This is a genomic window from Acinetobacter halotolerans, assembly GCF_004208515.1.
Lineage (GTDB): Bacteria > Pseudomonadota > Gammaproteobacteria > Pseudomonadales > Moraxellaceae > Acinetobacter > Acinetobacter halotolerans.
Genome location: NZ_SGIM01000002.1, coordinates 288358 through 346028, shown reverse-complemented (window position 1 = coordinate 346028; position 57671 = coordinate 288358). Strand labels below are relative to the sequence as shown.

59 protein-coding genes and 4 tRNA genes are annotated in these 57671 nt (G+C 39.5%); 23 read left to right on the top strand and 40 right to left on the bottom strand.

Going from position 1 to position 57671, the window contains the following annotated elements:
* Window positions 1-276: 276 nt before the first annotated feature.
* The 8 genes from EXE30_RS03780 to purB all read left to right on the top strand — a co-directional run bounded on the left by EXE30_RS03780 (window position 277) and on the right by purB (window position 7026).
* Entirely contained in the window at window positions 277-672 is a 396-nt protein-coding gene (locus tag EXE30_RS03780; RefSeq protein ID WP_130161259.1) for an MCR_0457 family protein, read from the top strand.
* A gap of 157 nt (window positions 673-829) precedes the next feature.
* Complete coding sequence (gene dacC / locus EXE30_RS03775; RefSeq protein ID WP_130161258.1) at window positions 830-1978, top strand: D-alanyl-D-alanine carboxypeptidase PBP5/6; 1149 nt, start codon at window positions 830-832, stop codon at window positions 1976-1978.
* A 97-nt stretch (window positions 1979-2075) separates the two neighbouring features.
* Complete coding sequence (locus EXE30_RS03770; protein ID WP_130161257.1) at window positions 2076-2621, top strand: gamma carbonic anhydrase family protein; 546 nt, start codon at window positions 2076-2078, stop codon at window positions 2619-2621.
* Window positions 2622-2634: 13 nt separating this feature from the next.
* A complete protein-coding gene (locus EXE30_RS03765) occupies window positions 2635-3153 on the top strand; it encodes a hypothetical protein (RefSeq protein WP_130161256.1) in 519 nt (172 codons plus the stop codon).
* Between the two features lie 53 nt (window positions 3154-3206).
* On the top strand, window positions 3207-3695 hold the full coding sequence (locus EXE30_RS03760; protein WP_130161255.1) for an NUDIX hydrolase: 489 nt from the start codon (window positions 3207-3209) through the stop codon (window positions 3693-3695).
* 4 nt (window positions 3696-3699) lie between these two features.
* Entirely contained in the window at window positions 3700-4833 is a 1134-nt protein-coding gene (gene mnmA / locus EXE30_RS03755) for a tRNA 2-thiouridine(34) synthase MnmA (protein WP_130161254.1), read from the top strand.
* An 18-nt stretch (window positions 4834-4851) separates the two neighbouring features.
* On the top strand, window positions 4852-5583 hold the full coding sequence (gene hflD, locus EXE30_RS03750; protein ID WP_004671904.1) for a high frequency lysogenization protein HflD: 732 nt from the start codon (window positions 4852-4854) through the stop codon (window positions 5581-5583).
* 54 nt (window positions 5584-5637) lie between these two features.
* Window positions 5638-7026 carry an adenylosuccinate lyase gene (gene purB / locus EXE30_RS03745; RefSeq protein ID WP_130161253.1) on the top strand — a complete coding sequence of 463 codons (1389 nt, stop codon included), beginning with the start codon at window positions 5638-5640 and terminating at the stop codon, window positions 7024-7026.
* A gap of 71 nt (window positions 7027-7097) precedes the next feature.
* Here purB and EXE30_RS03740 read toward each other — a convergent pair whose 3' ends face one another.
* The 14 genes from EXE30_RS03740 to EXE30_RS03675 form a co-directional block, all read right to left on the bottom strand.
* The gene (locus EXE30_RS03740) at window positions 7098-8291 is read right to left on the bottom strand and encodes a hypothetical protein (RefSeq protein ID WP_130161252.1); all 1194 of its coding nucleotides are present in this window, start codon (window positions 8289-8291) and stop codon (window positions 7098-7100) included.
* A 145-nt stretch (window positions 8292-8436) separates the two neighbouring features.
* The gene (locus EXE30_RS03735; RefSeq protein ID WP_130161251.1) at window positions 8437-10077 is read right to left on the bottom strand and encodes a thiamine pyrophosphate-binding protein; all 1641 of its coding nucleotides are present in this window, start codon (window positions 10075-10077) and stop codon (window positions 8437-8439) included.
* A gap of 39 nt (window positions 10078-10116) precedes the next feature.
* Entirely contained in the window at window positions 10117-11583 is a 1467-nt protein-coding gene (locus EXE30_RS03730) for an aldehyde dehydrogenase (protein WP_130161250.1), read from the bottom strand.
* 12 nt (window positions 11584-11595) lie between these two features.
* Window positions 11596-12387: an aspartate dehydrogenase gene (locus tag EXE30_RS03725; RefSeq protein WP_130161249.1), complete on the bottom strand. Its 792-nt coding sequence runs from the start codon at window positions 12385-12387 to the stop codon at window positions 11596-11598.
* Window positions 12388-12396: 9 nt separating this feature from the next.
* Window positions 12397-13191 carry an SDR family oxidoreductase gene (locus tag EXE30_RS03720; RefSeq protein WP_130161248.1) on the bottom strand — a complete coding sequence of 265 codons (795 nt, stop codon included), beginning with the start codon at window positions 13189-13191 and terminating at the stop codon, window positions 12397-12399.
* Between the two features lie 22 nt (window positions 13192-13213).
* Complete coding sequence (locus tag EXE30_RS03715; RefSeq protein WP_130161247.1) at window positions 13214-14029, bottom strand: alpha/beta fold hydrolase; 816 nt, start codon at window positions 14027-14029, stop codon at window positions 13214-13216.
* A 32-nt stretch (window positions 14030-14061) separates the two neighbouring features.
* Window positions 14062-14583 (bottom strand): cupin domain-containing protein, encoded by a 522-nt coding sequence (locus EXE30_RS03710; protein ID WP_130161246.1) that lies wholly within the window; start codon window positions 14581-14583, stop codon window positions 14062-14064.
* Window positions 14584-14607: 24 nt separating this feature from the next.
* Complete coding sequence (locus tag EXE30_RS03705; protein WP_130161245.1) at window positions 14608-15831, bottom strand: MFS transporter; 1224 nt, start codon at window positions 15829-15831, stop codon at window positions 14608-14610.
* Window positions 15832-15871: 40 nt separating this feature from the next.
* Window positions 15872-17083 (bottom strand): NAD(P)/FAD-dependent oxidoreductase, encoded by a 1212-nt coding sequence (locus EXE30_RS03700; RefSeq protein WP_130161244.1) that lies wholly within the window; start codon window positions 17081-17083, stop codon window positions 15872-15874.
* Between the two features lie 27 nt (window positions 17084-17110).
* Entirely contained in the window at window positions 17111-18043 is a 933-nt protein-coding gene (locus EXE30_RS03695; protein WP_130161243.1) for a VOC family protein, read from the bottom strand.
* Between the two features lie 11 nt (window positions 18044-18054).
* Window positions 18055-18819, bottom strand: a complete 765-nt coding sequence (locus EXE30_RS03690; RefSeq protein WP_121928363.1) for an SDR family oxidoreductase — start codon at window positions 18817-18819, stop codon at window positions 18055-18057.
* Entirely contained in the window at window positions 18812-19879 is a 1068-nt protein-coding gene (locus EXE30_RS03685; protein ID WP_130161242.1) for an aromatic ring-hydroxylating oxygenase subunit alpha, read from the bottom strand. Before EXE30_RS03685 ends, EXE30_RS03690 begins: the two co-directional genes overlap by 8 nt.
* A gap of 17 nt (window positions 19880-19896) precedes the next feature.
* Window positions 19897-20196: a recombinase-like helix-turn-helix domain-containing protein gene (locus EXE30_RS03680; protein WP_004671928.1), complete on the bottom strand. Its 300-nt coding sequence runs from the start codon at window positions 20194-20196 to the stop codon at window positions 19897-19899.
* Between the two features lie 25 nt (window positions 20197-20221).
* Window positions 20222-20527: a non-heme iron oxygenase ferredoxin subunit gene (locus EXE30_RS03675; protein WP_004671931.1), complete on the bottom strand. Its 306-nt coding sequence runs from the start codon at window positions 20525-20527 to the stop codon at window positions 20222-20224.
* Between the two features lie 267 nt (window positions 20528-20794).
* Here EXE30_RS03675 and EXE30_RS03670 point away from each other — a divergent pair, with 267 nt between their 5' ends.
* Window positions 20795-21607, top strand: coding sequence for an IclR family transcriptional regulator (locus EXE30_RS03670; RefSeq protein WP_130161241.1), 813 nt, complete (start codon window positions 20795-20797; stop codon window positions 21605-21607).
* 146 nt (window positions 21608-21753) lie between these two features.
* Here the strand turns inward: EXE30_RS03670 and EXE30_RS03665 are convergent.
* From EXE30_RS03665 to EXE30_RS03640, 6 genes are all read right to left on the bottom strand, one after another.
* Window positions 21754-21827 (bottom strand) — tRNA-Trp (locus tag EXE30_RS03665).
* 69 nt (window positions 21828-21896) lie between these two features.
* A tRNA-Leu gene (locus EXE30_RS03660) sits at window positions 21897-21981 on the bottom strand.
* A gap of 148 nt (window positions 21982-22129) precedes the next feature.
* Window positions 22130-22203: transfer RNA gene (locus EXE30_RS03655), tRNA-Trp, on the bottom strand.
* Window positions 22204-22272: 69 nt separating this feature from the next.
* Window positions 22273-22357, bottom strand: a tRNA-Leu gene (locus EXE30_RS03650).
* A gap of 100 nt (window positions 22358-22457) precedes the next feature.
* Window positions 22458-23282, bottom strand: a complete 825-nt coding sequence (locus EXE30_RS03645) for a serine/threonine protein kinase (protein ID WP_130161240.1) — start codon at window positions 23280-23282, stop codon at window positions 22458-22460.
* Window positions 23257-24765 (bottom strand): DUF3336 domain-containing protein, encoded by a 1509-nt coding sequence (locus EXE30_RS03640; RefSeq protein WP_130161239.1) that lies wholly within the window; start codon window positions 24763-24765, stop codon window positions 23257-23259. Before EXE30_RS03640 ends, EXE30_RS03645 begins: the two co-directional genes overlap by 26 nt.
* Before the next feature lie 177 nt (window positions 24766-24942).
* Here EXE30_RS03640 and EXE30_RS03635 point away from each other — a divergent pair, with 177 nt between their 5' ends.
* Window positions 24943-25833 carry an ATP-binding protein gene (locus EXE30_RS03635; protein ID WP_130161238.1) on the top strand — a complete coding sequence of 297 codons (891 nt, stop codon included), beginning with the start codon at window positions 24943-24945 and terminating at the stop codon, window positions 25831-25833.
* A 99-nt stretch (window positions 25834-25932) separates the two neighbouring features.
* Window positions 25933-27033 (top strand): DUF6670 family protein, encoded by a 1101-nt coding sequence (locus tag EXE30_RS03630; protein ID WP_130161237.1) that lies wholly within the window; start codon window positions 25933-25935, stop codon window positions 27031-27033.
* A gap of 128 nt (window positions 27034-27161) precedes the next feature.
* On the opposite strand, the gene EXE30_RS03625 is transcribed toward EXE30_RS03630, so the two are convergent.
* Complete coding sequence (locus EXE30_RS03625) at window positions 27162-27710, bottom strand: TetR/AcrR family transcriptional regulator (RefSeq protein ID WP_121928369.1); 549 nt, start codon at window positions 27708-27710, stop codon at window positions 27162-27164.
* Between the two features lie 92 nt (window positions 27711-27802).
* Between EXE30_RS03625 and EXE30_RS03620 the strand changes: the two genes are divergently transcribed.
* The 3 genes from EXE30_RS03620 (at window position 27803) to EXE30_RS03610 (ending at window position 29984) form a co-directional block, all read left to right on the top strand.
* Entirely contained in the window at window positions 27803-28342 is a 540-nt protein-coding gene (locus tag EXE30_RS03620; protein ID WP_130161236.1) for an HPP family protein, read from the top strand.
* 152 nt (window positions 28343-28494) lie between these two features.
* On the top strand, window positions 28495-29073 hold the full coding sequence (locus tag EXE30_RS03615) for a TetR/AcrR family transcriptional regulator (RefSeq protein WP_130161235.1): 579 nt from the start codon (window positions 28495-28497) through the stop codon (window positions 29071-29073).
* On the top strand, window positions 29070-29984 hold the full coding sequence (locus EXE30_RS03610; protein WP_130161234.1) for a DMT family transporter: 915 nt from the start codon (window positions 29070-29072) through the stop codon (window positions 29982-29984). The genes EXE30_RS03615 and EXE30_RS03610 overlap by 4 nt, the downstream gene beginning before the upstream one ends.
* Before the next feature lie 148 nt (window positions 29985-30132).
* Here the strand turns inward: EXE30_RS03610 and EXE30_RS03605 are convergent, their stop codons facing one another.
* Window positions 30133-30636, bottom strand: coding sequence for a hypothetical protein (locus EXE30_RS03605; protein WP_121928372.1), 504 nt, complete (start codon window positions 30634-30636; stop codon window positions 30133-30135).
* A gap of 179 nt (window positions 30637-30815) precedes the next feature.
* Window positions 30816-31823 (bottom strand): tRNA (adenosine(37)-N6)-threonylcarbamoyltransferase complex transferase subunit TsaD, encoded by a 1008-nt coding sequence (tsaD, locus tag EXE30_RS03600; protein WP_130161233.1) that lies wholly within the window; start codon window positions 31821-31823, stop codon window positions 30816-30818.
* 145 nt (window positions 31824-31968) lie between these two features.
* Here tsaD and rpsU point away from each other — a divergent pair, with 145 nt between their 5' ends.
* Both rpsU and EXE30_RS03590 read left to right on the top strand, forming a co-directional pair.
* A complete protein-coding gene (gene rpsU, locus EXE30_RS03595) occupies window positions 31969-32184 on the top strand; it encodes a 30S ribosomal protein S21 (protein ID WP_004652785.1) in 216 nt (71 codons plus the stop codon).
* Window positions 32185-32213: 29 nt separating this feature from the next.
* The gene (locus tag EXE30_RS03590) at window positions 32214-32660 is read left to right on the top strand and encodes a GatB/YqeY domain-containing protein (protein WP_004671955.1); all 447 of its coding nucleotides are present in this window, start codon (window positions 32214-32216) and stop codon (window positions 32658-32660) included.
* An 85-nt stretch (window positions 32661-32745) separates the two neighbouring features.
* On the opposite strand, the gene EXE30_RS03585 is transcribed toward EXE30_RS03590, so the two are convergent.
* From EXE30_RS03585 to EXE30_RS03555, 7 genes are all read right to left on the bottom strand, one after another.
* Window positions 32746-33105 carry a hypothetical protein gene (locus EXE30_RS03585; protein ID WP_130161323.1) on the bottom strand — a complete coding sequence of 120 codons (360 nt, stop codon included), beginning with the start codon at window positions 33103-33105 and terminating at the stop codon, window positions 32746-32748.
* Between the two features lie 36 nt (window positions 33106-33141).
* A complete protein-coding gene (locus tag EXE30_RS03580) occupies window positions 33142-33507 on the bottom strand; it encodes a GFA family protein (protein ID WP_121928376.1) in 366 nt (121 codons plus the stop codon).
* A 78-nt stretch (window positions 33508-33585) separates the two neighbouring features.
* Window positions 33586-34071: a GNAT family N-acetyltransferase gene (locus EXE30_RS03575; RefSeq protein ID WP_130161232.1), complete on the bottom strand. Its 486-nt coding sequence runs from the start codon at window positions 34069-34071 to the stop codon at window positions 33586-33588.
* Between the two features lie 52 nt (window positions 34072-34123).
* The gene (locus tag EXE30_RS03570) at window positions 34124-35521 is read right to left on the bottom strand and encodes a M48 family metalloprotease (protein ID WP_228256104.1); all 1398 of its coding nucleotides are present in this window, start codon (window positions 35519-35521) and stop codon (window positions 34124-34126) included.
* Window positions 35522-35690: 169 nt separating this feature from the next.
* Window positions 35691-36278: a 1-acyl-sn-glycerol-3-phosphate acyltransferase gene (locus EXE30_RS03565; protein WP_130161230.1), complete on the bottom strand. Its 588-nt coding sequence runs from the start codon at window positions 36276-36278 to the stop codon at window positions 35691-35693.
* 114 nt (window positions 36279-36392) lie between these two features.
* Window positions 36393-37358, bottom strand: coding sequence for a 2-hydroxyacid dehydrogenase (locus EXE30_RS03560; protein WP_130161229.1), 966 nt, complete (start codon window positions 37356-37358; stop codon window positions 36393-36395).
* A gap of 18 nt (window positions 37359-37376) precedes the next feature.
* Window positions 37377-38027 carry a hypothetical protein gene (locus EXE30_RS03555; RefSeq protein ID WP_130161322.1) on the bottom strand — a complete coding sequence of 217 codons (651 nt, stop codon included), beginning with the start codon at window positions 38025-38027 and terminating at the stop codon, window positions 37377-37379.
* Between the two features lie 270 nt (window positions 38028-38297).
* Here EXE30_RS03555 and EXE30_RS03550 point away from each other — a divergent pair, with 270 nt between their 5' ends.
* Window positions 38298-39398, top strand: coding sequence for an MBL fold metallo-hydrolase (locus EXE30_RS03550; protein ID WP_130161228.1), 1101 nt, complete (start codon window positions 38298-38300; stop codon window positions 39396-39398).
* Between the two features lie 237 nt (window positions 39399-39635).
* On the opposite strand, the gene EXE30_RS03545 is transcribed toward EXE30_RS03550, so the two are convergent.
* Window positions 39636-41876 (bottom strand): fatty acid desaturase, encoded by a 2241-nt coding sequence (locus EXE30_RS03545; RefSeq protein ID WP_130161227.1) that lies wholly within the window; start codon window positions 41874-41876, stop codon window positions 39636-39638.
* 106 nt (window positions 41877-41982) lie between these two features.
* Here EXE30_RS03545 and EXE30_RS03540 point away from each other — a divergent pair, with 106 nt between their 5' ends.
* On the top strand, window positions 41983-43002 hold the full coding sequence (locus EXE30_RS03540) for an AraC family transcriptional regulator (protein WP_130161226.1): 1020 nt from the start codon (window positions 41983-41985) through the stop codon (window positions 43000-43002).
* Window positions 43003-43056: 54 nt separating this feature from the next.
* Here EXE30_RS03540 and EXE30_RS03535 read toward each other — a convergent pair whose 3' ends face one another.
* Window positions 43057-43692, bottom strand: a complete 636-nt coding sequence (locus tag EXE30_RS03535) for a TetR/AcrR family transcriptional regulator (protein WP_130161225.1) — start codon at window positions 43690-43692, stop codon at window positions 43057-43059.
* A gap of 313 nt (window positions 43693-44005) precedes the next feature.
* Between EXE30_RS03535 and EXE30_RS03530 the strand changes: the two genes are divergently transcribed.
* Window positions 44006-45133, top strand: a complete 1128-nt coding sequence (locus EXE30_RS03530) for a hypothetical protein (protein ID WP_130161224.1) — start codon at window positions 44006-44008, stop codon at window positions 45131-45133.
* A 125-nt stretch (window positions 45134-45258) separates the two neighbouring features.
* Window positions 45259-45735 (top strand): hypothetical protein, encoded by a 477-nt coding sequence (locus tag EXE30_RS03525; RefSeq protein WP_130161223.1) that lies wholly within the window; start codon window positions 45259-45261, stop codon window positions 45733-45735.
* A 124-nt stretch (window positions 45736-45859) separates the two neighbouring features.
* On the opposite strand, the gene EXE30_RS03520 is transcribed toward EXE30_RS03525, so the two are convergent.
* On the bottom strand, window positions 45860-46609 hold the full coding sequence (locus EXE30_RS03520; RefSeq protein WP_130161222.1) for an NADPH-dependent F420 reductase: 750 nt from the start codon (window positions 46607-46609) through the stop codon (window positions 45860-45862).
* Window positions 46610-46718: 109 nt separating this feature from the next.
* On the opposite strand from EXE30_RS03520, the gene EXE30_RS03515 reads away from it, so the two are divergent.
* Window positions 46719-47093, top strand: a complete 375-nt coding sequence (locus EXE30_RS03515) for a winged helix-turn-helix transcriptional regulator (protein WP_130161221.1) — start codon at window positions 46719-46721, stop codon at window positions 47091-47093.
* A 58-nt stretch (window positions 47094-47151) separates the two neighbouring features.
* On the opposite strand, the gene EXE30_RS03510 is transcribed toward EXE30_RS03515, so the two are convergent.
* From EXE30_RS03510 to EXE30_RS03495, 4 genes are all read right to left on the bottom strand, one after another.
* Entirely contained in the window at window positions 47152-47958 is an 807-nt protein-coding gene (locus tag EXE30_RS03510; protein WP_130161220.1) for an oxidoreductase, read from the bottom strand.
* A 33-nt stretch (window positions 47959-47991) separates the two neighbouring features.
* A complete protein-coding gene (locus EXE30_RS03505) occupies window positions 47992-51057 on the bottom strand; it encodes an efflux RND transporter permease subunit (protein WP_130161219.1) in 3066 nt (1021 codons plus the stop codon).
* Complete coding sequence (locus EXE30_RS03500; protein WP_130161218.1) at window positions 51054-52178, bottom strand: efflux RND transporter periplasmic adaptor subunit; 1125 nt, start codon at window positions 52176-52178, stop codon at window positions 51054-51056. The genes EXE30_RS03505 and EXE30_RS03500 overlap by 4 nt, the downstream gene beginning before the upstream one ends.
* A gap of 82 nt (window positions 52179-52260) precedes the next feature.
* Entirely contained in the window at window positions 52261-52881 is a 621-nt protein-coding gene (locus EXE30_RS03495) for a TetR/AcrR family transcriptional regulator (RefSeq protein ID WP_130161321.1), read from the bottom strand.
* A gap of 119 nt (window positions 52882-53000) precedes the next feature.
* Here EXE30_RS03495 and EXE30_RS03490 point away from each other — a divergent pair, with 119 nt between their 5' ends.
* Window positions 53001-54431: an efflux transporter outer membrane subunit gene (locus tag EXE30_RS03490; RefSeq protein WP_130161217.1), complete on the top strand. Its 1431-nt coding sequence runs from the start codon at window positions 53001-53003 to the stop codon at window positions 54429-54431.
* Between the two features lie 303 nt (window positions 54432-54734).
* Here EXE30_RS03490 and EXE30_RS03485 read toward each other — a convergent pair whose 3' ends face one another.
* Both EXE30_RS03485 and EXE30_RS03480 read right to left on the bottom strand, forming a co-directional pair.
* Window positions 54735-56033 carry a Y-family DNA polymerase gene (locus EXE30_RS03485; protein ID WP_130161216.1) on the bottom strand — a complete coding sequence of 433 codons (1299 nt, stop codon included), beginning with the start codon at window positions 56031-56033 and terminating at the stop codon, window positions 54735-54737.
* Window positions 56034-56039: 6 nt separating this feature from the next.
* Window positions 56040-56651 (bottom strand): LexA family protein, encoded by a 612-nt coding sequence (locus EXE30_RS03480; RefSeq protein WP_121928383.1) that lies wholly within the window; start codon window positions 56649-56651, stop codon window positions 56040-56042.
* 293 nt (window positions 56652-56944) lie between these two features.
* On the opposite strand from EXE30_RS03480, the gene EXE30_RS03475 reads away from it, so the two are divergent.
* On the top strand, window positions 56945-57175 hold the full coding sequence (locus EXE30_RS03475) for a hypothetical protein (RefSeq protein WP_130161215.1): 231 nt from the start codon (window positions 56945-56947) through the stop codon (window positions 57173-57175).
* A gap of 254 nt (window positions 57176-57429) precedes the next feature.
* On the opposite strand, the gene EXE30_RS03470 is transcribed toward EXE30_RS03475, so the two are convergent.
* Window positions 57430-57657 carry a hypothetical protein gene (locus tag EXE30_RS03470; protein ID WP_130161214.1) on the bottom strand — a complete coding sequence of 76 codons (228 nt, stop codon included), beginning with the start codon at window positions 57655-57657 and terminating at the stop codon, window positions 57430-57432.
* Window positions 57658-57671 lie beyond the last annotated feature (14 nt).

Here is a 57671-nt window from a genome sequence, read left to right as displayed (position 1 = left end):
AAGTTAGTCTCATCAGAGGTGATATTTTGATTGTTTTTTAATCATGTTGTAGAACAAATCACAAGTCAAGCCAAGACCAAAAACAACTCAAACTAGCGATTAAACTCTTTAATTTTCGAAGATGAATCAATTATTAAAGCGCCATAGTGGTTTAACACGCTAGGTCTTTACACCCACATTTCCTCCACTATCCCTACAGCAAATATACAATTTTATTTTTCTTCTATGCTATAAGTTATTCAAATCGTTTAAGTCTTAATTTGAGTTCGGTGTGTTATGAAGAAAAATGTTTTTAAAACACTAGGTTTATCATTGCTTATTGCCTCGAGTGCTTTAACACCAGTTGCATATGCTGCAAATGCAAAACAAGAGTCAGAAAACATTGAAGTGACTCCAATGACACAAACAACAACTCAAGAAGAGTTAGCAGCAATTTATGTGCTCTCTGAAATTTGTCCAAGTTTAATTGACGAAGATAAAAAATTTACACAAGGCTATGATCGTTTAGTAAAAGAGTATTTACCTAAAGAATCAAAAGCTGTAGATGTGCTTAATAAACGTGCAAAAGCAAAAGATTTCCAAAAATTCCTCGTTGAAGCCCGCAAAGATGCTAAAGCTGCTTCTGATGAGAAGAATCGTCAAATTTGTGAAGATGTCAGAAATTATAAATAGCCATAAGAACGTATCAGGTATAACCAAATAAAAGTACCTGATATGTCTTAGTTACAATACTGTGTGAAAAAGCCGACTTCCCCCATAGAAGTCGGCTTTGCTTTATCCTAAAATGCTAGGCTCATCCGTACCATACAAGATATTGGAACCACCTAGAATGACTAGAAAAAGCGCTATTGCTGCATTACTACTTTTGCCAAGCTTTTCATATGCAGCAACTGTCCTATCTGCTCCACCAGAATTAAATAATAAATCCTATGTATTAATGGATTATGAAACAGGTCAGATCCTCGCTGCAAAAAATGAAAATGAAAAACTGGCGCCTGCCTCGATGACCAAAATGATGACCAGTTTCATCATTGAACAAAAATTACTACAAGGCAAACTGACCGAAGAAGAACAAGTCCGCATGAACGAATCGGCGTGGTGCCGTGGTAGTAGCGCCGAGTCATGTATGTATGTTCCATTAAATGGTTCTGCAACTGTACTTGAAATGCTACGTGGCATTATTGTTCAATCTGGTAACGATGCTTCAAAAGCAATGGCTGAACATATCGCGGGCAATGAAGGTACATTTGCTCATATGATGAACCAAGAAGCTAAACGTCTTGGCATGACCAATACCAACTTTATCAACTCAACAGGTATGCCTGCTGAAGGTCATTACTCGACTGCAAAAGATATGGCGATCTTGGCACAACATATCATCAAGGACAGCTCAAAATACTATCCGATTTATTCGGAAAAAGAGTTTACCTTTAATGGCATTAAACAAGGTAACCGTAATGCCCTGCTTTACACTGACCCAAGTGTAGATGGTTTAAAAACAGGTCATACCAATGAAGCTGGATTCTGTTTAACCACTTCAAGTAAACGTGGTCCAATGCGTTTGATTTCGGTGATCTTCGGTACACCAAGCATGAACGAACGTGCCAATCAAACGCGTGCGCTCCTCTCTTGGGGCTTTGCAAACTTTGAAACTGCAAATGTGCAGCCTGCTAACCAAGCTATTGCCAAAGCAAAAGTTTGGTTTGGTAAAGAAGATGACGTTCAAATTGGCTTAGCTGAAAACTTCAATGTCACCATGCCAAAAGGACAAGCTGATAAAATCAAAACTCAGCTCGTGGTACAACCACAACTCAATGCACCTTTGGCTCAAGGTCAAGTCATTGGAAAGTTGGTTGCTAGCCTTGATGGTAAAGTGATTGCTGAAAAACCACTTGTTGCGTTAAAACCGATCGAAGAAGCAGGTTTCTTTGCACGTATGATTGATCATATTAAATTATTCTTTGGTAACTTATTCTAAATCCTCATTTTTGAATAAGTGAATTAAGCACTCTGACTATTTAGTCCGAGTGCTTTTTTATTTTATAATTCCGTTATCTTTTATGTTGATGCCCCTTATGACTAAGAACATTCGTGCTTATTTAGACCAAACACCTGATATTGATTCTAGCTGTTATATTGATGACATGGCTGTCGTGATTGGTGATGTCAAATTAGCTGATAATGTTTCAGTATGGCCATTTGCCGTGATTCGTGGCGATGTGAACTCAATTCAGATTGGCAAAAATAGTAATGTGCAAGATCATTGTATGTTGCATGTTAGTCATAAAAATCAATCTAAACCAAACGGTTCGCCTTTAGTGATTGGTGAGGATGTGACTGTTGGGCATCACGTGACTTTACATGGCTGTACTATTGGTAATCGAGTCTTGATCGGCATCAATACCGTGGTGTTAGATGACGTGATTATTGAAGATGATGTGATGATCGGTGCAGGTAGTTTAGTTCCACCCCGTAAAGTCTTAAAAAGCGGTTATCTGTATGTTGGTAGCCCAGTTCAGCAAGTCCGCCCTCTCACAGATAAAGAAAAAGCATTTTTACCTTATTCAGCACAGAATTATGTAAAAGTGAAGAATGATTATAAAACTCAAGTAACCACATAATTAAGAGATAATAATGGTCAAAGTATCTAAAAAACTCTTATATTTGGGTTTTATTTTACCTTCGCTTGTTGTTTCACTCATATTTTTAGTCATCATATTATTTTCTACTATTAGTGAAATACACTCTGGCAAACATGTTGTTACTCAGTATATTTTCAGTATCACTGTAATTGAAGCTATATGGTTTATCATCACCAGTGCAATAGGTATGTACTTGGTGATACTACTATCTTGTGGTGTTCAATCCATCATCTATTCTTTTTTGATGAACTATATCATTTTCCCCAAAGTAAAAAGTCATTTTAGAATAGTGTTAATCAGTGGTGTACTCGGTGGGCTATCAACAACTCTACCAGTATTGTTCCTTTGTTTTTATTCTGCTTTATATGGAACAAGTGATTCTTCAAATATTTATAATAATGAAATTTTAATCATGCTTGGTTCCGTATTTGGTTTTGGGTTCGTAATAGGCCTGTTTTCAGGTTATTTTTTATTAAAAGCATACAAGTCACAAGAAAAGGCTTTAACCTAGCCATCTTGCCCCAAATTTTGTAGAATACATTTTTTAAAATCATGGTGCTTTCTATGACCGCTTGGACACCTCATGTCACAGTCGCCACTGTAGTCGAAAAAGACGGACGTTTTTTGTTTGTCGAAGAACACAGCGAGGGCTATGTACATACCGTGTTTAATCAACCTGCTGGTCATATTGAATGTGATGAAACCATTATCCAGGCAGCAATTCGTGAGACCTTAGAAGAAACAGGTCATCATGTTGAAGTTGATCACTTACTCGGTATTTATACCTATACGCCACCGATGTTTCCTGATCGTACCTATTACCGTTTTTGCTTCTTGGCACATGTCACTTCAGTTGAAGAAAATGCGCAACTCGATACAGGCATCGTTGCTGCGGTATGGATGAATGTAGATGAACTACAAGAATCAGCACGTGCGCGTAGCCCATTGGTTTTAAAAGCTGTTCAAGATGCCCTCGCTGGCAAAAAATATCCTTTATCGCTTATTTATGAGCACCCTTTCTCTCCCTCATTAACCCCTCATTTGGATGCTTAATCCTATGCAACAACGTGTCATCGTCGGTATGTCTGGTGGTGTAGATTCCTCTGTTTCTGCCGCGCTTTTACTTCAACAAGGATATCAAGTTGAAGGTCTTTTCATGAAGAACTGGGAAGAAGATGATGGTACGGAATATTGCACAGCACTAGAAGACTTGGCTGATGCTCAAGCCGTTGCAGATAAGATTGGTATCAAACTTCATACCGCGAACTTTGCGATGGAGTATTGGGATCGTGTGTTTGAGCACTTCTTAGCAGAATATGCGGCTGGACGTACGCCTAACCCAGATATACTCTGTAATAAAGAAATTAAATTCCGTGCTTTCCTCGATCACGCGATGACTCTTGGCGCAGATTTTATTGCAACTGGTCACTATGCGCGTCGCGGTACAACGATGCAAAACTCACGTGGTGAAACGTATGCACCGTTATTACGTGGTGTAGATAATAATAAAGATCAGACTTATTTCCTCCATGCAGTTCATGGTCGTGAAATTAATAAAACCTTGTTCCCTGTCGGTGAAATTGAAAAACCTCAGGTACGCAAAATCGCAGAAGAACTAGATCTCGCTACAGCCAAGAAAAAAGATTCAACAGGGATCTGTTTTATTGGTGAGCGTCGTTTTAGTGATTTCTTAAAACAATACCTCCCTGCTCAAGCTGGAAAAATTGTTTTAGACAATGGTAAAGAAGTTGGTGAACATCACGGCTTAATGTACTATACGCTGGGCCAGCGCGGTGGTATCGGGATTGGTGGTATGAAGGGTGCACAAGAAGGTGCATGGTTCGTATTACACAAAGATATTGCCAATAACCGACTGGTGATTGGACAGGGACACGAACATCCACTCATGCAAAGTACACAACTTTGGAGTGAGTCGATTGATTGGGTTGCTGGCGAACAGGAAATTCCGAGCACAGGTTTCCGATGTACGGCTAAAACACGTTATCGTCAGTCGGATCAAGCATGTACAATTTACCGCGATGAACAGACAGAAAATGGAATTCGTGTTGAATTTGATGAACCACAAAGAGCCGTTACTCCTGGGCAAAGTGTGGTGTTTTATTCGGGAGAGGTCTGCTTAGGCGGTGGTGTTATTCACCATACCAATGCACCTCAGCCAGATTTTATTTAAGGACATTGGAAGCGAAGCATGGCGGAGTTCCCCTTTCAGCCCACTCAAGCGTTGAATGTTAGACAAAACCGTGCTTTGGCATTGGCGGCTGTCTTTCAGGCAACTCAGCTTACGCATATGACAGCGATGGCAGGTCAACAAAGTATTGGTGACAGTGGTAATTTCTATTTAGAACTACTGATCAAAGCCAGTTTAAATATTCGTCCCGCCAGTAATAGTGCAACGCAGACTTTAGATTTTTTTAATCAACTCGCTGATATTTCATTGGGTTTAAAAACCCTAGAAGGCTGTATTACTCAGCCTTTTAATACCGCGCCTAAATCAAGAGTTCCTAAACTGGGCACTGCCAAACTTCCAATGTCTTATGCAATGGCACTATTGCAGTTAGAAAAGAAAGTTTATAGCAACCCAGAATATGTAAAAATCATTGAAAAAGCACAACAAAAAATCTTAAAACAGTTGTCTTTTTTCGATAATAACTATTTACACCCAAGTATTATTGCCAGTTTAGCGCAAACTTATGTTGAAACTGCGGGTCAAATTAATCCACGCATTTTAGTCCGTGGCAATGCTGAAGCCTTCAAAGATATGAACCATACCAATCGCATTCGAGCTTGTCTGTTTACCGGCATACAGCTTGCACACTTATGGCGACAACTCGGTGGTAGTTCATGGGGTATGATTTTTAGCAAACGTAAATTATTGCACGATATTCAAGCTCTCGCTCGTTTGCAGTATCAGGTGGTTTAAACCGATACTACAACGAATTTATTTTTATGTTTATTCCAAGATTAAGGAATCTGTATGAATGCTTTAACCGCACTCTCACCACTTGATGGACGTTATGCAAGCAAATGCGATGCACTACGCCCTTTTTTGTCTGAGTTTGGTTTAATCCACGCTCGTGTCACAGTTGAAGTGCGTTGGTTACAAGCACTGGCAAATCGTGCAGAAATCATCGAAGTTCCAGCATTCTCTGCTGAAACCAATGCCGCTTTAGATGCGATTGTTGCAGACTTCTCTGAGCAAGATGCCAACCGTATTAAAGAGATAGAACGTACAACAAACCATGATGTAAAAGCTGTTGAGTATTTCCTTAAAGAAAAAATTGCCAACATTGATGAATTAAAAAATGCAGGTGAATTCATTCACTTTGCATGTACGTCTGAAGACATCAACAACTTGTCTCATGCGTTAATGCTTAAAAATGGCCGTGAAGTTTTAGTTACAAGCATGAAGCAAATTTTGAATGCAATTTCTGCTCTAGCAACAACACACGCTGAACAACCAATGTTGTCTCGTACTCACGGTCAAACTGCTAGCCCTACTACGTTGGGTAAAGAAATGGCTAACGTTGCTTATCGTTTAGCACGTCAGATCAAGCAATTTGAAAATGTTGAATTACTTGGCAAGATCAATGGTGCGGTTGGTAACTACAATGCTCACCTTTCTGCTTATCCAGAAATTGATTGGGCTGCTCATGCGCAAGCATTTGTTGAGTCTTTAGGCCTAAGCTTCAACCCATACACCACGCAAATCGAGCCACATGATTACATGGCTGAATTGTTTGATGCGTTACGTCGTTATAACACCATCTTGATCGACTTTAACCGTGACGTTTGGGGTTATATCTCGCTTGGTTACTTCAAACAAAAGTTAAAAGATGGCGAAGTGGGTTCTTCAACGATGCCACACAAAGTGAATCCAATTGACTTTGAAAACTCTGAAGGTAACTTAGGTATTGCCAATGCAGTATTGGGTCACCTCGGTGAAAAACTTCCTGTTTCTCGTTGGCAGCGTGACTTAACTGACTCAACTGTACTCCGTAACATGGGTGTTGGTTTTGCACAAAGCTTAATTGCTTTTGATGCATGCTTAAAAGGTGTCGGCAAACTTGAACTGAATGCACAGCGTATTAATGAAGATTTAGACCAAGCGCAAGAAGTGCTTGCTGAGCCAATTCAAACCGTTATGCGTCGTTATAACGTTGAAAAACCATACGAAAAATTAAAAGCATTGACGCGTGGTCAAGCAATGACACGCGACATGATGGTGAACTTCGTGAATGGTGATGAACTTCTTCAAGTTCCAGCAGATGAACGCGCGCGTTTAGCAGAACTTACCCCTGCGACATATACAGGTAATGCTACTGAACAAGCAAAACAAATCAACGATTTGATCAACAAAATCTAAGTTTTTTCTGAAAAACAAAAAAGCAAAGCTTCGGCTTTGCTTTTTTGTTTGTGATCAAAATTTATGAAGATTTAAAAACTAAATCCAATATTCAAATTAATACGATAAAGCCATTTGTCACTATTTGGCGAAACTGTAGAAGTAAAGCCTGTGGCATTGGTTGCACCACCAATGATATTGGCGTTTTTGCCCCATGTATAATCAGTCCACACCATAAATGGCGAAGCAATAAACATCATCCCTGTGGTATTCATTTGCGAATCAGACCAATCATCCCTTTTTTTGTCTAAATAACTATAATCATTGTAGAAACGGATTGCTTTGAGTTTCCCCATGTCTTGAACGGGTAAGGTATAAGCGAGGTTTAAACTCGCAATGGTTCCTTCCGATGCAATGAAGTAAGCAGGCGTTAAACCATTCGCTCCCATTAAGGTCATATCGTTGTTTACACCATCTGGATTTTTCGCATCATATTGATAATGTATTACCGAGCTTTGTAAATTAAAGCGTTTGTAATTGTTATCTGTATGCAAACCAACAGCATAATACTTACCATCTTTATCAGTAATCTTGTTGTGTAGCTGAGCAATAGCACCTGAAACACCAAATTCTTGCTTGCCAAATTCGGTTTCTAACTTACGAACAATCCGTGTATTCACTTGATGACGTTTTTCATTTTGATAGCCTTGTTGTGTTGGGAATGCATTTTCAGCCAAATCATCATAGGTGGCACTTTCAGGAGAATAACGAAGATTGGTTGCCAGCATTTCAGGATAATAACCGAGCTTCATGTCCCAGTCTTTATTCTGAAAATTCCAATTCAAGCCGGGAGCAATGTTATTACCATAACCCAAGAAAAATGGAATGTGATAAGTCCATCCATTCTGCGGATAAGGATAAATTGCAAAGGGTTTATAGACAAAACCAGCTTCTATGCTGTTATGTTCATCCAAATGATAACCCACATAGGCTTTTTCTATCGAGCGCTTACCTTGATCTTGAAAGAGGTAACTGGCATTAAAATAGGCATCATCAAACTTGCCTTTCAAATCGACTCTAAAAATATCAAAATAGAGTTTTCCAAAACCACCGTTCGGCCCTTCCCAATTTTCATAGCGTTGATTGAGTCGAACCACACCACCTAATTTTACAGAATCCGTTCCGTCTTCACTTTTCCATTCAAGTGCTGAACTTTGTGCAAATGCATGAGATGCTGTACCCAAATAACATGTAGCAAGCATCGCGACCATCACTGTCTTTTTCATATCATATTCCTTCGCTTTGATACCAACCATCCTGTTGGCTCTGTTTTTGTTTTACCTGTAAAACATAGTTTTTATCGATTTGTAGACAAAAAATTTTGCCTACAAATCATTTTTCAGCAGCCTTACCTAGCAATGCTGAGATGGATTAATACAATTTCTTTTGTGGCGGACCTGCAAAATTCAGTGGCCCAATTGAATGCATATCCAATTCGATGACGCTTGGTCCTTGGAAATCAACGGCCTGCTGAATGACTGTTTTAAAATCCTCTGCACTGCAGACTTTCCAGCTTTTCACACCCATCGCCTCACCCAAAGCTTGGTAATCAGGTGTATGCAATTCATTGAAATATTGACGACCACCAAAGTAATTTTTTTGGATGCCACGCATCACCCCATAACCACCATCATTCATGATCATCAGTACCATGTTGGTATTTTCTTGCGCCATCGTGGCAATTTCACCGATACCTAGCATCAGACCACCATCACCAACTAGACCAATGACTTTCTTGTCTGGATTGGCAATCGAAGCGCCTATTGCGGTTGCTAAACCTAAACCAATTGCGCCTGCTAAAGAGTGAATATTTTGGTTTGGTGCTTGTACTGGGAATAAACGGCTGCCCCATGTACTACCTGACATGGTGATATCACGCACAAAGATGCCATCTTGTGGCAATACTGCACGAAGGTGATCACAAATTAATGCATATTGATCAAGTTGTGTACGCAAGGCATCTATTGCAGCCTGTTTTGCTTCAACTACGGCTGCATCATATTCCGCATTGACTTTAGACATGCCTGCTAAACCTGTGAGAACACGTTGCAACACATCTTTGGCATCGCCACAAACGAAATTACGAATTTTGTAATTACGTTGCTGTGCGACAGGGTTGGCATCGACCTGAATAATATTTTCAGGGAATTGCACTGAGTAGGTTTTAGTTTCATTACTACGCAAACGAGAACCAACAACAACCAATAAATCGGCATCTTTTAAAAGTTGTTCAACCCCTGCTGAGTTATGGAATGCACCTAGACTACGTGGATGATCATCTGCCAATACACCACGTGCATGGGTTGAAGATACTACTGGAATACCGAGATCAGCAATCGCTTTGACTTCATCAACACTATTCAGCGTACCGCCGCCAATCCAAAAAATTGGACGTTTGGCTTTCTTGATTTCATCAACGATTAAATCAACTTCAACTTGATCTGCTTGTGGCAATTCGAGTGCTTTGACTGGACCTAAATTCAGTGGTAGGTCAATTTCAGCTGCTTGAACATCAATCGGTAATTCAACACTGACCGGTCCCATGGGTACTGTAGTGGCTACGCGAATCGCTTCACGAATAATACCTACAGCATTGTCAGGGCTGGTAATACGAAAAGCGGCTTTGCTTGATGCACGTAAGAAGGTGAGCTGATCTTTGGTTTCATGAATGAAACTTGCATCACGATCTAAATATTCACGTTCAACTTGACCAGTTAGATGTAACACTGGGCTACATGCATTCATCGCTTCAATCAATGAACCGACCGCATTCCCTGCACCCGCACCTGTACTGGTTAAAGCGACACCCAAACCTTTAAAGCGTGAATGACCATCTGCCATCGTCACTGCACCAGCTTCACCGCGTGCCGCTACGAAACGGATTTTTTCACGGCGACCTACGGCATCAGCAATTGGTAAATTATGAATCGAGATCACGCCATAAATACTATCCACTTGATGTGCTTCTAAAACACGCGCGATGGCTTCGCCTACATTTACACGTTCTGTCATTACTATATTCCTCAAAAACTTGTTCTATCCATGAATTTATTAATCACACCAAGGATTTGGCTGCTCGCTCAATCCCATATAAATACTTTTTTGCTGCATGTAAGATAAAATGCCTAAACGCCCTTTTTCACGTCCGATACCACTTTCTTTGAAACCACCAAACGGCGCAGAAATCGAGAATTTTTTGTAGGTATTAATCCAGACTGTTCCCACTTCTAAAGCACGCGCAAGTTGCCAAGCTTTACGATAGTTTTCAGTCCAAATCCCTGCTGCCAGACCAAAACAACTGTCATTGGCTTGCTGAATCAAATCAGCTTCATCGTCATATTTCATGACGACCAGCACAGGGCCAAAGATTTCTTCCTGACAGGTTTGAGCTGAGTTATTTAGACCTGTGATAATGGTCGGTAAATAAAAACTACCTTTAGCTAATTCACCCTCAGTCAACGCATGACCACCAACAAGGATTTGCCCTCCTTCTTTTTTGGCTAATTGGACATAAGCATCCACTGATGCTAAGTGTTTAGGGTTAATCAAAGAACCGAGATGCACACCTGCTGTTTCGGGATGTCCAACCCGCAAGCCATTGGTAATTTCAACCAAGCGATTTAGGAATTGCTCATAAATACTGCTATGCACAAACAACCGTGCGCCTGCAATACATGCCTGTCCTGCTGAACTAAAAATGCCATAAGCCACACCTTTCGCAGCAAGCTCAATATCAGCATCTTGCATGACGATTGTTGGCGATTTTCCGCCAAGTTCTAAAGACGTTGTAATGAGTTTATCTGCTGCGATATGTGCCAAATGGCGACCTGTACTGGTTCCACCTGTAAATGAAATTTTGCGTATCAATGGATGCTTCGCAATTGCATCACCAATCACAGAACCACGACCAACCAACACACTTAGTAAGCCTTTAGGCAAACCTGCTTCTTCAAAGATTTTGGCAAGTTCTAAAGCAACCAAAGAAGTCACTTCTGCTGGTTTTAAAATCACAGCATTTCCGCCCGCAATGGCTGGTGCAAGTTTTTGTACTTCACTGGCAATCGGTGAATTCCATGGGGTAATTGCCGCAACTACTCCCACCGGTTCATGTACACTCATTGTCATGAAATCTGCTGCACGTTGCGTGGTCAATTCATCATTCATCGTTTCACAAGCTGCTGCGACATAACGCGCAGTTGCTGCGGCACTCATGGTCAAGGCACGTGTTTCCGCCAGTGGTTTTCCATTATCGCGGGTTTGTAGTTTTGAAAGTTCATCAACACGCGCTTCAATAATGTCTGCCACTTTATATAAAATCCGAGCACGCTCATGCGGTAAACTATTGCGCCACTCTGCTTTTCGCCATGCCAAATCCGCTTTTTCAATCGCTTCATTGACATCATCTAAACTCGCAGTTGAAATCTCAGCATTCACAGATTGATCTGCTGGAAACAGACTTTGAATTGTACCGCCTTTGCCTAATCGCCATTCACCTGCGATATAAATTTCTTTTATCATGATCAAATCCCTTTAAATCTGAATCGCTTGAACACTATTGCGACACGCCCGTATCACACTCAGCGCCGCCAAAGTTGAGGTTTTGGGATTGCTTGCCAAAGGTACACCAACTAATTCAATGGTCATTTCACCAAACACACCTTCTGCCACGATGGTGTGTTTGTTTTTATTGATCGTCGGATCAACTGTGAGTTCAACCATCGTTTCATCCATACCTAAACCTGCAAGGGCAATGGTCGCCGCAACATTGGCATTGGCTGGAAACTTCAGTGCAGCTTCACGCGCTGTACCACGGAAAAAAACGGTTGCTTGATTCACCTGATCTAAATCAACCAATTGTTCGGCATAGCTGCCACGCCAACTATTAGGGCTTTTACAACCTTTATAGGTGACCCTTTCTAAACCACCTTCTTTCGCCGCTGAGATTCCATCAATTCCTGCAATCGCACCTGCTAAAAGGTGCAGATGTGCATCATGTTGTTCCGCCGTATTTTTCAGTTGGATGAAAAAATCGTTATCCGCAAGAGTCCCCACTGAAATCAGACCAATCGTCCAACCTTTCGCCAGTACCTTTTGCGCGTGCTCTTTCACTGCGGCTTGGCCAGCAACTTCAATCACATAATCAGGTGTGCCCTGACACTCATCAATTGATGAAATGACCTGAACATCTGGAGCAACTTGTGCCTGAACTTTTTCAATACTCCGTGCTGGTACCACGATCCATTTAAGTTGTAGGTCATGTGGCATATGCGTATAAACCTCTGCTGCCATCGCGCCAAAACCGATCATCATCAACTGTTTCATGTGCACACCTTATAAATGTTTATTAAATCCACCAGAGACATCGAGTGTTGAACCTGTGGTATAGGATGCCAATGGCGACGCCAAGAACACCAAAGCACGTGCAGGTTCTTCAGGCTTGCCTAAACGTTGCATCGGAATACCTCGACTCTTTGCAATATTTCCCGTCCACTGCTCCCACGACAAATTTGGGTCTGAACGTGTTTCAAAACGGCGTTTCCATTGTGCTGACTCCACCATACCTAGCAAAATCGAGTTCACACGGACACCATATTGGGTAAATTCATGTGCCAGTGAATGGGTAAGATTCAGTAATGCCGCACGTGCAGATGAGGTTGCGATCATGTGCGGCTCAGGTTGCAATGCTAACAATGAGTTCACATTGGTGATTGAGCCACAAGCAGATTGCTTTAAATCATTTAAAAATGCACGGATGGGATGCAATACACTGAAATACTTGAGTTCAATTTCTTTCATCCAATCTTCGTCTTGGGTATTTTCAAAATTCGACACACGACCTTGACCCGCGTTATTGATCAACATGTCGACATTGCCTAAATTTTGATTCACTTGTTGTGCGAATCGTTTTACATCTTCTTTGTCTAAGACATTGCAAATACTGGTGTAAATATTGGCATGCGGATATTTCTCTAAAATATAAAGTTTCGATGCTGCTAAACGCGCTTCATCTCGACCACACCACGCAACCTTGGCACCTTCTGCAACTAAAATTTCCACAGCAGCCAAACCAATGCCTGACGAGCCACCTGTTACAACTGCTACTTTTCCTTCAACTTGGAAGCTCATATCCATATCTCTCGTTTAAATCTTAATTTGCCGATAAAACAATGTCGTTAAACTGTTCAGGTTGATCGACATAACTCAGATGACCTGCATCTGTGATGAGATGACATCGGCTCAATTGCATTTCGATAGCAAGTTCCTTGATTGCTTGCGCAGGGGTGATTTCATCCTTGTCACCTGCAATCACCACACAAGAAACGCTGATATTGGTTAAATAATTTCTGATTTCGTCATACGCCAACAAATACGATGCTCGGGTAAAACCGTCTAAAGTAAGCTGCCCCATCACCTCACCGACCAATGCCAGTGCTTGAGGGTCTTGTTTATAAATTAAATGTGGACCGCGACTTGCCGCCATCCCCGCATTGCCCAAGCTTTTCAATAGATTTGGGCGTTTCTGATACACCTGTGCTTTGGTTTCATCATCTGATCGCTGATAACCCTGTGCAGCATTGGCAATAATTAAAGTTTCAACTCGTTCAGGATAAAGATGGGCAAAGGCACTGGCTTGTAATGCGCCGAGCGAATGTCCCACCACAATGGCTTTTTGAATCGCTAAAGCGTCCATTAAACCCAATACACGTTGTGCATAATCTGCTGCATTAGGCTGTTCCGTATTTAAGCCAGTTGATATGCCATAACCCGGTGCATCCCAAGCAATGACATGAAAATGATGACTGAGCACATCCAACTGATTCACCCAAGAGGCTGAACCTGAACTAATCCCATGCAATAAAATCAGTGGTTGACCTTGACCTGCTTCACGATAAGCTTGCACTTGCCCATTCACGACTATGCTTTTGATGGGATATTTGGCTAATGTATCGATCAAAGTCATCATTTCATTCCTTTTTTTACAGTTAATCGAGTCGATTAACGTTTAATTTGAGACAATGGATGCTCAGGTGGATAGTTCGGAATGGTTGGTTTTCCAGCACCTAACATCACACACATCAATGCATCTTCTTGACCAGGGTTAAACAGACCACGATAGATACCCGGTGGAATTGAAATCAGATCGCGCTCTTTGAGTTTGGTTTGGAATTTTTCACCGTTATGCTCAATGAATAAGTCAATCTCACCACGTAACATGAAAAACACTTCTTCCACATCGTGATGAATATGCAAAGGACCTTCACATTGCGCAGGCAATACCATGGTTGAAAAAGTAAAGTTTTCTGCTGGGACAGTGTTGCCATCATTGACTACCCCTGTTGCCCCAGTTCCCATATAACGCATTTGAGCACGACGATATTTCGGGTCATAATCTGCTTGGAACTTCAACGCATCAAAGTCATATTTACGTGTTTCAAAACGTGCGATACGTGTGTTTAACCAATCATTTAAACTCGTGCCTTCTGGCTGTTTCCATGATTCAAATTGTTGAGTAGTCATGTTTTAACTCCTAGATCTCTTTGATTAATAGCGTTTCAATAAAGGAAGCAAGAAGAACGACCCAATAACGGCGACTGCTGCCAAGAAGGTAATTCCTAGATTAAAACTATGTGTTTGCATTACGATGTAACCGATCAAAACAGGTGCGATTGCACTGGCAAAATTACCCATTCCATTAAAGATCCCACCTGCTGTTGCACCGACGTCAGCCGTAGTCACTCGGGCAAGCAAAGCGAATACCGATGCCACACCAAAGCCCCAAGCCATTGCACTGAAAGACATCGCAGCAATTACCAAAATTGGATCAGTCATGAGTACCATCACATACATGAAAATACCTGCGACCAATAAACCACCAAAAACTTGAATTGCACGTCGCCCAGTCTTATCAGAAAGGAATGCACCGACGATTTCACCAATCAACATGGCAATGAATGGCAAGCTTGAATACATTCCAAACTCTTTAAGATTGAAGCCTTTGTCTTGGATTAAATAAGAAGGTACCCAACTGTTTAATCCCCACAAATACGTCATCAAAGCAATGTTGAAGATACAGACCAACCAAAATGAACGGTTCTGCAATAACACTTTGGTGTTCTGAAGATGACCTTTAAAATTGACACGCTTGCTGGTGGATTGCAGTTCAATGGTTTTCTTAAGCTTTAAATCACGTAAACCAATGATGATCGCAAACAAAGCAACAAGCGTTAGAGCGGCCATCACAAAGAATGTGGTATGCCAATCGTATTTTGCTAATACCGCAGCAGTGATCGGAAAGCCAAGAAAAGCCCCAATCGGTGTTCCTAACAAAAACATGGTTGAGGCACGTGCTTGCTGACGATCGGTATAGGTTTGTTTCACGATGGTATAAGCCAAAGCGAATAAAGGCCCTTCAGCTAAACCGAGCAAAATACGTAAGAACAACATCCCTGCATAACTGGTGGTAAAGCCCATGCACAACATCAGCACACCCCAAGAGGCGACACTCCAAAACAGCATTTTCTTTGGGTCGAAAATATCGCCAAGGAAACTGAGGAATACAGATGAAAAACCGTAAGCCAGCAAGAAACTGGTCATTAACCATCCGAGTTTGGCTTTGTTCTCAGCAATCTCCATTGCACCTTGGAAATGTGGATCCGCAAACAAAACCGCAATACTGATTTTGTCGAAAAATGCGAGAACAACACATACCATCAGAACGAAAGCAGGAACCCAATGCTTCCATCCACTTTTCACTTCATTACTCATACTTCATTCCTTCGATTGAGTCATGAACCGGATTTAATGTTTATGGTTTTAATTTCATGACATTAAATTCAGGGTCTGCTAATAATTTTGGGTCTAAAATGGTATTGGACTGCATCCAACGTTTAGCCAATTTGACCAGTTTCGAATCATTGATTGCGATCATATTGATTAAGCAATTTTGATTATCTAAATAAAGATAGCTACATTGATCATCTGTACTTTTACGTACGACGATCTGTTTGGTTCTTTCAGGTTGATAAGTTCCTAATATTTGAATATTGAAGTGGTATTGATCGGACCAGAGCCAAGGAATATCGGCATATTCGGTATCCATACCTAACATCGACTTTGCTGCTGCAATCGCTTGGTTCTGCGCATTTGCCCAAGACTGAATGCAATACCCAAGCATCGGATGAGTTGCAACATCGCCTGCTGCATAAATATCTTGGTCAGAGGTTTGCCCAAAACAATTCACCACGATGCCATCTTTGACATCCAAGCCTGCATTGACACCTAGTTCTTTGGCAATATCAGCCCCAGCACCCACCACCACACAATCAAACAATACACTGACATTTGGATGATTCACCACTTCAACTTTCTGATGACCAGCTTCAATCAAATGCAAATTTTTACTATTCAAATGAATCTGAGTGCCTTGTTTCTCATGCATCTGTTTCAAGAAATCAGATACATCAGGGCTTACACTACGGGCACAGAGCCGATCACCATATTCAAAAATATGAACCTCTTTGCCTTGTTTCCGTGCCGTTGCTGCAATTTCAAGACCAATCCAGCCACCGCCAACCACCGCTAGTTTTTGCGCATGCTGTAAGATTTCAGCAAGACGCTCACAATCTTGCACATTACGTAAAGTCACCACATTTGGGATGAACTGCCATGTATTGACTGGAATACGTGCACGGCTTCCTGTTGCGATCAATAACTTGTCATAAGGTAAAATTTGACCGCTTGCTAAGACCACATGTTTCTGCTGGCGATCGACTTGAGTCGCCACAGCAGGCTTATGCCACTGAATGTTAAATTCTTGCACTTGCTCTGGAGAAAACAGATGCAAACTTTCATAACTGGCTTCTTTTGATAGCACCTGTTTAGAAAGTGGTGGACGCTCGTAAAACACTTGGTCTTCATTGGATACCACATGAATCTCACCTGAGTATCCATTTTGACGTAGTGTGTTCACCGCCCAACCCGCTGCCTGCCCTGCACCAACGATTACGATTCTTTCCATAGCTTGATCTCCCTGCCCGATTGAGTCTTATGCAGGTTTGACTTGACGACGGGTATGATCATCAAGACCGCCTTCAATCGCCCATTCAGTGAATAGTTCTAAACAATGTTCTTCAACCCGTGGCTGCCATTCTTCAGTCAAATAATCATCATTGGTGTAATACTCAAATGCACCACCTAATGGCGAGTTGACATACCAAAAGTAAGCTGAAGAAATCGGGTGCCGCCCTGGACCGATAAAGGTTGACCAATCCGAGCGATTCATATTTAATCCACCACCAATGACTTCATGAATATCACGGACCACAAAGGCAACATGGTTTAGACCTGCGGGTTTATTGGGTACTGAAAGTAAGAACAAATCATGATGATAACCCTTGCCTCGGCAGCGCAAAAATGCACCACGATTGCGATAAGCATCTGATAAGTAGAACCCCAGTTTTTCAATATAGAACTGTTCGGTTTTTTCCAAATCTGGGGTGAAGAACACCACATGACCAATCGCAACAGGTTGACCTTTCTCATAAACAGGACTGGCAGCATTGATACGATTGACTGTTCCGTACTGATTGATCCCTTCGGTTCTTAACGCAGGGATTTCGTGGGTAAAACTTTTCTGAAAGCGAATGGTCATCCCATTAGGATCAATACATTGCACACTTTCTTCTGTTGCCTCAAAACCATTTACATCTTGCAATCGAACAGCTAAATCCGGTAAATCATGTGCTATATCATCTAAACCCCATATGACTTCGCGTAAAGTCGAACCTGATTCGATTGCTTGAGGTAAACGCGCATCATCACAATCAAATAAATAAATTTTGCTGCCGTTTTGGGTTTGATAGAGATCAGCACCTTCAATGTCTGAATGAGTGTGCGTTAATCCGAAGTCTGCTAAAAACTTATTTGAAGCAGCTCTGTCCTCGACGCCAAACTTTAAAATCTCAATCCCTGTAATCATGTGATCACTCCTTAATTAAAGACAAAACCACCATTTACGGGAATATTTTGACCCGTCACAAATGAGGACAATTCCGACAGTAAATACAAGGCTGTTCCGTTTAAATCCTGAGGTAACTGCTGCCGTTGAATCGCACGACCATTGACATATAAATCATGGCGTTCTTGCGGTACATATTCGGTTGCTTCGACCAGAGTCAATCCTGGTGAAAGCGTATTGATACAAATATTGAACGGCCCTAACTCTCTCGCCATTGAACGCGTCATCGCCAACAAAGCACCTTTACTTGCCACATAAGCCATCAGATTTGGGGCGCCCCAAAGTGCTGTATCCGATGCCACATTAATGACTTTTGCTGCCTCAGACTGTTTAAGATAAGGCACACAGGCCTTTGTCACTAACCACGTCCCTTTGACATTGATGTTCATCACACGATCCCAAAGATCAGCGTCATAATCCATCATGCTTTTGCCACCAACATTGGTTGCAAGGGCCGCACAATTCACCAAGCCATCGATCCCACCCAAGTATTCAACGGTTTGCTGAACAGCTAGTTCAATCGAATCTGCATTCGCCAAGTCGATCGTTACCGCCTCAACATTTAGACCTTGCGCCTGTAAGGCAACTACTTCTTGCTGCACCAGATCAGTTAAAATATCCGCCATGACCACGTGCGCACCTGCTTCCGCAATTGCTTGTGCAAAGTCGCGTCCCAAGCCTCTTGCCGCGCCTGTGACAAGGACTTTTTTACCTTGTAACAATGCGACATTAGCCATGCGCTTCTTCCTGCATTTCAATCCGGTTTGAGCTATTCAACGCTGCCATTTTCTTTAATTGCTTTTCCGCTTCTTTTTTCATCAAACGGCGTAAGCGTGATAAACCGACATCATGTTGATAGAGGAATTCTTGTTGACGTGCATTCGGTGCAAGGTTTTCTAAAATAATGCGATCTTGTTCCAATACATCCCAATGCAATTTTTCCAAGTGATTACGATAGAGGAAACGCCACACATTACGCTGCCAGCCGCTCACTTTGCGGCAACGCCAAAAGAATACGCGGGTATTATTGGCATCAATCGGTGTTGCATAACCCACAATCCAGAACTCACCACCCGGTCCAAAATCTTTACGATATGGGATCGAAAGACGCAACCAGCTTGCACCTGTATTGGCATATTCAACCCAGTCAAAGTTGACACCGATTTGACCTTCTTTTTCAAAAACAAAACCATGCTCAGTTGAACGATGTTTCATTTCCGCGGTGCGATCACCTTCTGCCATTGAATGAGATGTGCAATGCAAATAACTACCATGCATTGGGTCCATCACATTATCGATCGCATATTGATGATTGACTTTCCAATCCGCTTGGCAAAGGAATGAACTCCATTCTTCGCTTGCAAGTTGTTCAGGAAACTCAAGTGCTTTAGGCTCTTCATTTGGGTCAATCCCAAACCACATAAAAATCGCACCGTGTGCTTCAACTACTGGATAGCTTTTTATACATTTAGTGCCTTTCATTGGGCAGTCATGTACAGCGGGGACATCTTCAACCACACCATCGTGGCGAACTTCTACACCGTGATACCAACAAGCAACGCGATTGCCCAAGTTCCAACCGAGTGAAAGGCGTGCGCCACGATGCGGGCAGCGATCTTCTAAGGCATGGACTTGACCTTGGTCATCACGCCAAACCACAATATTTTCACCTAAACGAGTGATCCCTACTGGATTTGCTGCAACTTCCCAACTTGCAAGCACTGGATGCCATTGATCACGTAAACCTAAATCTAAATACTCTTCGACACTTGGCGTGGCTAATACTGCTGCGTTCATCACTATTCTTCCTTGAATCAATAACCTAAACGTTGCATTTCTTCTGAGAACGACTCAGAAGTCCAAAGTTCACCAGACTCACAACGAAAACCTTGTTGGTTTAAAGACTGAACCAAATCTGCAAGCTCAGTTACACCTGATGAAAATGCGCTGATTAAGTGCTGAACAAAGTCTTGCTCATAAACCGTTGGCGCTTTATAACGCGTTTGCCAAACCAAAAGTTCTGGCTGTCCTGGAACCTGAATATTGTTAATCCCTGCTTCTTTCGCTGGCGTGGCATGAATCCAGTTCGCGAGCTTCTCATTAAATGTTTTCATGAGATTCCATCCTTATAAATTTGACTTATAGTTGAATTTGAACGTCCTGCCCTTCAACACGTACGGGATAAGTACACAGATTTCGGCATCCCGGACCACTTTTCAATTCACCTGTTTGAATATCAAAAATTGCTTCATGCAATGGGCATTCCACGGTTTGATCTTCAATAAAACCTTCTGTTAATAAGGCGTAGGCGTGTGGGCATACATTTTCAATAGCGAAGTAATTTTCATCAATGAAAAATACTCCAATTTTCTTACCGTCGACTTCTATGGCTTTCGGCTCATCTTCGGTGATGTCGTCTTGCTGACAAACTGAGATCCAACTCATCCTTGCATCCTCATTTGTTTTATATATAAAACATAATTTGATATAACAAACTTTAATTAAGAATACTCCTATGATGTTTTTCATGTCAAACTATATATATTATTAAAATTCATACACTTGATATTTATTACACATTCTTTTACGTTTTACTTAAAAAATATAGTTTCATATATAAAACTATATTCCATAAATCTATTTGCAGTTACAATAGAATTCAAATAAAGCTGAATGTACTGATTTGTGCTTTTAAATAGGAAAATTGAACAGATGAACTCAACACTTGAAACAGACTCTCAAGAATCTGACGTAATAAAAAATGATGACCGTTATTTAGTCCCTGGCTTAGTTCGTGGTTTGGCAATTTTGCAGGCCTTTAATCAGCAAACCCAAGAAATGACGATCACTGAAATTGCAGAGATTTTAGACGTGAATCGCTCAAGCGCATTTCGACTGATTTACACCTTAGAATCCTGTGGTTTTCTCAGAAAAGCTTCACAAAAGACCTATGCTTTAGATTCAAAAGTAATGGAACTCGGTTTCAATAGTTTATCCAAACAATCTTTATTGGATTTAGCTACACCGTTGATGAAAGAACTCCGCGATCAAACCCAGTTGGCAGTCCATTTATCAATCCTAGAAGGTACGCATATTGTCTTTATTAATAACATTCAATCCAATGGAACATTTAGCAGTAATATTGGTTTAGGTACACGTTGGCCTGCCCATGCAACAGTCATCGGGCAAATGTTACTGGCAGATTTATCCGAAACAGAAATTCGAGAACGGTATAAAAACTTTAATAAGTGGGAAACTTTTTCAGAGCTGACGCCGAAAAGTCTTAAAGAGTTATTACAACGTTTAAGCCATGTCAAAACACAACGATCTATGGTGAGCTGGGGTCATTACAATCACGATATGGCCGCCTGTGCTGTGCCCATTTTTAAACAATCCACGGGTAAAGTAACAGCCGTATTATCCGTCAGCTGCCCATTAGGTACGTATGAGGAAGATTATTTTAGAAATGAAATTGCAGATGCAGTTCTTGAAAGTGCAGATAAAATTTCAAAATTTATTTATTAAATAGAAGCCATATCCGCTGCTTTTAGGTCTTGCTCTTTAGTGAATTAAAAACTTATATCTTGAGCAAGATTCAAATGTTGCAACCTATCCACATAAAATTTAGGCAATAAAAAGCCCTTGTAAAAACAAGGGCTTTTTAAGATATTTGGCAGAGGATCAAGGACTCGAACCTTGACGAACGGTTTTGGAGACCGTCATGCTACCATTACACCAATCCTCTAGAACATGCATGATTAAATCATATCAGACTTAACCATAAAAAAAGCAAGATACGCTTGCTCTTTAAATTTGGTGGGGGCGAAGAGACTCGAACTCTTACACCTTGCGGCGCTGGAACCTAAATCCAGTGCGTCTACCAATTTCGCCACGCCCCCGATGGATGTGTATATTAGTGATAAACCTTTCTGCTGACAAGCCCTTTTTATAAAAAAACCATGCATCTGAAAGCTAATGCTTTTTTAATATACAGATAAAAACAACAGAAATAAAAAAAGGGACTTTGAATAAGTCCCTTTTCTAATTTGGCAGAGGATCAAGGACTCGAACCTTGACGAACGGTTTTGGAGACCGTCATGCTACCATTACACCAATCCTCTAGAACATGCATGATTAAATCATATCAGACCTAACCATAAAAAAAGCAAGACATGCTTGCTTTTTAAATTTGGTGGGGGCGAAGAGACTCGAACTCTTACACCTTGCGGCGCTGGAACCTAAATCCAGTGCGTCTACCAATTTCGCCACGCCCCCGATGGGTATGCATATTAGTGAGAAACGCTAATTCTGACAAGTCTTTCTGATAAAAAAACCATTCAAATGAACATATAATATTCAAATCAAGTATTTATATTTACAACAAGTCAATCGCGTTTAGACAACCTTTGGCATCAAGAACTGACCTAAATCGCTGTTCAACTCGCTTTTGCAGTAAACCATTTAAAAGTGGAAAAAAACATTCAAGCGCTTTAGGCAGCTGAATGTGCAGTTGTTGGCAATGCAGTACAGCCCAATCATAATAAGTATCAGCGTTTAATTTAGTGTTCGTTAACCATTCATACAAAATAATGCCCAAAGCATATAAATCACTTTGAATACTTTTCGCCTCACCATGAAAAAGCTCAGGCGCCATATAATGTGGTGTCGCATCCATGCGCGTAATTGGACATTGAGACTTAAAACTTTGCTCAAAATCGATCAACCGACAAGACCCATGATATAAACGGAAATGTGCTGGCTTTAGATCACCATGAACCCAACCCATTTCGTGCATGTAGTCGAGTGTTTCCAAGGCATCTAAGATTTTTTTTTGAATAATCTCAAGATCGGTGGTGGGTAAAATATCCGTGAAGAACTTTTCTGCATCAAACAATATCAAGCCTCTACCCTTCGCTTCAAGGTGAAGGCACTGCGGTGTCTGTTCTAAGATAATAATATGATGCGGCAATAGAAAGTGCTGAGAATGTATTGATTCGAGCTGATAAAAATCCAATTCACCTTGAAAAGCAGGCTCTATCACTGGATCGGTATCGACGACATGAAATTTAAGCCAATACTTCTGATTTTCAACTTGAAACGTATATAAACGCCGTCCAAAATCATAACTTCGCTTTTTCGTTTCTAACGACCAATTATTCCATTGAATAGTTGGATCAGAGATCCACGTAATAAAACTCATTCTGCTGCTTTTCTTCCTGCTTACGTAATGATGCTAAACAATGTTCAATGGTTTTACCAATACGTGCATGTGTTTCAATCGAAGCGATTTTAGACCATGTTGCTCGCTCACCTTCTTGTTGTAAGCTTTTAAATAGTTTTGGCCGTGGATTTTTCAGCATATAGCTGTAATGCCTTAAACCATATTTGGCAATGATATTCACATCACCATAATAACGCTGCCCTAAAATTCCATAACCATGATCGAGCGCACGTCGAATCGGGAAGAAACCGCCCATTGAATTGCGAATTAAATCCATAACATCCATTGCAATCGCTTTTCCTTGATGGCGCACAACCCGTTCAGGCCAACTCAATACATCACGGCGGAATCGCTTATTATCACTTTGCATAAATGGGACGATATGCGGATTCACCTGACTGGCAATGGTGTAATTAATATTATAAAGCCTTGCCATTTTTTCCTGAGGAAAATCACTGCGCATACTGCCATCCACCCATTTCGTGTTGGCAAGATACGGCGTATGCTGACCATCATAACGTTTACTGGTTAATTTCACTGGCGGAAATAACACCGGGACGGCACATGAAGCCAGCACAGCACTCCAAACCAAAACATTTGGCGCAGTTAAAGCATTTAATACTCTAGGGTTTTGTGCGGTGTTATAGGGTGCAACCGCAATATTAATATGCAATCCTGAACGTTGGAAGGCTTCAGCAAAAGTGACATCGCCCATATTACGTATCAAGAATTTTTTAAGATACATCACATCAGCAATGCCACCATGCCCTTTAATCAACTCCATGACACGTCTAAAGCGAAAGGCTTCATGGAAAAAGTGCTCACCAGAAAGTAAGCCAGGAATCTGATCAGCAGATGAAACGCCGAGCATACCTGTCATGATGGCACCTGCACTCGAACCTGAAATTACCTTTGGTAATAGATCACGTTCCAACAATGCCTTGCATACTCCAGTATGAAACAAGCCCAATGTCGCACCGCCTGATAGCATTAAAGCAGGTTGTCCATAAGCCTTTTGGCATTCTTCAAAAAACTTTATTTTTTCTTTCAATTGGAAAGTAATACATTCACTGGAAGCTAAATAACCAAAACACTCACTGACTTCTTCAACATAATTTTCTATAATTTTTTTAGTGCCGCAGTAGGTCTCAGCAAATAACATGGGATGGCCAATATTGGCAAAATCATAAGATAAACCTTCTCTTAATACATAGATCAAATCTAGAGTTCGATGTTGTGTACGATATTTTTTTAATAAGTTATGCCGTTTAGATAAAATTTCAGCATCAAAATAAGGCGAATCATTGTCATATTTCCATGCTTCAGTACCTGCTTCTTGGTCTAGTTTGAGTGCAATGGACTTCCATTCCGCATACCCATTTGCATGGCGTAAGTGCTCTTGTAACACACCGACCCTATATGCCTGATATGTATTCTTTTTTTCTTGAAGTCTATTTGACATTCGTGTTTCCAGTTTTGATGATTTTTTTCTCATTCTGCACCTATACAATGCAAAAAGTGGCTGCAACAATCAAGGGGAAAATCGACATATTACAATCTTTTTAATGAGATCTTCTTTATTTCAACAACAGCAATGATAGTATCCCTATTCATTGATCACTGTGTTTGGTTTGTATTTATGGCTCTCATTGATTTACCGGAATCTATTCTCCATTCATTATCCAGTGTTTTGACACAATTACAGCAAGTTCTCCCTGCACCAAAACAACCCACTGATTTTTCAGCTATCGCTTTTCGATGGGAAAATCAACAACTGCTCGCCATTCAACAACCCAAAAAAATGCATTTGGAAGACCTAAAAGGGATTGAGCGTCAAAAAGATAAAATTATTCAAAATACCTTACAGTTCTTAAATGGCTTGCCTGCCAATGATGTATTGCTCACTGGTTCACGGGGTACTGGAAAATCATCGATAGTCCGTGCCCTACTGACGGAATATTCATCACAAGGTTTACGTCTCATAGAAATCGAACGGGATGATTTATCTGATTTACCCAAGATTCAAAAGATAATTGAAAACCGCCCTGAGAAATTTATTGTTTATTGTGACGATTTAGCCTTTAACGCAGAAGATGAAAATTATCGTAGTTTGAAAAGTGTATTAGATGGTTCACTACAGTCTGGTTCAAGCAATTTCATTATCTATGCCACCAGTAACCGCCGCCATTTATTGCCAGAATTTATGCACGAAAATACGCCTGTGCGTAAAGTTGATGTTCCGCAATATACTGAGCTACACCCACAAGAAGCGATTGAAGAAAAGATTTCTCTTTCTGATCGTTTTGGTTTGTGGCTGTCATTCTATCCGATGGATCAACAGCTTTATTTAGAAATTGTGGAACACTATATCGTTCAAGCAGGTTTGCAATATAACGATCTGGTTCGTGCTGAAAGTTTGAAATGGTGTCAGGCACGCGGTCAACGCTCTGGTCGAGCGGCCTATCAGTTTTCAAAACATTGGATTGGTTCGCAAAAACTAGAGAAATTGTCAAACACTATAAAAGGATAAATGTCCTCAAAAGCCGTGGCATTGTCCTTATTTAGGCTTAGCACGGGCAGTTGTTTTTCTTAATCTAAGATCTAGCATAGACTGAGTTTAGGGAAAAAGATGAAAAAACAACTGCCGCCAACCTCTCTGACGAGCAAAATTTTGGGTAAAAGCTTATTGCTCGCACAAAGCACACTAGATCAGGCTATAAAATATTCAACCATTCCTTTTTCTGAACCAGAGATCATCCGTCCAAGAACAACAGAGAAATTTTATACGTGGACACATTATGGAATCTTTTTTCCACTGCTGCCTGAACCACATCGTTATCTAAATATCATGATTTTGTTAGGTACCCCTGGGGCACTTGCCTTCGATCATGATGACATAACACTGGGTGACCCAAGACATACTGCAACATTGTTCTCTAGTACAGCCGCATTAGACCAACACTTATTAAAAGCTTACATCATCCCAGATGAGACAAATATTCAAGAAAATGGCACACAAATCGAATTAGGCGAAGACGTTTCCATTACAGGCACTTTGCCCAATATTCATTTGAAAGGTGCTTATCATGGTTTAAATTTTGAATTTGATTTAGATGTGACCGATCAAGTTTCATGGTTTATCAAAACTCCGATCTATGATCATTTTAGTCTATTAGCCACATTCAAAGGTCAACTTGAATATCAAGGTCAAGCTACGCCAGCGGAAGGTTTATGCACCTATGAATATGCGCGTGCAACAGGTGCGCATGGTGTGGTAAAAAAACGCCTCCCCGAATCTTATAAATTACCGCTTGATTTCTTCACCTATCAAATTATTAATCTGACTGAAACAACGCAACTATTGTTAACCAAAGCCGATATTTTAGGTCAACCCGTAGCTTATTCTCTGCATATTAGACATACCGACAAACCTGCTGAAATCTATACCAATGTTGAGTTTAAGGTGATTGCGCATCAGATCGATGATTATATTTCGCCAAGTGGCAAGAAAATGCGCTTGCCACAATTCTTTTCTTGGACGGTGAAAGATGATACGGGTCAAAAAGTATTAGAAATCTTTGCTGAAATTGATAGTCCATTCCGCTACGGTCATGGAATTGGTTATGCCAGCGCCTATACTTTCACAGGTGAATATTTGAATAATGAAGTTCAAGGGCGTGGTTATATTGAGTATATCGATGTAGAAAACCAAAACTATTTTATAGATTAAGCCTATTCACTTCACTGTTGAAATAAAAACATTTTTATTTTCCAATCAAGCATAAGCCGTTGATATATTTTCAACGGCTTAACTATTTAGAAGCTTATTTCATCGCCCCTATCCTTTCAATGAAACTCCTAACTAAAAATCTCAACCATACGGTTTATCGATTTTTTAATCTCATCTGCAACTTTTGCATCATATCCTTCTACCAAAAAGCGGCTAATCAACCCTTCAATCAAGGTATAAATAATTTCAACCAATGCATCTGCATGGGGGGTTGATTCAAGACATTTTGCAATTAATGCGCGAATCCAAATCTTATGTTCTTTAGAGACTGTAATGATGTCTTGATCACCACAATGAGATTCAGCAACCGCTCTGACAAATAAGCATCCTTTAAAATTGTCTTCTTGAAACCACAACAAATGCCAATCAATGAGCTGATTGAGTGCCTGTGCTCCTGTTGCATTGCCAATATAAGCAATTAGACTCTGTCTAAACTTCGTATCTCTAGCCTCAAGCACCGATCTCACTAACTGATTTTTATTTTTAAAATGAGTGTACATTGTTGTTTTTGAACAGCCGGACTCATCTCGAATTAAATCAACACCAACACCGACAAAACTATTTTCATAAAATAATTTTTCTGCGGTATTCAAAATTTTATTTGCGGACTTTGACATACAAGTTTACTCAATTAAAAATAGTACAGATCTGTACTATTTTTAATTTTAGTCTTATTATTGACTGAATACAATGATCCTGTGAGATTAAAATGTTATCGCTATTTCATGGCAAAGAGCATCTTGCTCCACGCCCCCAATCCATTGATATTTTCAGAAGCTTAATTGGCGGGACATTCAGTATTCTGATCTTAGTTCTCTTGAGCAAATGGACCCAAAATTTATTTATCATGGCACCTTTCGGCGCAAGCTGTGTCATATTATATGCCGTTGCTCAATCCCCTTTAGCACAACCTCGTAATGTGATTCTTGGGCACTTTGTTTCAGCTTTGATTGGCTTAGTCTTTCTTAAAACTTTAGGAACTTCAGCATTGAGTATTGCGCTTTCCGTGGGTTGCGCTATTGCGGCAATGCAACTGTTACGTTGTGTTCATCCACCTGCTGGGGCAAATCCATTAGTCATCTTGCTCACAGCAAATACCATTCAATACCATTGGAGCTTTTTATTTTTTCCTGTGTTATTGGGATCAATCGCGCTGGTATTTGTGGCTTGGTTGGTCAATAACATTAAGACCGATAAGAAATGGCCTACTTATGGACTCGCCTTGATCCACAGCAAAAAAACCAAATAAGCGATTTGATTAAAGAGATCATCCACTCTCTTTAATCATATTTACACCTAAATAAAAACTTATGCTCAATGAATAAAAACAGCGTCTCCTATTGCGAATTTCCTTAATCCACCCTAATATTAGGTAGAACAGTTTACCCAATATTTTTCATTATGAGCACTAAATCTGCAAAACAAAGAATTTTAGAAACAGCTTCAATGCTGTTTTATCAAGATGGAATCAACAGTACAGGGATCAATAGCATCATTGATCAAGCCAACGTTGCAAAAATGTCCTTATACAATAACTTTCGGACTAAATCTGAATTGGTCACTTGTTATATCGAAGCACGTCATCAAGAGTGGTTAGGCTTATACCAAAATAGAAAAGCCCAAATCCAAACACCAATTGATGGCGTATTGGCTGTTTTCGATGCTTATCAAGATCATGCCGAGTTTGCCTATGAAAATGGTTTCCGCGGTTGCGGACTCCTCAATGCAGCAGCAGAATTTCCTGCGCATAGTCCAGAACGTTTGGCGGTGAAAAAACATAAAGATGAAGTTGAAAACATTTTGGCAGATCATTTAAATCAGCTGATAAATGATCCTGAAAAAGTTAAACAACTCGCGCTGCTGCTCTCTTTTATTTTGGAAGGTTCTATCGTTCGAGCAGGTTTAGAAAGTTCAAGTACTAAAGTTTTTGCTGCCAGACAAATGGCCCAGTCCTTATTAGAACAAGAGATTAGGAATTGAATAACACGATCAAACTCAGTCCACATTATGGGTTTATTGCGGTTTTAGTTGCATCAGTTCTTTGGGGTACGACTGGTACTGCGGCTTCTTATGCTCCCAATTTAAGTCCATTAGCCATAGGTGCGATTGCGATGGGTGGCGGTGGGCTTTTACAAGCGTTACTCGCTCATAAAAACATCCTCAGTCATTTACCGCAGATCCGTTCATATTTCCCTTTGCTGTTGGTTGGGATGATTTCTGTTGCTATTTATCCACTGGCCTTCTACTCCTCTATGCGGATGGCTGGCATCACGATTGGCACTGTGGTTTCTATTGGTTCAGCACCATTATTTACAGCGCTACTTGAAAAGTTTTTTGATCAAAAAGCACTCTCGCTAAAATGGTTTATCAGTTTTATTTTTGGTGTTGCTGGAGTATTGCTTTTATCCATCGGTGAGTCGCACTCTCAAGGCTCGTCATCAGCAATAAGTGCTGATCAGAAAAGCATAGGAATTATTCTTGGGCTTATTGCAGCCTCAACCTACTCGTTATATTCATGGGCTGCCAAGAAAATGATTGATCAGGGTGTCGACTCTAGAGCCTCGATGGGTTTAATTTTTGGATTTGGCGCTTTAATTTTATTACCGACTTTATTTTTTACTGGTTCCAATTTATTTGATGAACCCGTAAACCTATATGTTGTCGGCTATATGATGCTGATTCCGATGTTTCTCGGTTATCTGTTATTTGGTTATGCTTTAAAAACAATTTCTGCCAGTACCGCCACGACCCTCACTTTATTTGAACCATTAGTTGCCGCACTTTTTGCGGTATTGCTGGTGGGTGAGAGATTAGCGCCGATTGGTTGGATCGGTATGGTTTTGATTTTTGTATGTTTGGCTGTGCTATCCAAAGCGGATAAGTCAAATTAATTTTTAAACCTGAAATGTATTTCAATATGCTTCATCACAAGCGAAGTAATTATCTAATTTTTATTTGTTCAGAAAAATAGAAAAATGGAATCGATGCAGAAAATAAATTTCCTCTGCATCGTTTTCGCTCTGCTATAGAACGTTAATATCAATACTCTTTTGCTAATTTTTCCAGTGTGGATAGCATTTTTTTCACCACACTTCTTTTATGATTTAACATATTCTTAATGTTGGTCGGATTAAAACCCGTCAGTTTAGCAATACCTCGACTGGTCATATATTCACCCGTCTTTTCAAAGTGCTTTTGACTCAAGGCTGTTTTAGCATCAGAGAATCTAATGGCTAACTTATAATCACTAAATTCAGACCATGCACCCGTCTTATATTCATCCAAATCAAATTTGTTTTGATGAGGTGGTTTATCTCTAAGAATATTATTCAAGCGATTAATGACGATTTTTTCCTCACTCTTTTGTATCCGCTGATAAAGTTCAGTTTCCTCAAAAGTTCGCCCTATAGAGATATCCTTTCTGAATTGCTCAATTATTTTTTTAGCTTCTGATGTGTCATGCTCTTCACCCTGCTGGATGAGATTTAGAATTTTAAATAAAGATTCTAATCTGCCACATGTAAAAACATAAGAAATTTTCAACTTCTGTACTCCGCTATGAGTTTTTAGCTCATCAAAATAAATAATTTATTCGACACTTTAACACGATAGCGTTGACTCCAACCCCTCACTACGCATATAAATGAATCATTTGATTTTTAAATAAAATAATATGTAGCTTCGCAGAAGCTTAGCATCCCATAAAAATGATCAGTTTCATTCTAGGTTGGTTCTAATTCCGTCATCGGCCATCTTGGTGTCGTAGTTACTGCGAGACCATCCTGCTGCCCAGCTTTTAAACGTTGATAGCCTGCAAACGCAATCATGGCGCCATTATCTGTACATAAAGCCGGTTCAGCATAATAGACTTGTGCATTGATCTTTTTCAGCGACGTCTCTAATTGCTCACGTAAGCGAAGATTGGCACTGACACCACCAGCAATGACCAAGCGTTTTAAACCTGTTTGTTTTAAAGCCTTTACTGATTTTTTAGCCAGTGTATCAACCACTGCTTCTTGGAAAGAAGCCGCAATATCCGCATCACGATTTTCTTCGCCAAGTTTTTTCAGTTGAACAGAAACCGCTGTTTTCAAACCGCTAAACGAAAAATCTAAGCCTTGATGCAAGATTGGGCGAGGAAAAGCAAATGCTTGGGCATCACCTTGTAACGCCAGTTTTGCGATATTCGGCCCACCGGGATAAGGAAGTTTCATCATTTTTGCGACTTTATCGAACGCCTCGCCAGCCGCATCATCAATCGACTCACCGAGTAACTCATACTGACCAATTCCATGTGCAGCCATCAGTTGCGTATGTCCACCTGAAACCAACAAAGCGACAAACGGAAATTCCGGTGGCGTATCTGAAAGTAATGGCGCAAGCATATGACCTTCCATATGATGCACACCAATCGCAGGTTTATTGAACGCAAACGCCAAAGTACGACCAAATAATGCACCTGTCATCAATGCACCCATCAACCCCGGACCACGTGTATAAGCAACTGCATCGATTTCGTGTTTTTTCACGCCACTTTGTTCAAGCAATTGATTCATCAGAGGAATCATCTTACGAACATGATCCCGTGACGCCAGTTCAGGTACGACACCACCATATTCTGCATGCAGTTTGATCTGACTATAGAGAACCTGCCCCCGTAAGCCGAGCTCGCTATCATAGAGTGCTAACCCAGTTTCATCACACGAAGTTTCTAAGCCCAAAACAATCATTAAACTGCCTTTACAACGATCAAAAATAGTATCAACGCTATTATAGACTTGTGATCTGAGTTGTAAATGAGTAAAATACTGACCTTCACTTGCGATCTAGTGCAATCGTGCGTTAGATCTTATCCATCATCTTAGAGGATTTTACATGCCACAAGTTAAGTTGAAAGAAGGCGAACCAGTAGACGTAGCTATCCGCCGTTTCAAACGTTCATGCGAAAAAGCTGGTGTTTTAGCTGACGTTCGTAAGCGCGAATTCTATGAAAAACCAACTCAAGAACGTAAGCGTAAAAAAGCTGCAGCAGTTAAGCGTTATCAAAAGAAATTGACTCGCGAATCTGTACGTACTACTCGCCTTTACTAATTAATTTGTGATTGACTGCTGAAAAGACTATGACGACTTTAAAAAACCAAATTACTGACGTGTTAAAAAATTCTATGCGTGCCAAAGAAATGGCAACAGTAACGGTTATTCGTGGTCTACAGGCAGCAATTAAGCAAATCGAAATTGATGAGCGCATTGAGCTTGACGATGCTCAGGTTCTTGCGGTCATTGAAAAGCAAATTAAACAACGTAAAGAATCGATCAAGGCCTTTTCAGGTGCTGGTCGAGAAGATTTAGCTAGTAAAGAACAAGCCGAAGTTGAGGTTATCTCTCAATTTCTACCAGCCGCTATGACTGAGGAAGAACTTGATTCTCTCATTGAGCAAACGATTTCTGCTCAAGGAGCTACTAGCATGAAAGATATGGGTAAGGTGATGAATTCTCTACGTCCGATCATAGCCGGGCGTGCCGATCCTGCACAAGTTTCTTCTAAAATTAAAGCAAAATTAAGCTAATCAGCTCAGTTCGGCTTTATACCTCTCTTTTTATATATTTAATAATAAATTGGATTCATTTCAACAATGAACCCATGCATATTATTTATTTAAAATCACACTGAATATTATATTTAGTCAGCATTTTCATTTCTTTTGACTCAGTCACTTGATGAATTACATCTTGCTTGGTCATCGTGGCGTATTGTCCTGTTAAATGAGATCTATTCTTTTCGATCGCCCCATAAGAGTCCTGCACATATTGATTTACAATAGCGCAATATTTTGTCTGCTGCTCAGGTGTGAAATGTGAGAGTTGCGGGTCTAAACTACGTAAAAAACTGCGCATGTCTTGCGCATAAGTTGCCGTTATCTTTTCTACAGCACGTACATATTGCTCAACTGAAGCCGCTGAACTCGCCCCCACAAACCCAACCGCAAAAATAAAACCAATAATTTTCTTCATCATTTTTTAACTTCTTTACTACTCAAGCCAGCCATCTTATCTTAATTCAATAAATTTTGGTTTATGCTCGGTAAAAAATTCTTCTGTAGGTGCAGGAATCTGTCCTTCAGTTACCGTACCCAAACGTAAGCGAATGATATTTGGCAAATCTGTACGATATGAATAAATCGGACTAGCACAATGTTGACAGAATACTCGTGCTTTATTCGGCGTATGAAAATATTCGTTTAGTTGATCTTGCCCTGAGATAAATTCAAATTTTGTTTGATCAAGTGGACTATTCCAACCCGCGATTGCACCTTGTGCCTGCTGACAGTGTTGGCAATAACACAGAATACTATTTTCAATTTCACCATGATATTGATATTGCACAGCCCCACATAAACATTGCCCCTTGATCATAATAAACCCTCCTCTCAATTAATTTCTATTTATGTTATACGGCAATTATACTTACTCTTTTATTATTGATGACTTAAATTAATTTTTTAATTCCAGTATTTCACCTGCTAATCCATCATAGTCTTTAAATGCTTTATGCTTAAAACCCTGACGCGTTAGAATCTTGCGTGAAGCAAGATTTTTAGGATCAATAATCGCAAATATTTGATTTATTGAATTTTCTTTTCTTGAAATATTAAGTAAAAGTTCACTGACTCTATTCGCAATACCTCTACCCCAATAATTTGGCAAAAGCATATAACCCAATTCAAGCTCGTCAGCATCTATTTCTTTAATTTCTAGCTTTGCCAAACCAATAAACTCATTCGTATCAGCATCAAGAATTTTAAAATTACCAAAATTCTCACATAATTGATTATTTACGATAAGTTGCTGAAAATTATGTTCTGCTTCATCTAAAGGAATAGCTCTTTCTGTAATCATAGCCATTACCTCTGTATTACTAACCAGTTGAAAATAGTAATGAAAGTCTTGTATGTTGAATTTTTCTAATTTAATTTCCATGTAATTACTCTCAAATTTTCAGCAAGCTAATTCCACCACATCAAATTAAGAATTAAATTTTCCTACGGTAGTCATCTTGCATTTGCTTTAAACGAGATTCAATTTTCGCTGACATTGCCATATTCCCTTTTGCAAGTCGTTGCGCATGTAACATGGATTTAATTGCATTTTCCTCATAGCCCGACCAATACTCAACCTCTGCACGATAGCATAAGACATTCACAGCTTGTAATGGTGAGCTTTTGTCTAAGTTTGCTGCTTGTTGCAACAGTTGCCATCCTCGAATATCACGTTGGTTCTTATGAATGAATCGTTGAACTAAGGTTTGCGCTTGTGCAACTTGTCCTTGTCGAATTAAGACTTCAGCGAATTTATAAGATAAAGCGCGATTTTCAGGCATCGTTCTTTGAATCGGTGCAATCGTATTCTCTGCCAGCTCAAGTTTATTTTGCCCCAAATAAATATCGGTTTGAATGAGTGGAACCAATATATGAGATTTTAATTTCACTTTCACCAAATCAAGATTTGACTGTGCTTGAGCATAATCACCTTGCTCTAAATAAAACTTACTGAGCGCCAGTTGTGCTGCAACATTCTTCTGCGAGGCAAGAGATTGTATCTGAATTTCTGTGGCTTGATTTGAAGTGACGTAGGTATACCATTTCAATATGTCAAAATTGAGATCATAAATCTTTGATTTCACTTTAGGCAGTTGATTGGCACGCAGACGAGCTTCACTCATACGTTCAGTGGTTAATGGATGAGTTAACCAAAAATCTGGCAAAAAGCTAACTCGACTGGTCGCCCGATGCATGGTTTCAAAATAATCCGCCATACTCTGCGGATTGTACCCTGCTGAATACATAAACTGCATACCGATACGATCTGCTTCACGCTCTTGATTACGACTATAGCTCAGTTGTTTATCAATTAAAGCGGCTTGCGTTCCCAACATTACCGCTGAGCCGACATCACCATCAGCCTGTGAGGCAATCGCAGCACCAACGAGGATCCCAGCCAAAGCCAATAATCCTTGTCCCTTAAATGCTTCTTGTGATCGGCTGTAATGTCGTTGCGTGACATGGGCGATTTCATGCGCCATAACGCCTGCGATTTCATCTAAATTTTTAGCGGACGTAATCAAACCCGTATTTATTGCAAATAAACCACCAGGTACAGCAAAGGCATTAATTTGGGGATCTTTGATCACCACCAAACCAATCGGCTGCCCCAGTTGGGTTTGACTTAAAATGCCTGAGAAAACTTGTAAAAATTGATCTTCCAACCAAGCATCTTGAAGTATAGGCATTTGTCGATGAACTTGACGATAAACTTTTTCACCGATGAATTTTTCTTTTTGTTGGTCGAGTAACCCTATACCACTGCCAATATCAGGGACTTCAGTTGCTCCCATCACCTGTGTAGGCAAAAGGACCTGCGTATGACTCAGTTGGGTCGTGGCAAATAAGCCACATGCAAGCAGCAGCGGTCTCAAGGGGTTTCTCTATGATTCTAATGGAGAAATTTAATATAGCACTGAAAATGAGAGGAATTTGCAACAAAGTGTTATAGAAGACAGCTTTTACTGTCTTCTTTTTATAACAAAGATCGAATATGTATTATTTCGCCGAAGTATAACGTTGATCTACGCTAAATTTCTCTGGAAATTTTGCGTGAATATTTTCATAAAAAGCCATGATTTCCGTCATGTCTTTTTCATAATCACCCGTAGGATAAATGATTTTTCCCACACCAGTTTTCTTCTTAGCATAATCCATATACGCCAATGCAATCGGAACACCCGCTGCGATAGCAATATGATAAAAACCTGTTTTCCATTGTTCTTGTTTCGCTCTCGTACCTTCTGGAGTAACTAACATCACTAATTTTGGATGCGTTTTAAACAAGTCACTCATCAATTGAACCATACTTGGTCGTTCCTGACCTTCCTGTTTGGCTCTACGATCTATACCGATCCCTCCCATTGCTCGTACAAAAGGACCAAAAGGAAATTTCATATAGCTGCCTTTGATCGTTAGTCGCACATTGACGCCCAACGCTTTCAATGCCAAACGGGCATATAATGCATCCCAGTTACTGGTATGTGGCGCGGCGATCATCACACATTGGTCAATATCTAAATCCCAATGATTATCGATTTCCCACCCCATTAAACCTAAACTTTGCTCAGCTAACTTTTCGAACACAAATACCCCAGATGAAATCTCAAAGGGCGCAAGTGTAGCAATATTAATCAGTTTAAAAAGATGGACTCGTGCAATTATTCAACAATCAAGTTGTAAGCAATTATTCAGCCGCTATTAATCAAATTTGGGATTGACCAAATAACGTGGCGTTCGATCTTCTAAAGCATCAATCAGGTTTTGATAAGCGAGATTGACCATTTTATAACGCGTTTCAGCCGTTGCTGAACCAATATGTGGTGCAGTCACCACGTTTGGCAGTTCAAATAATGGTGAGCTTTGCAAAGGTTCTTTGGCATACACGTCTAAGCCCGCGGCAAAAATTTTATTTTGTTGTAGTGCCTCAATGAGCGCATTTTCATCAACTACAGAGCCACGTGCAATATTAATGAATACAGCATGTTTCTGCATGAGCTCAAATTGAGCCTCTCCGATCAGCGCCTGTGACTGGCTATTTAAATCAACAGCAACCACAATGAAGTCAGATTGCTGTAATAACTGATCGAGGTCACAATATTGGGCATTGAATGCTTGTGCGACTTCTATTTTTTCACGGCGATTATGGTACAAGATATTCATATTGAAGCCATAAAAAGCTCGACGAGCGATTGCTGCTCCAATATGACCTAGACCAATAATCCCCAAGGTCTTACCAAACACATCTACGCCAAATTGCTCACTCGAAACTGTTCGCTTCCATTGACCTTGTTTGGTCCAAGCATCAAGTTGTGGAATTTTTCGTGCTGCACTCAGTAATAAACTAAAAGCCAAATCCGCTGTGGTCTCTGTTAATACATGCGGCGTGTTTGCGAGCCAAATTTTTCTTTGATTTAAATAATCAACATCATAGTTATCATAGCCCACTGACACACTAGAAATGATTTTAAGTTTTTGTGCAGGCGCTAAGTTGCTTTCGTTGAGTAAACGCCCAGCGCCAATCATGGCATCGGCATCCTCTACCTCTGCTCGAATTTGCGCATTGATATCCCCCAATTTTGGATTGAGCACCACCACCTGATAATCTTGCTGTAACCGTGCTAAAACGTCTTGATGAATTTGACTAAATACAACAACTTTCTTCATTATAAAATTTCCACTCTTTTATTGCATTAATTGCCACAACCGTCTTTTTAATAAGGGTTGAGCAATCATTTCTTCTAAACTGGCAAGATGTAATATATTGGCGTGTTGAATAAAATCGAGCTGACCTAGGCAAAGGATTTTTTTATTATTTGCTGTTGCATCCAAAAAGCCTTGAATATATGAAGACAATCCCCGACTTTCTTGAAATCCAACCAATGGGAATGGCCATTTCAACTCAGCGTATTGCCCTAATCTTGCTTTCTGAATGTTTTGCCACAATGTTCTTTGAGCATCACTAAGCTGGCTGCCTTCTAGCAAAATTGCACAGCTATCCAAAACGTACATTTGCAACTCAAACGCTTGGACTGGTGTTGTTATAACGATTTGCTCTTTCTCAACAACGACTTCTTTAGCGACTGGCTTTTCGACAACTTCAGTATGTTGAGGAACTTCACTGGCTGTTATCTGTTGTGGAATTGGTACAGATGTGGCTTGGATATCTTTAGGAATCGGGGCTGTATCAAATGCAAGCACAGAAGATGGTTCGATTTCGTCGACAACTTGATCTCGCCATAAGCTAGGTGCAGTATTTTTTTGAGATACAACTTCTCTAGGAACCCAAACATCAATTCCCAAAGTCGCTAATATGTTTCTCTGCTGCCCAATCATCCAATCTACTCGTTCACTCACAGTGATGAATACTGTAATGCCAATAGTCTAGCATAAACCATTAACCTCTAAAGGCTTCGTTTTGCTCAATCATTTCACAACGTACCTATTCAAATGTAAACCTTTACAGTTATTCAAACCAAGTTAAAGTGTATAACGGCTTCCATCGTTTTCATTCATCGGTTTTTCATCAATATTTCATCATTTTGTCGCTTTTACTTTTTATTAATATTGACTATCGAATGCTCAAATAAAAAGGTCATGTGACTTATGCTTATTGTTTTTGCTCTCGCTTTAGTCTCACTCGTTTTTATCTGCTTTTTATATACACGACACCCTCTTTTTGGAAAAATCCCTTCTGGAGAACGCTTACAACGTATCAAAAACTCCCCCAACTATCAGCAAGGTCAATTTCGCAATCTCACTGAAAAATTAGGCATGGCCGATTGCTCCCATACTCTCATTGAACTTTATAGAACATTTATCAAAACCATTCCTCATCGCAGACCTAAAGATATTATTCCCTCGATTAAAACTAATCTCAAAACACTTGATCCACAACAAGATGTCATGATCTGGTTCGGACACTCTTCCGTATTTATGCAACTACACGGCAAAAAATTTTTAATTGATCCTGTCATGAGTGGCAAGGTTTCTCCCTTGCCGTGGGGAACACGCGCTTATCGAGGAACCGATATATACACCGTTGAAGAATTACCTGAGATTGATTATTTACTGATTTCACATGATCACTATGATCATTTGGATTATAAGACCATTCTTAAATTAAAGAATAAAGTAAAATATGTGATCACTGGCTTAGGTGTTGGCGAACACTTTGAATATTGGGGCTATCCCAAGGACATACTGATTGAAAAAGATTGGGGCGATTGCATTGAGTTTGACGATGGCATTACCATTATCACCGAAACTACCCATCATGATTCAAGACGTGCTTTCGATGGCGGAAAAAATTTGTGGATTTCATTCATTATTCAATCACCGAACAAAAAGATCTTTTATACAGGTGACGGCGGTTATAACAAGCACTTTGTCGAAATCGGTCAAAAATACGGGCCTTTTGATTGGGCATTGATGGAAAATGGGCAATATGATGCCGCTTGGCATGCTGTACATTGTCATCCCAATGAGGTTGCTCAAGCGACTGAAGAACTAAAAGTGCGAAATATGATTCCCGTACATCATTCCAAATTTAGTTTAGCTAAACATCCATGGTATGAACCGATTACAAGAATTGCAGAATACTCAAAAAATAGAAAATATCGTCTTGCAACTCCGATGATTGGTGAATTAGTAGAGCTGGATAACGACCAGCAAAGCTTTAAGCAATGGTGGGAAAATATTCGATAATTTAATTCTCCCATCCCAGCTATGCCTCATTTTAAAATGAGGCTTTACTAAGAAAGCGGAAATAAAATTAAGGACTTAAGCCCTTAATTCTTAAACGACCACCATTTTCCTAAACAAATTCAATCTATTCTTCTCACATAAGAGAGAAAATTATAAGTGGTAAAAGTAATCGTGATGAGCTCAAATTCGTGCAACCCTTTAAGACAAATTAAATTCTTAATGGACTTGGCTCAAATGTTAAATATCCAAAACTAAAGTGTCTGATCGTGGCAAAGTATTACAGGTGGTAATACGTAAATCTGGTTCTAGCTTATGTTCATCTAAATTGGTGGTACCTTGCAGCTTATTACAAACACAAGCACGACATAACCCTCTTTCACACCCCGATGGAATATTAACACCAGCCAAACGTGCAGCCTCCAACAACGTCGTGCCTCCATTAACCACAATATCTATTCCACTACGTGCAAAGTGGATAACATGATCTTTACCATCAGTGGGATGTTCCACAACTGGAGGGGTAAAGCTCTCTGTATGAAAATTCACTTCAGGTAACCCTAAATCCAATAACATTGATTTTGACGCAGCAATAAACCCTGGCGGAGCACAAACATACACTTCATGTGTTTTTACATCAGCAACAACCTTAGATAATAATTCAGTACTTAATTTCGCCTGATATATTTGACCTTGAGGAATATAATTAGGGTTTATCTCATCACAAATAAAATGCACATCAAAACCAGATAACTGAGCAACTTCTCGTAATTCCTGCTCAAAAATAATGGAGCCCTCGTTGCGGTTAAAATAAAGCAAGGTAGCTTGACTATCAGGGGCTTCGCGCAACGCCTTACGCAACATACTCAAAATTGGAGTTATACCAACGCCACCAGCAAGAAAAAGTATTTTTTTAGGCACATCACTCATAATGAAATCTGGAGAAGACTGAGGTGTTCCCACTAAAATCATTTGTGAATTTTTCTGAATATGATTATTGATATAATTTGAAACACGCCCGCCTTCTACACGCTTGATCGCAATTTCCAAAAAATCACCAGCCTCAACACTGTCTTTTAATAAACTATATTGTCTAACTAGACTTTCGTCTCCCACCTCAACCCGTACGGAAATAAATGAACCAGCTTCCCACGTAACGTTATCCCATCCTTTAGGTTTTTCAAAGCGTATCATCAATGCCTGATTTCCTGCTTGCGGGAATACGGCATTGACCTTAACAGCTACATTATAAAATTGAGGCTTATTTAGATATGTCATGTTACTTGGCAGTTTGTATTGGGCACCATATACGATCCGACGTAATAGCTCCTTAGGTCTTGTCAAAATTTTTAAAGAATTTCCGGTTTCTTGCTCTCCAACAGGACTCGCTAATTTGAGCACATTAACCATCATATCTGGAACAACATCTTCAAGAGACATAACATTATAAGGTAAGCCATGCTGCAAGCAGATTTCTTTAACAAGTGGCTGGATTTCGCGTTGACGATTACATGGTAAATCTGGAAATAAATGATGCTCTAGATGAGTATCCAATCCACCATAAAACACATTAAATGCAGGTGGATTATCGAATTTAATCTCTTCTTCCAACAATGTCTTAAAATAATTATCAAGCGAAGCATAAGGTGTGAAATTACTTGTCGCTAAAATTTGGCGGCGAAAATACTCTTCTTCTGTTTCGCTCACTCCTGGATCACTAAATAACTCAACATTGGGTGAATGATGTTCCAAAAATAAGACTGCAACGGTCAAATCATATCCCAAAACGGTACTCAGATAATTTCCAAAAAATGTTGGCAATATTCGATGAGGAGAAACCGAAAGAGGATCTTTCCAAAAATTCTGGGTAATATATTTTTTCGCCAACTTTAAGGTTTGTTCAATAGTCGTTCGGCTAAGTACTTTCCGCCCTTCTGTCTTAGCAGCTGATGCTCCAGTAAAAAGAGAAAACACCAGATTAGGTGATGTCAATAACAAGGTCCACAACAGTGGAAGTTGCACAGCATGGTGACCATACCATGGCTGACCTGGCTTAATACGTAAAAACGAGTATCCTAAATCATGGTCTACTCCAACGATATTAGTAAAAGGATGGTGATTCTGATGATGCATCACACGCCATTCGTAAGGGTCCACCATGAAATTCCAAACCCAGCGCTCTGAATGGAAAGAGCCTGCATTAGGTAAATGGTCATAACTACCATGCATGATGTTGTGACCAAGTTCAGAAAACTCAAGCAATGTATGCAATGCACCCAATATCGCACCACGCATCATGGCATTAGGTTTTCCACCTTGTTGTATTAACTCTTTACTACGAGCTTTAATAGCTTGGGAGTAAGCCGCAACATTTTTTATATGAGCTAGGTCTGCATCTCCAACTTCTGCTTTAGTTTGATCATATAAAGTCTTTAAATCAGCCGTTAAACTTTTATGTTTGCCATAGCTATTATTTAACATTTTATATATCTCTTTCGAATTTGCCCTTATCCGAGAAGATATAAAGTTTTGTAGATAAACAGAATGACATTATACTAACAAACTTGACATTTCATGACACGAAAGTATAACCATGCAATTATATTGGAATTTCCCTCGCAGTATTAGCGCCATTCGCGTATTGCTTACAGTGGGTCAATTACATGGCCTAACGCATGAAACTTGTCTAGAAAACACTCATATTTCTTTAAGTGATTTATCACAATCTAACTTTGAAGTAGAAGCAGAACAGGAATTTATAGTTATTCGCAATCTACTGAAATTACTAGGACCTAACCTTCCAATTGGTTTAGAAGCTGGTCTAAGACATCATACGACAACATTTGGTGCATGGGGTTTTGCCATTCTTAGTAGCCAGACAATGAAAGAAGCTTTGCATTTTGCAATGCGATATTTTCAACTTAGCTCCATTTTCTGCAATCTAGAAGTCGTTCATGACGGTACACATACACTCCTAATTTTTGATCATAGCCAATTACCTGATGACCTAGAATATTTTTTGGTTGAAAGAGACCTCATAACAGTTATATCGATTCAGCGAGATGTATTACCTATCCAATTTCCTGTAATGAGTATTAATGTTGCTTTGCCCGCACCAAAGTATGTCGATAAATTTCTCGAATTAACTGGATATTCTATTCACTTTAATCAACCTCAAAGCTGCATTATCTTTGAAAGCCATTTGCTTGACCTACCACTGCCTCAAGCAGACCCATTTATCCGCGCACGTTATGAAGCAGAATGTCAACAATTATGGACAAGAAGAAGCTCTCTAGGGAGTTATAGCCAAAAAGTCAGAAATATTTTGCTTCTACAACCCTCACAAATGCCTAAAATTGATGAAATGGCAGACTATCTCCAAATTAACCTCAGAACTTTGCAACGACATCTCGCAGTTGAAGGAATTACCTATGAAAGGCTTATAGATGACATTCGCAAAGACTTAGCCGAAGACTTACTCAAAACAACCAGTTTGACAGTTGAAGAAGTTGCTAATCAATTAGGCTATTCCGAAGTTTCAGCTTTTTCTAGAGCCTTTAAGCGCTGGAAAAGCATCTCTCCCAAGAATTTCAGGTTGCAAAAATAAAATTAGATTTAGATATGTAAGCATATATTTTCAACAAACTTACAATACAACAATTTAACGCTCTACCTCATCAGCCACAGTGAGTAAATTTGTTGCATAATTCATGACTAATAAAATTAAATCATTTGCTTTTTCTTCTGACTCGGCCAAACGTCCCTCTAATAGAAGATGAGATAAACCATGTACTAAACTACAACTTAGAGTCGCCAATATTTCAACTTGAGGGTCGGTCTCATTCTTGTCTAATATACAAGCAGTTAATTTATATAACTGCTTGTATGTACTATGCACAGCCTCGCTTAACTCGTTAGCACTATCATGTTGAAGACTCCGATCAAACATTAAAGTAAAGAGATTACGATTGTTCTTTGCAAAATTAATGTATGCCAAACCAAATCGTTTTAAAGCCTCGGGTTGGGATGCAGTGCTTTGCATTGCTTGGTTTTGTTCTATTTGCAAATGCTGAAACCCTTTCGCTGCTAAAGCAGTCAAAAAACAATCTTTATTCTCAAAATGTCGATATACCGCATTGGCACTTACACCAATTTGTCTCGCCATTTCTCTAAAACTAAGGCTTTCAGCATCACTATTTTTTAGGTGAGCTAATCCCGCATCTAATAATTTTTCACGCACATTTCCATGATGGTAATTCGCCTTTTGAGATAAATTTTGAGATTGCATTGGAGGCATGTTGACACCGCGCACATTATATAAGCATAATGTGTGCATCGAACACATCATGCTGTATTGTTGTTAAATCCTCGTAAAAGAGAACACCAAAGGTCTTGGTCAGTAAAACAAAAATATTTTGATTACTCGTTAAATACTCTCCAAGAAAAAGAACCCTTAAGCCAAGGAAGTAAATATGGATATTTTTGGAATTATAAAACAGGCTTTTTTATTTACAATCCCATTGTCAATAATCCCTACATTTGCGAATGCTGAACTCAATCTTATAGATGATCAAGACCTTTCCAATATAACAGGCCAATCCTTTCTTCATATGAATTATATTGCTCCATCAGAAATTGGGAATATTAGCAATCTGGGGTTCTACTCCATAGGGGTCTTGGCAGATATTGAGCTCAATGCAAATATCAAAAGTATCCAGCTTGGATGTGGAGGAGTTAACGGGCCAGGAATCTGTGATATTGACTTATCCGATGTCCGTATTACAGGCACTCAACCAGGTCGTAGTGGTACCTATGTAGATTCCGATGCAAAATTAAGTAACCCATTTATTCAATTTGCCATAAGAAATCCTGACCAAGCAGCTACACGTGAAATCGTTGGATTCTCACTTGGCACACAAAGTGCGGACTTACTTATGTCTATTGGTCAAAACCCAGACCCTTCAACTCCAGGTCAGATCGGAGGAAACCCGAATGGCGCAACGGGTATTAATACGATTAGCGGAAATTTTCAAGGGCTCGTAAAAAACTTAAGAAACCCAATGGTGATTAATGCTGCTTTAGGCCTAATTCCTTTGGCAACAGGCAACGCCTATGTTCAAGAGACATCGACCCAACCCAACCTATCTACCACCTTAAGAACTCAAGAGTCTGGTATCAATGTTGAAACAGGAGCTTATTATCAATTTATCTCAGGACAGCGCATGACTGGAGTGGACCTTGGTCCGATTAATCTTATTGTTCCTAATCTGTATGCTGCATCCCTTCTTAATTTAGGAAGCTTAACTGCAAAAGCGACCTATACACCATTTAATTTTATTGATTTACACAATATGTATGTCAAACCGAACCCTACCGCTGGTCTATCACTATCATTAAATAGTCAACCGACTTTATGGCCACAAATAGGAACAAAAGGTGAATATACGTTTCCAACTACTGCACAAGAACTTGATAACAATGGAAACGTAATTACGAGAGGTTATAACTCCAATGGCAATCCTATCACAACAGAAGATTTAATGGCTCAACGTGGTTGGTGGTTGTCGGTACCTCAAGCAACGATTGGTGATGATTCTGATTTCGTAACAACATCAACAGCGCATGTAGATGCTGCCGTCGCATTAATTGGATTGGCTCTAGGTAATATCACTGTAGGTCCTGTTAATAGTGGACAAATTCCAGTTCAAAACTGTTATGGGGAACTCAAGTTTTGTTAAAACCGAACTATGACTTGAACCTCTCCATGAAACTTACACGTTCTTTACCACACCTAATAATTTCTCTAGTACTCTTCGCGTGGCTGAATACTTCCCACGCGACCACAGTTTATAAGTCAACCCATATGTGCACAGCCTCTGTTAAAAATAAAATACCCTATAAAATTCAAAATTCTATATCGAATATTACAGTCAACTCAGCAGACTCTGACACATCAAGCATTGCATTTATAATTGCAGCAGCAATTGCTTCAAAACATAATCAACATATTGATACGCTTAATATCGCAACATATTTACAGCAGCTCAATCCAACTAGAGATTCATTTTATTCATTATTTGAAATCAAAAAAGCTTTTGAAAAATTTGATATCCATATCGATGCTAAAAAAAATGCCTCTCCCTTTGATATATTAAAATTGACCAATGAAATTCTTATTGGTATTGATCAGCAAGAACATTACTTTGCTTTAGTTGGATCATCGCAAGAATTTGTTTATTTAATTTATGGTGTTTTAAACCATAAAGCGCTGATTTGTTCTCTTAAGAAATCTTTATTTATACAAAACTTTACCACCAATAAATTTTTAATTCTTAGATAGTTACCACCAGACTCCATTAAATAGAGAATTTTTATTAATTCAAACAATTAGGCTTATTTAATAATTAAAAAAATAAGCCCTTTATATTTTTTTAAATTAAGTTTTAGAAAATAATCTTTAAAAGTTAATCGAGTATTGAATTTAAATCTCGATTCATTTGAACAATATCCTGATGCGTTGGATTAGTTCCTAAGCTTGAGAAGAGTTCAGGTAAACGATCACGCTTTTTTTGAGCCTCTCCTTTTTGAGCAATAGCGAGTCCTTTCCTCATCATTTGCTGATCATAATCACAGCAATATGCTGGCGTACATGGTTGTTGTCTCCAAGAATCTTCCAAACTTCCTGCATCTACAGGGTCAAAACCTATGTCATTTACAAGGCTCATAACAACATTTTTTGAAGGTACATTATCTCCAGCAACAGCTATCGCTAATCTATTTTCACTTCCTTCAACTTGGCCTAATTCTGCAAGTGAATAAGCTAAAATATTATTAAAAGCTTTAATAACAGGACGATTAATCTGCTTGGAGACCCAAACACTTTCTGTCATTCCATCATCAATTTCTTTAATATGAGGATCACGGAAATCAGGATAATAATTACTGGTATCTATAATTACTTTGTCTGTGGCTGCTGAGTAAAATAAATCTGTGGGTAATTCTTTTATAGCTGGGAAAGGAATTGATAAAATAACAACATCTGAAGAATTAACAGCTCCATATATATCGACTGCTTCTACGTTTATTTCATCCGCAATTTTTCTTACACCGTCCACACCTCTAGAGTTCGCAACATATATAGTATGACCTGCTTCTTTTAAAAGACGTGCAAGGGTCTTTCCAATATTACCAACTCCAACAATACCTATTTTCATATAACAGCCTTTTGAGAAATTTAATACAGTTAACACTTTTAAGTTTAAAGATAAGCTGAGACAATAGGAAGTACACACAAAAAAGTAAGTATATTCCTAGATGGTAAGTATGAAAGCAGTACGTGACTGGAATTGTGAAGTTCCTCAACAGCGGATAGTATGGGCAAAAATCACCTCTGAAGCCCTTAAAGCTATTGAAGGAAAATGGAAAATAATTATCCTTTGTCAACTTTTTTCAGCTAAACAACCCCTACGTTTTTCTGCATTAGAAAAACTTATCGAAGGTGTTAATCAGAAAATGTTGATTCAGCAACTTAAACAATTAGAACAAGATGGGATTATTAAACGCACTGTTTATCCACAAGTTCCCCCTAAAGTTGAATATGGGCTTAGTGAAATAGGATTAGCACTTGGTCCTTCAATGGAAGCACTTATTGAATGGGCAGAATTTAAAAATCAAAAATTAAATAGCGATTCAAAATAATAAAAACTAAGCATAAAATTTATACTTAGTTTTTATAATATTAAAAATAATGAATGAGTTATTTCAAACCAAAAGTCTTTCTAATGCTTTTATCAACAGGGCCACTTGGCATGAATCGACGTAACTTACTTAATAAAGATGCCTGTCCAGATGGAGTTCGATACATATGCCAACCACTCAATGCAGCTGAAACAATAGTATCAGCAACACTATCTGGTTGAGGTGCCTTATCAATCTGGTTTGATATCGCATTTGTAGCAAGATTACGCTCATAATCATATTCTGGGATCATGGATTTCACCCATGGAGCATTTTTATCTAGATTAGTTTTCGTGAAAGAAGGTTGAACTGCAGTTACACGAATTCCAAACTGACGAAGCTCGTGATCAAGCGACTCAGATAGACCTTCAACTGCATGCTTAGTTGCTGAATACACTCCCATATATGGTGATGGAAGAAAACCTAACACAGAGCTAATATTGATAATTCTGCCAGATTGCTTCAATCGCATATACGGAACGACTGCTTGTATTGTGCGGAGAATACTATAAACATTCGTATTAAATAAAAACTCGGCCTCTTTAATAGATGTCTCCTCGATGGCACCAATCAGGCTTGTTCCAGCATTGTTGATTAATACATCGATATGACCAGCCTTATTAATAATAGAATGGATTGCATGTTGTACTGAATCCTCATCACTAATATCCATTTTGACTAACTCAACATTCGCTATGGGTTTAGTTTTTTCAATATTTCTAACCGTTCCAAAGACTCTATGTCCTAGTTCTGCAAATTTTACTGCTGTAACTTGTCCTATACCTGATGACACGCCAGTAACTACAATCACTTGTGAGGTTGACATATAAACTCCTAATACTATTTAAAAAATCTGATATCACACTGCAGGTTTAAGCTTGATCTTGAACCAGATCGAATACATTGCAGGTAGGAAAACCAGTGTTAAGACTGTTCCAGCAAGTGTTCCACCAATAAGTGTGTAAGCTAGCGTTCCCCAAAAAACTGAATGCGTCAGAGGAATGAAAGCTAAAATGGCAGCTAAGGCAGTTAAAATAACGGGTCTAGCACGCTGTACCGTTGCCTCTACAACAGCATTAAAGGGATCTAAACCTGCTTGTTGGTTATGTTGAATCTGACCAATCAATATGAGCGTGTTCCGCATCAAAATCCCTGATAATGCAATTAGACCCACTAATGCATTAATACCGAATGGTTGCTGAAAAAGAAGAAGGGTTGGTACAACTCCTATTAATCCTAATGGGCTCGTCAGAAACACCATAATCATTGCTGAAATTGAACGCACTTGAAGAATAATAATGAGCAATGTGATTGCCAACATGATCGGAAAAATAGGCAGCATCGCTGTCGTGGCTTTTCCTGACTCTTCAATCGAACCAGCTTCTACAATACGATAGCCTTTTGGTAGATCCTTTATAATCGGCTGCAGCTGTTTTGTAATTGCCGTAGATACGTCTGGTGGTTGTAGATTTTCAGCGATGTCTCCACGTACTGTTATTGTTGGCACCCTATCTCGACGGCGTATGACTGGCTCTTCCATTCGTATTTCGATCTTACCAATTTGTGCAAGCGGAATACGCTGTCCACTTACTCCAGTGAGCGTAAAGTCACCAATTTTTGCAGGGTCAAATCTTATATCACCAGCAGAACGAGCGACAACTTGTACGGTACGGATATCTTCGCGTACAGACGTAATGGGGATACCTGTTAATAAAAACTGTAATTGCTGTGCCACTGAACTTGATGTAAGACCAACTGCTTGTAATCTATCTTGTTCCAATGTGAAATGTAGCGTGGGTACACGCGTACCCCAGTCCGTGTTTACTGTTCTCATCATTGGGCTGGCATTCATTACATGATGAACTTGAGCCGAAATTTCACGTAGTTTTTCTGTATCAGGACCAGCTACACGATATGCTACAGGGTATGGTGAATATGGTCCAAAAACGAGTTGGGTAACGCGTAACTGCGCTTCTGAAGCAAGCCCATTGGAAATCTCTTGTCTCAAGCGATGTTTTAAAGCTTCGCGCTCTTCTTGATTGTCAGTACGTATCACAATTTTAGCAAAAGATGGATCTGGTAATTCAGGGCCCATGGAAAAGTAAAAACGAGGTGCACCTTGACCAATATATGATGTCACAATCTTTGCTTCATTTTGCTTGGATAACCAAGCTTCAACTTTGGCTGTAGCGGCACTCGTTTGTGTTATAGATGTACCGTAAGGCATTTGTACTTCAACAAGCACTTCAGGACGATCTGAGATTGGAAAAAACTGTTTTTTCACCAATGCCATACCACCTACCGCTAAAACAAATAATCCAATAACACTGCCAGCAACAAGCCATTTACGTGCAATTACGCGCCCAAGAACTTGACGAAAACGGTTATATCGTGGCGTGTTATAAATTGCATCATGTCCCCCTTCAACCTTTTTTAAATCAGGTAGCATTTTCACACCTAGATATGGAGTGAAAATCACTGCAACAACCCATGATGCAATCAATGCAATACCAACGATCCAAAACATATTACTGGTATATTCTCCAGCAGTTGATCTGGCAAAACCATTTGGCATAAATCCTACTGCTGTCACTAATGTTCCTGAAAGCATCGGCGCTGCTGTATGACTCCATGCATAAGCTGAAGCCGCAATACGGCTATAACCCTCCTCCATTTTTACGACCATCATTTCAATGGCGATAATGGCATCATCAACTAAAAGACCTAACGCGAGAATGAGAGAACCCAGTGTAATCCTGTCAAAGTTTTTACCCGTTGCAAGCATCACCACAAAAACAATTGCCAATGTAAGTGGGACAGCCATAGCCACGACAACTCCAACTCGCCAACCCATGCTAATAAAGCTTACAAACATCACTACAAGCAATGCTGCAAAGAATTTGATCATGAACTCATCAACTGATGAGCTAATATTTACAGCCTGATCAGTGACTTTATTTAAACTGATACCAAGAGGTAAATCTTCATTGATTGAACTAATTTCTTTCTCTAATGCTTTACCGAGGTCTAATCCATTCCAGCCTTCACGCATCACCACACCCAACAATAAGGCAGGTTCTCTATCGTTGCGGATAATGAATGTTGAGGGATCTTCATAACCACGTTTAACAGTCGCAATATCAGATAATTTCAAGGTGCGGCCTTGAGCAGTGATAGGCGTATCACGAATTTTTTGTAACTTATCAAAAGCGCCATCCAATCTGACAAAAACTTGAGGCCCTTTAGTTTCAATAGAACCAGCTGGAGTAAGTACATTCTGATTATTAAGTGCAGCGAATACATCTTGAGGATTTACACCTAATGTTGCCAAGCGCTCATGTGAAAATTCGATATAAATACGTTCAGGTTGCTCACCAACAATATTGACTTTCTTTACACCAGGTACATGAAGTAACTGCTGCCTAATCGTTTCTGCATCACGCACCAACAACCTTTGCGCTTCATTTTTTGCTTTCAATGCAAATAAAGCAAAAGTCACATCTGCGTATTCATCATTAACAAGTGGTCCAATTACACCTGAAGGTAAATTACTTATTTCATCATTAACTTTCTTCCTAGCTTGATAAAACTCCTCCTGAACCTGAGTTGGAGGTGTACTATCAAGTAAGGTAAGCGTTGTAAATGCCAGTCCTGGTCTCGTATACGTTTCTGTTCGATCGTACCAACGAAGTTCTTGCATTCGTTTTTCAACTTTTTCAGCAACTTGATCCTGCATCTCCTCAGCGGTAGCTCCCGGCCAAGCAGTCACAATGGTCATAACTTTAACTGTAAAGTTTGGATCTTCAGCACGGCCCAGTTTTAAAAATGCAATAAGACCAGCAATAGAAATCAAAAAAATCAGGAATAATGTAATTCCACGTTCACGAACAGCAAGAGCCGAGAGATTAAAACCTTTATCACTCATGAATGGCTCCCTTGGTTTCCAATTGAAGGATTCCTTGTACTTGAGGAAATGCGCACCGATTCGCCCTCTCTAAGCAAATGTGCTCCTAATGCAACAATTTGGTCTCCTCTCTGAATATTGCCAGTCACATATGCATATTCATCGTCAATCTGCTTAACAACAACCGAACGCCAAGCTACTTTGTTCGTTTTTGCATGAATTACCCATACACCTGCTCCCTTTCCATTATCTAGTATGGAACCAACAGGCACTTGTAAAACATGTTGTGGTCTCTGATTTTGATTTGCGATACGCACAGTAACCGTTGAACCCAATGGTGCGTTGGCTAAAGCACCGTCCAATACAAACCGAGCTTCAAAAGTACGAGTGAGTTGATCCGCAGTATTGGATAACTGACGAAGTTTAGCTGGAACACTTATATTTTCTTGACCGAAGAGCGTGGCTTGCCCAATCGTTCCGATTGCAGGTCTTAATGTCTCTGGAAGTTGAATGACTGCTTCTCTTTGACCTGCATGAGCCAAACGAATAACTGTTTGACCCGCACTTACAATCTGACCTGGTTCGGCCAATGTTTCCATAATCGTGCCATTACCATCCGCAATTAAATCGGCATAGTGACTCGCGTTTAATGCAACCTTTGCATGAGTTTGAGCCGAACTTAGCTGCGCTCTTGCTGCATCTGCTGCAGCTTTAATCTGGTCATATGCAGCAGCAGAAATAGCACCACTACCACGCAAATCACGATATCGAGCCGCATCTTTCTCTGCTTGATCAGCGCGAGCTCTAGCTGCATCGACGGCTTCTTGCTGAGCTTTAGCAGCAAGTTGCAAATCAACAGGATCAATCCGCATCAGCACCTGTCCACGTTTTACTGTTTGACCTGCCTCAACAAGTCTTTTAATCACTTTGCCTGAAACACGAAAACCAAGATCACTTTCTACACGTGCTCCAACCACTCCTGTAAACGCTCTTGAGTCAGCGGTAACCTCTTCCTGTACGGTTGAGACTCGTACCAGAGGTGCTGTGGTACGAGGATCGGATTGTGTACTTTCAGTACAACCTAACAAGATAAATGGAAATATACATATTGCAGTAAATGGAATAAGGCGACGATAAAGCATATTAGAGTCCCCACCTTGTAAAAATTATTAAGGAGACTCATTTTTAATCAAGTGACCAATTTAGTCAATAGTCACAAAGCTACTATGGTGATAAACTTCTCAGAACAAGATTAGAAAGCAACATCGGCGCATCGGCATTGAACTCGATGCTATGCTGTAAAAGTAGTGGATTTAAATAAGGCCTGATCACTAAATATATAACTTTTACTACTTCATCAAGTGGAGTTTTTCTTTCAAAATCACCTGCTTGACGTCCTTCATGAATTATTCCCTGCAATATTTTCTGGATTCTTAATTCATAAGCGATCGTTGCGTCCCACTTTTCTGTAGCGGCTGAAGCGGCTATTTCATACAGTTTACGATCCTGAAAAAATAGACGTAAACTTGAGTCAACAATTGATTTAAATAATACCCTTAATTTTTCAGGGGGATATGCCGTTTTATTAAGTGCAGCATTGATCTCATCTTCTATTTCACGCAAACAATTGGTGCAAATCACCTCGCCAATTGCTTGTTTAGATTCAAAAAACTTATAAATATAAGCTTTAGAAAAACCTATAGATTTTGCAAGATCGGAAACTGTAGTTTTCTCATATCCATATCGACTGAAATGCTCTGTGGCAGCAGTCACAATTTGATCTCTTACCTCATGATCTTCTGGTCCTCGTTTAGAAACAGGATAACTACTCTTTTCTTGACTCATATTTTTCATTTAACCCATTTATGAAAATGACAGTTTAACTCGGTGCACTTAATATTGACAACTAGTGACTATTTTGTATTATAGTCACAAACATTATTATTCAAAATCTCGGGGCGAATATGCTGTCTAAAACTATCGTTGTCCTACCAATATTGGCCAGTGCTCTTACTGCTTGTACCGTAGGCCCTAATTACAAACATCCAAGTATATCTCTACCCGAGCAGTATCTTGGTACTCCCTTAAACTCGTCAAGTGAAGAAACCCAAACAGATATTGCAGTATGGTGGGAGGGCTTCAATGATCCACAACTGACTCGATATATCACATTAGCAATAAAACAAAATCTTGATCTGGCCCAAGCTTATACCCGCGTGACTCAAGCTCAAGCCGGTTTATCGGCAGTCAATGCTTCTTTACGCCCAATCGGTGCTGTTAACGCACAAGCAGCTAAAGTCTACCAATCTATTGAAACGCCTCTAGGGCAAATTTTAAATTCAATGCCTAATTTTGACCGACATGGTAGTACTTATGATGCAAATCTAAGTGCAGCATGGGAGTTAGATATTTTTGGAGGTCTACGCAGAGATCGTGAAGCTTCCCTTGCCAACTACCAAGCCTCTAATGCCGGTGTATCGGCGGTACGCTTAACGGTCGCGGCTCAAACTGCAAATATTTATATTAATATCCGTGGATTACAATCTCGATTAGATATTGCCCATCAACAATTACAAACACAACAAAAACTCCTATCAATTATTAATCTTCTATATAGCAAAGGATTAGCATCAGAATTTCAAGTCAATCAAATGAAGGCAAACCTTTCTCAAATTAAAGCGGCAATACCAGTACTTGAAATGAATTTGGAGGTTGCTATGAATGCGCTTGATGTCATGCTTGGAACACTACCTGGTACTCATCGAATAGAATTAATCAAAGTCAAACCAGTTCCAACTCCACCTAAAATTTTAGAGACTGGAACACCTAGTGACCTTTTACGTAGACGACCAGACCTAATTATGGCTGAACGTCAATTAGTGATAGCAAATGCACGTATTGGTAGTGCAATTGCTGAATATTATCCTAAAGTTTCCTTAGGTGGCTTATTAGGCAGTTCTTCTATTGCTAGTGGAAATTTATTCTCAAGCAGGGCGAATCAAGCTGCTGGCTTATTAGGATTACGTTGGCGTTTATTCGATTTTGGTCGCATTAATGCACAAATTAATTTAGCCAAAGGACAAGAAGCGGAAATGCTTTCAGCTTACCAATTGACAGTATTACGTGCGACAGAAGACGTGGAAAATGCTTTATCAACTTTAGTTAAACGAGAAGAACAATTAGCTGCACTTAAAGATGGAGAAGAATCGCTTACTCAAGCACAAAAAATTGCATTAGTTTCTTATCAAAAAGGAATTAATAGCTTGATCGAAGTTCTACAAGCAGATGCAAATCGTCTCCAACTGTCAAATGCAAAAGTACAAGCACAAACTGAATCAGCGCTGGCCACGATATCCGTTTATAAATCACTTGGCGGAGGTTGGCAGCCTCAATGATGTGGAAACGATCCTACTAAACATTGTATGAAAGAATTAAATGAAAAGTGAAAATAAATTTATGAGGAAAAGATTAGGGATCTGTTGGCATTTGCTGTAAAAAATAGCGAGTCATTTGTGTGATTCATCGACATCCTTTCAATATAATTGGTATCTATGAACAGAGAAATTCAACAACGACTCATATGTACTAGCTCAAACCTGATCTGACAGTTACCGATATTTGATTTAAGACTGTCAGGTTAAATTTGAGCCATATTCTAATCAACTAAAACACATATCAAATCTGCAGTTTAAAACAACCTACCCAACTCTCAATACTTCATCCCACTTGGTCAGATAACTGGGTGATTTATGATTTTGAGTCATTCCCCAAGTTCGTCCTTGCGGAGTAATCAATCGCCCGAATGTCATCATATCTCGCCCAAATCGTTCATTAATTTCATCAAAAGCGACCGAAAGATTCTGACGAGCAATCAGTTCATCCGTATTATGGAATAAATCAACCGCATGGCTGTGTCGCGGAATGATATCCAGTAAAATGACCTCTGCTTTTTTATAACGATGTCCTGCTAGATAGATTCGATCTAAGCCTTGTTGTACCGCTTTTATAATTTCCAAACGATCATCACTATAATCAGCCAAATACACCATGGTAAATGGACGATAATATTGTTCTTTATTAAATCGATTGGTTCGGATACTGATCCCAACAGTCTTACACAATAAATTTTGTTTGCGAAGGCGTTCTATTGCCCGCAAGCTAAACTCAGTTAAAGCACCACTTAGGCTATTTTTATCTTCAATCGGCTGACCAAAGGAACGACTACTTAATACTTGTCGACGGTCTGAAATCACATCTTCAATCTCTAAACACGCCATTCCTTGTAATTCTTTGACTGTATTTTCCATTACTACAGAAAATTGTTTCCCGATCATTTTGGGGTCTGCTTGGACTAAATCCATCACTGAACAAATATTCATTTTTTCTAAGCGCTGTCGAATCTTTCGTCCGACACCCCACACCTCTCCTACAGGTGTATGAAGAAGTAAGTCCTCAATAATACAAGGATCTTCATCAACGATGTTACAAACACTATCGAAACAGGCATGCGTTTTAGCTAAGTTATTCGCAAGTTTTGCTTGTGTTTTGGAGTATCCGATACCGATACAGCATGGTAATCCTAACCAACTTTTGACTGTCGCTAAAATTTGACGGGCATATTCACTCAAATCATAACTTTGTTGATAAGCAGTCAACTCTAAAAAGCATTCATCAATCGAATAAACTTCTTGCTCACAAGGATCCACAAAACTACCCAGTATATTCATGAAACGACGTGACATTTCTGCATACAAGGCATAATTGCTTGAAAGTACTTCAACTTGATGCTGCTGAATAATTTCTTCAATTTGAAATAAAGGCACAGCCATTCTTATGCCAAGCTTTTTTGCTTCATAAGAACGAGAAACCACACAGCCATCGTTATTTGAAAGCACAACCACAGGACGATTTTCTAACTTTGGATTAAATACGCGCTCACAACTGACATAAGCGTTATTTACATCGATCAAAGCAAAAATACGTTGTGGTACATTCATTGACACTTACCTCATCGGTTTCAAGTTATACGTCACCACACCCCAAATCACCAACTCCTGTCCCTCATGTATGTAAATATTTTGATAATCAGGATTTTCAGCCTTTAGCCATACTTTTGGCGGATTAAAATGATGATCAATCATCAAGCGTTTCACCGTGAAATCATTGTCAATCAATGCAATCACAATATCACCCGACTTCGCAGGAATACTCCGATCAACAACTAAAGGATCATCAATATCAATTCCGACATCTAACATCGACAGTGAATTGGCTTTCACAATAAAAGTAGAGTTTTCATTTCGAATTAAAAACTGATTTAAATCCAGTGCTTGCTCCACATGATCTTGTGCGGGTGATGGAAATCCCGCCGCAACACGTTCCGTTGCCAGTGGAATGTGGTAAATTCGATCATTGTTCGCTTGAACATTTTGAATTTTCATTGTGGAGGTCAAATCTGTATGCGTGCCAGTTTTGACATTATTCAGTAACCAATTTTTGATGAAATCCACTTGGGATTCAGGAACACGAATCACTTTGGTCGGTTCACTGAATTGTGCCTTCCGCCCAGCATTTGCTCTCGCACCGCCATGCTCAAAGTCATTTTTTTTGGACATCTTTCCTCCCAATCCAAGTGATTAACAACAGTAATTCAATTTAACTTGAAAAAGTTACAAATTCAAGTTGACGTGCAATTAATTTTGCATAACAATAAATTTCATAGATCAGACCCTCATTTGTTTAACTTGGACAAGGATGTAAAACAAAGTGAGATTAATGTTTGAAATGAATCACTTATGATGCTTTCCACTTCTATATGGCATTTAAGTTATTGATCTCATTCACGAATAAATCTGATCTATCAGCCGTTAGGTTTTATTCAAATATTTTTGATGTGGAGACATGAAAAATGGACAGTCGACGTGATGCAATTCTTGGCTATGCTGATGAACAACATGCTTACTTTATTCGTCTTATTGAAAACAACACTGTACTAGGCAATAGCTATGGACTGTTTTGTGAAAGCCAGAATAGTGAAGCAGCAGAAAGTATTATGACTACCCTCTTCTTAAAGAAATCTTTTTGGTTAAATGGTTCTGAATTTAGTGATATTGTTAAAGGTCTCAACCCAATTACTTGATAGCGATAAACAATAAATATAATTTCATTACAAAGAGCTTGCTTACATACAATCAGCAAGTTCTTTTCTTGATTTTTAATATTTTAACTAAATAAACTGACATTCATATAATATTTTGATTACTACTCCATACTTTTAAATCATTATTTTATTGCTTAATCTTTTAAAAATTTTATCTTTATAAAACAAAACCCACTTATTTGATTAACATAAGTGGGTTATTTTTTTAAAAAAAAGTTAATCACCTAAATTGTTTAAATAAATCTTTTATCATTAACAACAGAAATTATTTTATAGGTTTTCCCATCTAATTCATCTTCAAAGATAAAATCCATATTCGGAAAAATCTCCCGACCTTCAACCTCAATATGCTCAACTCTTTTAAAAAAAGGAACTTCGTGATCTTCTATGTCATTCAGCTGTGCAACAACTATAGATTCATTTTCTTCCTGATCTTTAATCATCACAGTGATCTTGTTCATGATAATTCTCCCGA

Coding starts and splice junctions, on each gene's coding strand:
- EXE30_RS03710 (WP_130161246.1), bottom strand. CDS start 14,583: ATGACTACTCAACAATTTGAATCATGGAAACAGCCAGAAGGCACGAGT.
- EXE30_RS03495 (WP_130161321.1), bottom strand. CDS start 52,881: ATGAGTCAAGAAAAGAGTAGTTATCCTGTTTCTAAACGAGGACCAGAA.
- EXE30_RS03705 (WP_130161245.1), bottom strand. CDS start 15,831: ATGAGTAATGAAGTGAAAAGTGGATGGAAGCATTGGGTTCCTGCTTTC.
- EXE30_RS03680 (WP_004671928.1), bottom strand. CDS start 20,196: ATGAAAACATTTAATGAGAAGCTCGCGAACTGGATTCATGCCACGCCA.
- EXE30_RS03685 (WP_130161242.1), bottom strand. CDS start 19,879: ATGAACGCAGCAGTATTAGCCACGCCAAGTGTCGAAGAGTATTTAGAT.
- rpsU (WP_004652785.1), top strand. CDS start 31,969: ATGCCACAAGTTAAGTTGAAAGAAGGCGAACCAGTAGACGTAGCTATC.
- EXE30_RS03580 (WP_121928376.1), bottom strand. CDS start 33,507: ATGATCAAGGGGCAATGTTTATGTGGGGCTGTGCAATATCAATATCAT.
- EXE30_RS03630 (WP_130161237.1), top strand. CDS start 25,933: ATGAAAAAACAACTGCCGCCAACCTCTCTGACGAGCAAAATTTTGGGT.
- EXE30_RS03510 (WP_130161220.1), bottom strand. CDS start 47,958: ATGTCAACCTCACAAGTGATTGTAGTTACTGGCGTGTCATCAGGTATA.
- EXE30_RS03520 (WP_130161222.1), bottom strand. CDS start 46,609: ATGAAAATAGGTATTGTTGGAGTTGGTAATATTGGAAAGACCCTTGCA.
- EXE30_RS03675 (WP_004671931.1), bottom strand. CDS start 20,527: ATGAGTTGGATCTCAGTTTGTCAGCAAGACGACATCACCGAAGATGAG.
- mnmA (WP_130161254.1), top strand. CDS start 3,700: ATGCAACAACGTGTCATCGTCGGTATGTCTGGTGGTGTAGATTCCTCT.
- EXE30_RS03740 (WP_130161252.1), bottom strand. CDS start 8,291: ATGAAAAAGACAGTGATGGTCGCGATGCTTGCTACATGTTATTTGGGT.
- EXE30_RS03635 (WP_130161238.1), top strand. CDS start 24,943: ATGGCTCTCATTGATTTACCGGAATCTATTCTCCATTCATTATCCAGT.
- EXE30_RS03760 (WP_130161255.1), top strand. CDS start 3,207: ATGACCGCTTGGACACCTCATGTCACAGTCGCCACTGTAGTCGAAAAA.
- EXE30_RS03530 (WP_130161224.1), top strand. CDS start 44,006: ATGAATTATATTGCTCCATCAGAAATTGGGAATATTAGCAATCTGGGG.
- EXE30_RS03780 (WP_130161259.1), top strand. CDS start 277: ATGAAGAAAAATGTTTTTAAAACACTAGGTTTATCATTGCTTATTGCC.
- purB (WP_130161253.1), top strand. CDS start 5,638: ATGAATGCTTTAACCGCACTCTCACCACTTGATGGACGTTATGCAAGC.
- EXE30_RS03590 (WP_004671955.1), top strand. CDS start 32,214: ATGACGACTTTAAAAAACCAAATTACTGACGTGTTAAAAAATTCTATG.
- EXE30_RS03715 (WP_130161247.1), bottom strand. CDS start 14,029: ATGATGACTTTGATCGATACATTAGCCAAATATCCCATCAAAAGCATA.
- EXE30_RS03720 (WP_130161248.1), bottom strand. CDS start 13,191: ATGAGCTTCCAAGTTGAAGGAAAAGTAGCAGTTGTAACAGGTGGCTCG.
- EXE30_RS03770 (WP_130161257.1), top strand. CDS start 2,076: ATGACTAAGAACATTCGTGCTTATTTAGACCAAACACCTGATATTGAT.
- EXE30_RS03640 (WP_130161239.1), bottom strand. CDS start 24,765: ATGTCAAATAGACTTCAAGAAAAAAAGAATACATATCAGGCATATAGG.
- EXE30_RS03735 (WP_130161251.1), bottom strand. CDS start 10,077: ATGACAGAACGTGTAAATGTAGGCGAAGCCATCGCGCGTGTTTTAGAA.
- dacC (WP_130161258.1), top strand. CDS start 830: ATGACTAGAAAAAGCGCTATTGCTGCATTACTACTTTTGCCAAGCTTT.
- EXE30_RS03625 (WP_121928369.1), bottom strand. CDS start 27,710: ATGTCAAAGTCCGCAAATAAAATTTTGAATACCGCAGAAAAATTATTT.
- EXE30_RS03765 (WP_130161256.1), top strand. CDS start 2,635: ATGGTCAAAGTATCTAAAAAACTCTTATATTTGGGTTTTATTTTACCT.
- EXE30_RS03505 (WP_130161219.1), bottom strand. CDS start 51,057: ATGAGTGATAAAGGTTTTAATCTCTCGGCTCTTGCTGTTCGTGAACGT.
- EXE30_RS03480 (WP_121928383.1), bottom strand. CDS start 56,651: ATGTCCAAAAAAAATGACTTTGAGCATGGCGGTGCGAGAGCAAATGCT.
- EXE30_RS03575 (WP_130161232.1), bottom strand. CDS start 34,071: ATGGAAATTAAATTAGAAAAATTCAACATACAAGACTTTCATTACTAT.
- EXE30_RS03550 (WP_130161228.1), top strand. CDS start 38,298: ATGCTTATTGTTTTTGCTCTCGCTTTAGTCTCACTCGTTTTTATCTGC.
- EXE30_RS03725 (WP_130161249.1), bottom strand. CDS start 12,387: ATGAAACAGTTGATGATGATCGGTTTTGGCGCGATGGCAGCAGAGGTT.
- EXE30_RS03535 (WP_130161225.1), bottom strand. CDS start 43,692: ATGCCTCCAATGCAATCTCAAAATTTATCTCAAAAGGCGAATTACCAT.
- EXE30_RS03500 (WP_130161218.1), bottom strand. CDS start 52,178: ATGCTTTATCGTCGCCTTATTCCATTTACTGCAATATGTATATTTCCA.
- EXE30_RS03560 (WP_130161229.1), bottom strand. CDS start 37,358: ATGAAGAAAGTTGTTGTATTTAGTCAAATTCATCAAGACGTTTTAGCA.
- EXE30_RS03700 (WP_130161244.1), bottom strand. CDS start 17,083: ATGGAAAGAATCGTAATCGTTGGTGCAGGGCAGGCAGCGGGTTGGGCG.
- tsaD (WP_130161233.1), bottom strand. CDS start 31,823: ATGATTGTTTTGGGCTTAGAAACTTCGTGTGATGAAACTGGGTTAGCA.
- EXE30_RS03645 (WP_130161240.1), bottom strand. CDS start 23,282: ATGAGTTTTATTACGTGGATCTCTGATCCAACTATTCAATGGAATAAT.
- EXE30_RS03470 (WP_130161214.1), bottom strand. CDS start 57,657: ATGAACAAGATCACTGTGATGATTAAAGATCAGGAAGAAAATGAATCT.
- EXE30_RS03555 (WP_130161322.1), bottom strand. CDS start 38,027: ATGATTGGGCAGCAGAGAAACATATTAGCGACTTTGGGAATTGATGTT.
- EXE30_RS03615 (WP_130161235.1), top strand. CDS start 28,495: ATGAGCACTAAATCTGCAAAACAAAGAATTTTAGAAACAGCTTCAATG.
- EXE30_RS03695 (WP_130161243.1), bottom strand. CDS start 18,043: ATGATTACAGGGATTGAGATTTTAAAGTTTGGCGTCGAGGACAGAGCT.
- EXE30_RS03475 (WP_130161215.1), top strand. CDS start 56,945: ATGGACAGTCGACGTGATGCAATTCTTGGCTATGCTGATGAACAACAT.
- EXE30_RS03730 (WP_130161250.1), bottom strand. CDS start 11,583: ATGATAAAAGAAATTTATATCGCAGGTGAATGGCGATTAGGCAAAGGC.
- EXE30_RS03545 (WP_130161227.1), bottom strand. CDS start 41,876: ATGTTAAATAATAGCTATGGCAAACATAAAAGTTTAACGGCTGATTTA.
- hflD (WP_004671904.1), top strand. CDS start 4,852: ATGGCGGAGTTCCCCTTTCAGCCCACTCAAGCGTTGAATGTTAGACAA.
- EXE30_RS03525 (WP_130161223.1), top strand. CDS start 45,259: ATGTGCACAGCCTCTGTTAAAAATAAAATACCCTATAAAATTCAAAAT.
- EXE30_RS03490 (WP_130161217.1), top strand. CDS start 53,001: ATGCTGTCTAAAACTATCGTTGTCCTACCAATATTGGCCAGTGCTCTT.
- EXE30_RS03485 (WP_130161216.1), bottom strand. CDS start 56,033: ATGAATGTACCACAACGTATTTTTGCTTTGATCGATGTAAATAACGCT.
- EXE30_RS03515 (WP_130161221.1), top strand. CDS start 46,719: ATGAAAGCAGTACGTGACTGGAATTGTGAAGTTCCTCAACAGCGGATA.
- EXE30_RS03690 (WP_121928363.1), bottom strand. CDS start 18,819: ATGGCTAATGTCGCATTGTTACAAGGTAAAAAAGTCCTTGTCACAGGC.
- EXE30_RS03585 (WP_130161323.1), bottom strand. CDS start 33,105: ATGAAGAAAATTATTGGTTTTATTTTTGCGGTTGGGTTTGTGGGGGCG.
- EXE30_RS03670 (WP_130161241.1), top strand. CDS start 20,795: ATGAACTCAACACTTGAAACAGACTCTCAAGAATCTGACGTAATAAAA.
- EXE30_RS03620 (WP_130161236.1), top strand. CDS start 27,803: ATGTTATCGCTATTTCATGGCAAAGAGCATCTTGCTCCACGCCCCCAA.